Consider the following 57,671-nt stretch of genomic DNA (forward strand, 5'->3'; position numbering starts at 1 on the left):
TCAATGTAACATGGCTGTGGTCGTACAAATTCTCAATGCCAAAAGCCTTCTCGGCTGCAGCTACGCCCTTCTCAGTCAGCGCAACGGATTTTACCTTAATGTCGACGGTGTAATCTTCTTCTGCATTGAGCCGTTTCACGAAACGGTCTGCCGAATAATACAGCTCGGTGGATTTCTCGGCCTGGCCGGAGATAATCAGCGGCGTCCGCGCTTCGTCAATCAGAATGGAGTCCACTTCATCAATAGTACAGAAATATAGCGGGCGCTGTACCATCTGCTCCTTGTAGAGCACCATGTTGTCGCGCAGATAATCGAAGCCGAATTCATTGTTCGTGCCGTACGTAATATCGCAGGCATACGCATCCTGTTTAGCGGCATGGTCCATACCATTGAGGTTGATGCCAACCGTCATACCCAGGAAATTATAGATTTGACCCATTTCTGCGCTGTCGCGCTGGGCCAGATAGTCATTGACGGTTACCACATGCACGCCCTTGCCGAGCAATGCATTCAGGTATACCGGAAGTGTTCCTACGAGCGTCTTGCCTTCGCCAGTCTTCATTTCGGCAATTCTGCCTTCATGCAGCGCCATACCGCCAACCAGCTGAACGTCAAAATGCCGCTTGTTCAGCACCCGCCGGGATGCTTCACGCACGGTGGCAAAGGCTTCGGGAAGAATCTCTTCCAGCGTTTCGCCTTTCTCGATACGGGCGCGGAACTCCGCGGTCTTGGCTTGCAGCTGCTCATTGGAGAGCGCCTGGAACTCCGGTTCCATTCCATTAATAATTTCGACCGTCTTCATCAGACGTTTGACATCCCGTTCATTGGAGTCGCCGAAAATTTTCTTCACAAGTCCTAGCATGGTTAACCCCTTTCATGCAACACAGATGGTGGAATCGAGCCCATCCTCACAAAATTGAAAGGGCCTCTATTCACTGATTTCGATTCCGCTGCTTCATAAATTGTAACAGTTTGTAAGACAAGCCGCAATACAGGCGGACACAGCCTTATTTTTCATGCTCTATTTATACGCACAAGAGCCCTATTCGCCTCAGGGCGAATAGGGGCTCGGTTAATTATCTACGTTGGTTGAAGCGGATGAATCACTTTTACGGCTCTGTGTATGTGCTTTAATTCTGCTCAATCAGTCCATACTTGCCGTCATTGCGTTTGTAAACAACACTGACTTCAGAAGTCTCAATATTGGAGAACACGAAGAAGTTATGTCCTACCATGTTCATCTGCAGAATCGCCTCTTCGACATCCATCGGCTTCAAGGTGAAGCGTTTGTTGCGTACGACCTCCAGATCGTCAAGATCCGGTTCTTCCACAGCGACCGCGCTTGCCGGTTCTTCCACGAAGAGTGTCTTCAGACTTCCTTCTTGGCGGAACTTGCGGTTAAGCTTGGTCTTATGCTTGCGGATCTGGCGTTCCAGCTTGTCCACAACAGCATCAATGGAAGCATACATATCATCGCTGCGGTCCTCCGCACGGAGCGTTACTCCGGCCAGCGGAATCGTGACTTCCACAGTATGAATCCCACGGACAACGCTAAGTGTTACATATCCTTCTGAGGTGGGAGGTGCATCGAAGTACTTCTCAAGTCTGCTGAGCTTCTTATCAACATAATCTCTCAAAGCGCCTGTCACTTCAATCTGTTGACCTCGAATGCTGAATTGCATGGGCACTCCTCCTTTGTTTACATCCCCATTATACCAAATTGTCAGGGCTAAGTAAAAAGCAAATGCTGCTCAACTTAACAATCCGCTGACAATGCCCCTAATTTACATGGATACCTTTTCAGGCATCCCCTTATCCTCTCTAACGGATAAAAAAGCCCGGACAGAGTATTAGCTCTCTATCCGGGTCTTGTTTAGCTTCCCCCGTGCAGGGGAGCACTATGAAGCAACATGGCAGTTATTACTTGGTGTGAATGCGCAGAATTTCTACCGGCGACCATTGGGTACCGTTACCGGCAATGAAATACACCTTATACGCTGTATTTGCGGACAATCCTTCTAGGCTTAGTGTTCCACGGACACCCGGAGACTGCGTAATGGTTCCGGTCCACGGAGCCAACAATGCAGTGCCTGAGGCATTCTGTCCGGCCGCTATCTGCTCAGCGGTAGGCTGTGCCGCACTAGATGGCAATACCACATATCGCAGATTCGCGGATGGACCGCCTGCATCCCCGTACGACAGGTAGACATCAGCCGTAACTGTACCGATGTTCCCTGGTTCCACGCGGTCAATGGAGAACGCGCTGCCTGCAGCTGTATGCAGCCGCAGCGACGTTACACTCGACCAGTTGCCGGTCGTATCAGCAAGGGTTACATAAGTTACATATTCCGTATCAGGACTGAGTCCGTACACCGACATTGTAACTTGAGTACCACCGGTCACAGCCTGTCGTCCGCTGTTCGTACCTGCGGTGCCTGCGCTGGTCTGCCCGTTAATGACTTGCAGCGCGCTTGGTATGGTTGCACTATCGGTATATGGTGCTACCACATAGTAAACGGCGCCGGTGACCGACGGAGTTAAATATACGTCAGCCGTTACAGAGCCGACATGGCCGTACGTTGCTCCGCTCACTGTAGGCAGTGTAACACCACCGCCACCGCCGCCTCCTCCGCCACCGGTTCCCGGTGTTGGCGTAGCGCTAGGTGTCGGGGTCGGCGTTGCAGTAGGTGCCGGCGTAGCCGTTGGTGCAGGTGTAGGCGTTGTAGTACCTCCACCGGTCGACGGCTTATGGGCCGAAGAGTTGCTGATGATTCCGACGGCTTCAGCGCGGGTCAATGCCCTCTTCGGTCCGAAGGTTCCATCCGGATATCCGTTCAGCACCTTAAGCCCTGACGCAGCAGAGACTGCACCTTTCGCCCAAGCGGCAATTTGTGCGCTGTCCTTGAAGGATAGCGCCGTGCTGTTTGTATTCAATTTAAGCAGTTTGGCGGTAATTACAGCCGCTTCCTGGCGGGTAAGCGGATTATTGGCGCGGAAAGTATTATTCTCATAACCGCCAATGTAGCCGGCACTTACCGCTTTGGCCACTTCGCTGTAGACCCAATTGCTGCTCTTCACATCCGTAAAGGTGATCGAAGCGGTATCCGTGAATCCGAATACACGATTAATAAGGGCTACATATTCCCCGCGGGTTACGGCTTTGTTAGGCTTAACCGTTCCATCGGGATAACCGCCCAGAATCCCCCGGTCAAGCCATTCCTGCAGCTGGCCCTGTGCCCAGTGCCCCTGAATATCCTTCGGTACGGGTGCGGCGGAAATACTGCCCAGGGACCCGAACAACATACTAACGCCGAGTGCTGCAGTGGATAATGCACGCCATGTTTTCTTCATTCTGCTGTCCATCCTCCTATACGTTTTGTAATATCGCCTCGTAATGAGGCTTCGTACAAGGTACGTGTGGAAGCATTGTCCCAGTCTGTTGTCAGCTTAGGCAGCATGAATAGCTTGCTGATCAATCATGACTCATGACACAAGACTTAAGATAAGACAATAAGATCTCCGTTACTTCAAAATGCAAATTAGCATCCTTTCGCTTCCACGTTGAAACATCCGCCTAAGCTTGGAGCGCAACATCTCTTGGCTGAGAGCAATGGCCCAACGACTTACATTACCCAATTTTGGGAGGAGGATAACAATTTCTTTGAAAAAAGCTCACATGAAACTCTAACTAACTCCCGTATTACACTAATAATCAAGCTTCTTGCAGTTCCCTTTGCCCTCATATTGCTCTGCCATTGAACACAAAAAAAGACCCCGGAAAATTTCCGAGATCTACGCAAGCGTTGTCTCAATTGTTAACCATCTACCATATATGTAGGTCGGCTGCGCCGGATGATTATAATTTGATGACGTTAGCTGCCTGTGGTCCGCGTGCACCTTCAACGATGTCAAACTCTACGGATTGACCTTCGTCCAAAGTCTTGAAGCCTTCAGTCTGGATTGCGGAGAAGTGAACGAATACGTCGCCGCCATCAGCAGTTTCGATGAAGCCGTAGCCTTTTTCTGCGTTAAACCATTTAACTTTACCTTCCATTGATTAAACATTCCCTTCGTCATCAAATGAACGTGAGTCTTGCTCACAACCTGACTATACCACCGCGGCTTCTCCGTTGTCAATTGGAATAGTAAATGATTACTTGCAATTATTTACCATTGTAAATTACGCCCCGAGATTGTCCATCCGGTTATATTTTATCAAAAAAGGAGCAGACGCTATATAATACCCGGCTGCTCCTAATATGAAACATTAGGAAATTTATTTATTTGCGGCGGTCCATCAGGATGCTGTCGGGGGTGTAGGCGGATTCGTAGGCGCTGCGCTGCATTTTGGCTTGGTTACGTTTCTGCAAGCCCTCCAGCGCATCCAGCCGATAAGCGTTCATCCGGGCGACGATTGCTGAATCATGCGACATTATTCGAGCCAGTTTATCCTTTTGCGCAGCGTTAAAAGGACTTGATTCGACTTCTGTTCCGATAGCATCGATAATTCGCTGACGTTCTGCGACAAAGTTCTCAAGCTCTTCTTGCGTAACAACTTCTATATTAGAGATGATCTGTATCGTAAGCTGCTCCAATTCCCCAATCAGTTTATCCATGCTGTACATTCTGCCCTGCTGCCAGCTTAGCAGCCTGGGCAAAGGTCTGCCGGAAATCCTGCAGATAGCCGATGGCTTCTTCAGCCTGGGCTTTGGATTTTTTGAGATTGGCTTCTGTGAACAGGTAGCTGATATACTCGTACATCGTTGCCAAACCTTTGGATACTTCATAGGAGTGGTCCAATGTATTCGTTAACTCTCTGACGATAGCCTGGGCTTTACCGAAATTGACAGTCATTTTATCCATATCGGCACTCTCTATTCCGTCTATCGCCATTTTGGCAAAGCGTACTGCTCCATCAAATAGCATTAGCAGTAGCTGCGCCGGACTGGAGGTCTGAACCGAAGACTGACGATATTTTTCGTAAGGAGAACTAATCATTTACACTCACCTTTCTTTCAATCTCTTATGAAGACATGTAGCTTGCCAGGCTGCTTGATTGGCTATTGTACTGGTTGATTGCCGTTTCCATCGCCGTAAATCTTCTATACAAGCTATCTTCGTAATCATCGAGACGATTCTGCATATTGGATATTCTCTTGGTATAATCACTGAGTTCCTTACCCATCATGCTGTCGATTTTGAAATCGGCTGTAAGGTCGGCAGAGAACTTGGAAGTACCGGCCCGAATTGATAATTTCTCAATAGCATTAGTCATTTCAGTTGTAAGCTTACTGAACAGACCAGGTGAAGAGCTTCCGGAAGCACCCTGAAAGACACTAACTACACCCTGGGGATTTTCTGTTAATGCTTTATTCAGCTTTTCTTCATCAATAGTGAGCTTACCATTCTCGTAATACTGTCCTGTTGTAATGCCAAATGCACTGAGCTGCCCAAGCTTTTCCGTTAATGCAGAGCGCATGGCAACAATCGTTGACTTTAATATCTCATCGTTTCTTAGCAGTCCGCTTTTGGCTCTCTTTTCCCAGGCTTCAATCTGGGATTCGCTCATTTCGGCCTTTTGCTCTGTAGTCAGCGGCAAATAATCGGAATCTCTTTCCTCATTCACTTTAGTAGTTAATGTACTGAGCAGTGTGTTATAGTCAGAGACAAAGTTTTTAATCGACTCAAGCGCCTTTGCCGGATCTGTTGAAGTTGTCACTGTAGCCGTCTTGTTCTCTGAGAGCAGTGTGATACTGATACCATTTAGTCTAATACTGTTGCTGTCAAACTGGAGGGCGGTAGTGGTTCCATCAGCAGATTTGACTTCAATCTTGGCCGGCTTATAATCGAAAATCCCGTCATTGTTCGTATCGTCTTCAGCAGCAGGGGTTACTTTCCCTCCAAATAACTTCAGGAATGAGTTATCGTCACTGACTGTCAGTTTAGCAGTCGAGCTATATGTTTTGGATTCAATAGACAGCTTGCCGGTAATTTCGTCAAACCTGGCCATTACATTGGCGCCATCCGTTCCGTTAATCTTTGCCACAGCTTCGTTAATAGTAAGATTACTGGCCAAGCTGATTTTAGTATTATTAATGGTGACGGTATAAGTCTCAACTTCCGTTCCGCCACTTTGCTTCTGGAGGGCAGCCAATGTAGAACTAGAGGTTAAACGGGTACCCCCGTCTTTACTCATAGTTGCGCCTGATGTCTGAAGTGTGGCTGGTCTTGCGAGTTGTGTAACCTTGATCTCCATGTTGACATTGTTGGCGTCTGCTGAAGCCTCTGCTTTAAAAGCTGTTGTATCTCCAGTAACCGTAGCGCTTTGGGTGTTCATAGCCGTTGACTTTTGATAGGCAGTCAGCTTATTCGTCTTAAAATCAACAAATTTACTGTTGATTTCACGGTAGTTATCTCTTTGCCATTCCATGCTCTGCTTCTGTTGCGTTAATTTATCGATCGGAACCCTCTTGGCCGTCATCATCGACTTAACGATGCTGTCGATGTCCAAGCCGGAAGAGAATCCACTCACTCTAAGCGTTGCCATAGCTATTCCTCCTGCTTCTTAAACCTTCTCGTCCACGATAATGCCGGCAATCTCCATCATGTTCGCCACAATATCCAGTGTTTTCTCAGGGGGGATCTCCCGGATCAGCTCTCCGGTATCTTTGTTAAGAACCTTGACCATTATCGCTTTAGTCTCCTTGTGCACGCTCACTTCGAGTGTTGTGCCGGGTCCTTCCAGTGCCTTCAGCACCTTATCCAGCGCCTTCACTACCTGTTCGTCGCCCTTCGAGACACTGATTCCCTGATTCTCGAGCCTTTTGAGCTGGGAAGTCGTATGAATCTGTTCAATATTAACGTAATCGGTTTCCGGAGCTCTGGCTGCAGGTCTTACAGAATAATCTTGATTAGAGCTGCTGTATCCTCCTGATGTGGGTAAACGGACATCCATGAGAGAAACCCCCGTAACATTATTATATATAGTATTTATCGGATTTCCGGGCCAGTATTTAATATGTATAGTGCAAAATAATTAGAAAGATTTGCCTAAACACAAGATTTAGACACTAAAACAACCGCCAAAGATAACTTTGGCGGTTGAGAGTAATGCAAGATAAAGCGGATAAAATTAACGAAGCAATTGCAGTACGCCTTGCGGCTGTTGGTTAGCTTGAGCCAGCATCGCTTGAGCGGCCTGTGCCAAGATGGAGTTCTTGGTCTGGTCGCTCATTTCCTTCGCCATGTCAACGTCACGGACACGGGATTCAGCGGCTGTCAGGTTCTCGGAAGCTGCACCCAGGTTGTTGATAGTGTGCTCCAGACGGTTCTGGTTAGCACCCAGTTTACTTCTTTCTTGGGATACTACTTCGATAGCGTTGTTGATAACAGTGATAGCACTGTTAGCCGCGCTGATCGTGGAAACATCAATTACATATTCATTGGTAGTGCCATTCTTGATGGCGTTCGCTCCATAGTTTACGTCTGCAACAGTAACACCGTCTTGAAGAGTCTGAGTTTGTCCAGCTGCACTGGATTTTGAAGTAATACCCAGAGCGTCAGCACGCATATCAGACATGGCAAGTTTCAGATTCTGATCCTTGTTGGCACCGATATGGAAGTTTACAGAAGCATCCGCACCGGCAGCTCCAGTTGCGGCAGTGGTGTTGAAGCCCAGATTAGCGGCCAGCTCAGTACCGGTGAAAGTAATGCTGCTGCCTGCGCCTTCTTTGGAGCTGCTTACCTGGAATCTCACGCGATCCGTATCAGCAACAGCCAAAGTCTTCACTTCAACGAAGTTGTTCTTACCAGCTCCTGCGATAGCAGTGTTGATCGCTGATTGAATCGTGTTGGCCAATACATCCTTATCGGAGTAATCAGTAGCACCGATCGAAACAGTGTACGCATCGCCGTCAACATTGACAGTCAAAGTATCATTTTTGGCCTTACCAAGCTCAATGTTAGCTTCAGTCAGACCTGCCAAAGCACCAGCTGTACCGGTAATGGAAGTAATACCATTGCCTTTACCCGCTGCAGCAGTTGTCCATTTAATAGCCTGACCTGCGCCTGCATCAGCAGAGAAGGTAATATCGCCTGAATTAGCGCCCAAAACAGCGTCAGCCTTAGCTTCAATTTCTGCCGCCAGAGCCTGTGCATCATTGTAGGTACCGTCACCTAAAGTGATGTTTACTGGCGTAATAGTAGTGCCACCGTCTTTGGTGTAATTAATAGTCATCTTGTTATTGGCAGCATTACCGTTGTCAGCAACATCAGCAGCTCCACCAGCGAACAGAATGCTAGCAGCATTACCACCGGTGATGGAGATCTTACTGTCCGCACCCTTGCCACCGTCAGTAATAACCAACTTGCCGCCCACTGAAGAAACAGTAATTGCCGCAGCATCTGCGTCTGTACCGTGATAAGTACCCGAGTCCGCTGCCGTATTAGTATGGCCTGAAGCGAAAGCAGCCTGAAGCTGTGTTTGAATACTGGCTGCAACACCAGCAGCTGTTGTCTGCGTGTCATCAATGACGATCGTACGAACAGCATTGCCAATTTTGACGGTCAATTCGTTGCTTCCAGCTGCCAGAGAATCTGCTAAGGTATCGTCAAATGCAACGCCGCTGGTCAATTTACCAGAAGTGCCGCTATGAATTGTGACTGCTGCGCCTTGAGCCAAACCGGTTCCTGTGCCTGAAGTTGAAGCATTGCGAACTTCCAATAAGTCAGCACCAGTACCGATTTTATCAATCGAGCTAGCATTCTTTACAGCTGCAGTTGCTTCGGTCTTGTCCTTCGAACCATTAATCAGCTTCTGAGTATTGAACTCAGTAGTGTTACCGATACGGTTGATTTCGTCGGCCAATTGGTTAACTTCGTCCTGAATGCTCTTACGGTCGCTGTCAGTGTTCGTTCCGTTCGCGGATTGAACAGCCAGCTCACGCATACGCTGCAGGATGGAGTGAGTTTCGTTCAGTGCACCTTCAGCTGTTTGAATCATGGAAATTGCGTCCTGCGAGTTACGGGATGCTTGATCCAGACCGCGGATCTGGCCGCGCATTTTCTCGGAGATCGCCAGACCGGCAGCGTCGTCGCCTGCACGGTTAATGCGAAGACCGGAAGACAGCTTCTCGATGTTCTTGCTTTGGTTCGTTGTGTTTACGCTCAATTGACGCTGAGTGTTCAACGAAGCAATATTGTGGTTGATAATCATTGGTTATTTCCTCCCTGAAATTGGTTGATCCACATCCATGTGGTAACAATGTTGTTAAGGTCGGCCGCCCCGCCAATCATTGCCTATTATATATATCGTCCGCTTCCGAACAATTTTTATAGCTTTTGAGCTTCACACGAAAAATTATTTTTGCTTCAACCGGTCAAGTAGTGCATTCAAGGTCTGGGGAGCTGGCGCTGCCGATTCAACGTTGGACTCTTTAATGGACAAGTAGACCTCTTGCCGGAAGATATCTACATGCCTCGGCGCATTGATTCCGATCTTGACCGTATCGCCTTCTACGGCCAGAACAGTAACCTCAATATGGTCCTGTATGACAATAGACTCACCTTTCTTACGCGAGAGTACTAGCATGGCGTCTCCTCCCCTTCTGCATTGTCGCTCACCCAAAGAAATTGTTTGGTGGAATAGTGCGATTTATGGAGAACTACTTGCTTGGCGGATTGATTATCCGGATTGAGAACAATGGGTGCAAGCAAGTTCAACGTGGATTCTTCTAACGTTTCCCTTAAGGTCACGATTGTTCTCACCAATACGGCTTCGGTTATTTGCAATTCTTCCGTATCAGACTCCGGTAATTCAAATTCATATTGCGGATAAAATATAAATGGGTCCGTTAACAGAAAACACAAGGTCTCCGTATGCAGAGATTGCAAATAAGAGAACAATCCACCCTCCAGATCGATGACAGCAAAATCCGTTTCCTGCTCAAACCCGGGAATTCCCTTGGCAAAATGATAAATCCGTTCGCTTTCAACCTCCACTTGCCCCATTGACGCCGTTTCAATAATCATTGCAAGCAGCACTCCTTGTATCTTAAATTTAGTTATTAAAAAGGCTATAGACGGTTCAAACCCATCTATAGCCTTAGCTTATAGTTACTATACTTGAGTATCAATCACTTGCGGCGTAAAGCTCAGCGAAGGCTTTTGCCGCATATAAATTTCAACCGATGCCGGTGAATACCGGTATTCGGGCAAGTGAGACTCCGCCTGGAAATGCACCTCACCCTTTGTGTACTCCATTTGCACCGGCGACGGTGTAACATGGATATCTACATTATCATAGGAAGGGGTCTCCCGAATCTCTGGATACGAAACCGGCTGCCAGTCCGTTCCATACACTTCAGCAATCGTATTGCCTGGCTTATGGAAGTTGGCCATCCGCTCTCCCTGCTCCATCCGTTTAGCAATGGCCTGCAGCCACATTTGTTCCACTCCGGAATAAATCCGCTGGCTCATTTCCGGATAAGTTCCGCCCGTATACACCGCGCGGGCTTTGGACTGGTCTATGATAACCTCGGCAGGAGCCTGATGAATATTCCATTTTCCAGGCGTCGTCGTGATCTGCAGATCAGCTTTGGGTTGGCTCATCTCCAATTTGCCGGGCGTTGTGTCAATGCCGATTAATGCCCGGGTCTGAGAATACTGCACTTCGACTTTCAATGCGTATCACCTTCCCCGTTTATCGGATGAAATCAATCAATGTGTTCTGAATGATTTTGCCGCCGACGGACAACGAGGCGTTATAAATATTCTCTTGAATCTTGGACTGTGTCAGCAGTTCGGCATAATCGCCATCTTCTGTCTTGGATTGCAGGTCGGTGATGTTGACCCCTAGATCGCTTAACCGGTTCTTCATCAACTCTACCCGGTTGGACTTAGCCCCGATATCCGCTTGCACTGCCAGGATTTTATCGTACCGTGTATCAATGTTACCCAGCTCGCTGGAGATATCTGCTGTATTACCATTGGCCAGGGCCTCTGAAATCTTGTCAATCACAGCAAATATATTATCGCTGTCCTCACCGCCGAATACCGAGTTACCTGTAATATTAATCGGCAGCTGTACGCTGTCCCCCACCGTATAATACAGCAGGCCGTCGTCTGTCTTAATTGATGAAGCCTTGGACAAATCCACATTACCGTCTTCACCTGTCTCAAACTGGTATGGCTTATCCATATAAGCCTGGCCATTAAAGATATATTTACCTTTGAACTGGCTATTGGCGATATCAACCAGCTGTTCCTTCAATTGTTTAACCTCGGCATTAATACTATTGAGTGCCTCTTGAGGATTAGATCCGTTGGCCCCGGTTACAGAGATTTCACGCAAACGCTGTACTACAGCCCCAGTCTGCGTCAAGATCGTATCATTAAATTCCAACCATGAAGTCGCATCATCCACGTTCTCCTGATACTGTTCATTCGCCGACAATTCAGCACGGTAGCGCAAAGAATAGGTAATACCTACAGGATCATCGGAAGGCTTGTTGAGCTTACGTCCGGTAGCAAGCTGAATTTGCGTTTCGTTCATCGTACGCGCGTTCCGGTTAAGATTAAGCAGCAGCTGTGAATTCATCATGTTTGAAGTTACTCTTAACATCTCTTAAGCCTCCTCCTATCTGCCCACGGTACCGGTGGAATTAATTAATTTATCCAGCATTTCGTCATACGTCGTCATAAAACGGGCAGCGGCACTATAAGCATGCTGGAACACAAGCATATTCGACATTTCTTCATCCAGGGAAACCCCGCTTACAGATTGACGGCGGGCATTGACCTGCTGTACCAGATAATCCGAATTTTCCGTTTGGCGGGTAGCTTCTTGGGACTGGATCCCAAGCTGCCCTACCAACGTCTTATAAAAGGCTCCTGCCGTCCCCTTGATTCCGGTAGTCGGAGAGGTGAACGTGCCGATTTGCTGATTGGCGAGCAATAACGCAATCGTATTATTCCCCTTGACTACTGCTTCTGCATCACCAGTTCCCGATGTCCGCAATGAAGTTGCAAGCAGGCTGCTGTCGGCGGCAATCAGAGGATTGAGCATAATATTACCTGCAGTGATCTGAGTTCCGTCTCCATTGATAGTGAACAGAGGTTTACCGGGATTAATCGTTCCATCCATGGTGTACCCCAATTGATGGAGTCCGTTAAGCCCTGCCACAGTTGCTTTAACATCCGCACTAAGCGCAGCACCCTTGGGAAAGGCACTTCCAGCCGAAATGGTGGAAGTCGAGCCATCAGCATTAGTTACTGTTGCTTCAGTGCTCAGAACCGTCCCTTCGGGCAGGACCGATCCTCTAGGCAGAGTAACCTCAATTTCACCATTGGCGATTGTGTTGGCAATATTGTCGAGTTGCCCCTTATAATCGGCCACATATTTCTGCTGGGAAGAAATCATTCCATGCACTTCGCCCGACTTCAAATCACCGGAGGCAAAAGCAGCGTTAAGGAATGCACTGTCGATGGTAGCCGGCGGCCCATTAGGAGTGACCAAGGCTTGTCCACCCATAGAAATGCTGTATCCGTAATCCGTATCGACAACACTGATATTCATAATTTTGGATAACTTGTCTGTCAACAGATCACGTTGGTCACGAAGATCATTAGCGCGGTCTCCCATGCTCTCAATCTTGAAGATTGACGCATTAAGGTCGGTAATTGAGGACAAATATCCTTGGATTTCAGTCGCTTTAACGGCAACATTGGAGGATAGATCCTTATCCAGGCTATCGAGCTGCTTGCTCATATAATTCAAGGCATCAGTTAAGGACTGGGTAGTCTGGGCGACAATCTTCCGTGAAGTGCTATCCTCCGGGTTCTTACTGAGATCCGACCATGCTTTCCAGAAGTTATCCAGAACTGTATTAAGCCCGGTATCCGAAGGCTCGTTAAAGATGGCTTCCAGCTTGTCGAGTGTATCGGACTGGATGGACCAACTGCCGAGCGAGGCATTCTCACCGCGGTACTGGTCGTCCAGGAACGTCTCACGGATACGGTCAATCGAACCGAATTCTACGCCGGTACCCAACTGGCCGGGAACTGTCGAGTTATTGAGGCCGTAGGCTTCAATAGGAATGGAAGCAGTCATATTGACGCGTTGGCGGCTGTACCCTTCCGTGTTGGCATTGGCGATGTTATGGCCGGTTGTATTCAGTGCCGCGGTCTGGGTGAACAAGCTCCGTCTGGCCGTCTCGATTGAATGAAATGTGGATGTCATGCTGGTAGTTCCTCCCTTGTCTTGGACCCGGCAATACTTTCTGCCTTAAGGACAGTGTTATCCGCGGGCGTCAAAAATCCCCGGCCGCGCGCTGCCGCTGCTCTTATCGGACGGATGGTGATACGTAAACTCCTGGTTGGGTCTGCCGACCAGCAAATCCAGGGAATAGTCTATAAATGAAAGCGACTGCTCAATCAGCTTCTGGTTCAGATCATTCGCATGCTTCAAGCGGTGCAAGGTGTCTGATAGCTTCTGCTGAATGTGCTGCAGCCGCATTTTGTCTTCAGGGTCAAATACAAGACGGGTAAGCTCGGTCAGATTAAGCTGTAGATTGGAACGGATGCCTACAGACTGAATATAGGCATAAGCCGCCTCTGACCGTGCTTCCTCAAGTATGCCAATTTGCTTCATCAGCTTCGACTCTTGATTCATGATGTCGATCAGGCCGTTAACCTTGTTGTCCATTATCGTCTGTTTCTTGACGGCGGCCAGATCGAGCATCCGGAGATGAGCCTCGTCCAGCCGTTCAAGCGATTCAATCAAAGTTGTCAATGGCATGGATGGGATCACCTAATTCTCGGAGGATTGCTTAAAGTAAGGGGCGAGTTTCTCTGCGAGTTTGGCTGCGTCTACTTGATAGGTACCTGCGGAGACTTGTTGCTTCAAGCTTTCAATTCTTTGCGCGCGTTCTGTATCCACTTTACCGCTGTTCTGGGCTTCCAGAAGCTTCATCGCTTCACTTGAAATGGACACCTCGTCGGTGCGCATGCTCTTCTTGATCTGGTCCTGCTTCTGCGTTTCAGCGGTGCGCTGGTATGGATTGATGGCGTTAATTCGTCCGCTCTCGTTAATCTTCACAACTTCACCTTCCTTCTGAATAAATAAAAATACCGATAATCTTTACTAAGTTTATCGGCAATCGCTGAAACATTCTTAATAGTTGCAAGCGTTATTTTGCGAAATTATTGTTTCCGGAATTTGTCAACCGCACGATATGCTGCTTCTGTAGGCTTAGGAGTACTCGCGCTCTCCATGGTTTGCTTAATCTGATTGATGTCTTTGCTCAGGCGGCTCCGGCAGCTGTCGCACATATGTCCTTCTCTGATCAAAGTTCCGCAGACTTCACAGGGAACCATCATATTAGGGGCATTGGCAATCGAAATCCGTCCTTCGCGGATGAACCGCGTAATTTCCTTGATTGGAATCTCCGTAACATCGGACAGCTCCTGAATATTGGTTCCTCTGTTCTTGCGGAGGTATTCCACACAGATTTCGTATTGGTGCTCCAGCTCCTTGAGACAGGGCTGGCACATATCCGAGGGGTTCTTGACAAATAACCGGCCGCATCTAGGGCAATTGTCTACATTCATTTCAATAGCGGCTCCCTTCAATACATTGTGTACAAGGTATAAAATCCTTATGCTAAGATTAACTGATTTCAAAAACTTAGTCTACGATTACTATCGGCTAGAGCCCTGGATTATTTTAATGGATATCATTTGAATTGATAATTTTTCCTGTATCAGGACTGTCGCAACTCCAAATCTGCATCAGCCAAGGTCCCAGCACCATAATTCCCCGGCAAAAATGCTCTAGGATCGCGCCCAGGTCAGGCTGCATATTTCAACTTTACCCTCTAAGCTTCCGCCCGGCTGGCGGATCAATGCCTCGGCACATGCCCTCAGTGTACTGCCGGTAGTATAGATATCGTCGACAATGACAATCCGCAGCGGACGGCCGGAGTCAAGGGAGTTGCGCAGCAAGGAGGCAAATTGTCCCTGTAATGCCGAATCGGTACTGGCGGCAAAAGCATGCTTCATATCAGCGAGCCGCTCCGCCCGGCTCTTGAAGCTCTGTTTGGCGGTATGCTGTGTACGGACAAGCAGCGGAAGCTGGAGAATTCCCCGCCGCGCGGCGAGCACCGCCGCCAGCTGCCCTGCCTGGTTGAAGCCCCGTTCGGCCAGACGGGTACTGCTGACCGGAACCGGGACAAGCAAATCGGCCTGCCAGCGGTCTGTCCGTTTGCGGGGAAGCAGAGAGGACCAGATTTTGTGAGGAGATGCAGCTCCCATAATTAGTCCGGAATCTGCTTCTAAGACAGCATTCTGGTTAGCTGTGTAACTCCACCGGCTTACGCTGCCGTTCTCCATCGCTTCCTGCATGGCGTTGTAGGCCCGGTCCAGCATGAGCCCCAGCACCTGGGCAAGCCGCTCGTTGCCACGGTATTTATATTGGCCCAGTATCTCGCGCATCTCCGATGTATAGCTCACCGCGCTGCGGTTATACAGCAAGGGGCCCGGTTGGCGGCTGCGGCTGCAATCGGGACAACCCACCGGACGCCCGCATGTCCGGCAGCGCGGAGCCTTGATCCAGGGAATAGCCGATTCACAAGCCAGACATATTCCCGGAGTCTGCGCAGAGGGTGCGTGCGCCTTCCCGCAGAACAGGCATACCGGGTGGGCGGGGGCAAGCAGCATTTTAGCGGCACTTAGCCAGTTACTCCATTCGACTCTCATCGTTTCTCCTTCTGCAAATAACCTTGCTTGCGGGCAGCGTCATTCATGGCCCGGATTTGAGCAACTGCCCTTCGCTGCGCCCGGTTCTGCTCAGGTGAGACCATAAACACCCGGCCTGCCGGGTCCTCCTTGGAACGTCCGGCACGGCCCGCCATCTGCACCAGCGCCGCCTCGTCGAACAGGCTGCTGTCCGCATCCAGGATAAATACGTCACTGCGCGCTACCGTCACCCCCCGCTCCAGAATGGTCGTTGTAATTAGGAGAGTGATCCGCCGTTCCCGGAATGCCGCTACCTTCTCCGCGCGGAGCGGGTCCTTGGAGGAAGTCCCCTCGATTACGGCTCCGGGAAGCTGTCGCCTGAGCAAGTTAAGCAGCGGATCGATATGTACAATGCGCGATACAAAAAGAAAAATCTGCGCGCTTCGCTCCATGGAGTGTTTCAATTCCTGAAGCAGAGCTTTGGGCAATCTGCCCCGCTTGAGCATATGATGTACAGCTTCCGCACGAAGACGCGTTGGCAGCGGCAAGGGATGCCCATGGAAACGAACCGGTACTTTGGCATGCCGGAGTCTGCCCGCAGCAGTCTGCCGCTGCATGTCTGAGGGCGGAGTGGCGGAGAGGTAAATAAAGCTCCCGCCAGGCTTACAAGCCTGCTCGGCCGCAAACGCCAGCATTGGATCGTTGTGAAAAGGGAATGCATCAAGCTCATCTATTATCACCAGGTCGAACCCCTGGTGAAACCGCAGCAGCTGGTGCGTTGTAGCCAGCGTAATATCTGCCCGGTCCCAGCGCCCCGGGCTCCCCCCGTACAGCACGGCGAGATTCGCCGCCGGGAACGCCCGCGCGATGCGCGGCGCCAGCTCCAGCACGACGTCGCGCCGCGGCGTCGCAACCAGCGCCCGGCCGCCGGCTGCGAGCGCTGCCTCCAGGAGCGGGAAGGTGATCTCCGTCTTCCCCGCTCCCGTTACCGCCCAGAGCAGGAACCGCTCCGGGCGGCTGTCTGCGGAGCGCCCGCGCCGCTCCGCCAGCACCCCCAGCGCGGCAGCGGCGGCCGCCGCCTGCGCCGCACCAAGCCCCCACCGCCGCTGCAAGCCGGCGGCGGTGCCGTCGCCTGCCGTGCAGCGCACGGCAGGCCGGGGCGCGCTGCGGACCAGCAGCGCGCAGGAGCGGCTGCGCCCGAGTGCGAGGCAAGCCTCGCAGTAGGCGCAGCCCGCCAGGCCGCACGCGGCGCATGCCGCGGCGCCGGTGGCCGCGCTGCCGCAGCGCAGGCAGCGCGGTAGGGCGCGGCGGCTGCTGGCGCCGCGCCAGGGCAGGCGGAGCGGCGCAGCGCGCTCCCCACAGGCGAGGGCCGCCGTCAGTACAAGGCGGCCCTGCAGCTGGGCCAGCTGGGCGGCCGCCTGCCATTGGCCGGCCAGGCCCGGGAGGCGCTCCTCAATCAGCGCCTCCACTTCCGGCTGGAGGAGCGAGCGTCCCTCCAGCGCAGCGGCCAATTGCCGGGCGGCCTCATCCAATCCTGCCAGCCATGCCGCCCCAGGCCCGGCTACCGTCTCCACTGCCACCTCGCTTACATTTGTAATCTCACAGGGCTGTGTCTCATTCACAGCCCAGCCGTTTCCTCTGCGCTCATAGCGCCGGACCGCCTGCAATGGCAGCCATTCCAGGGTTCCTCCACCCCTCTGTTCCTGCTTAAGTTCTGCCTTTAAAGCCGCTGCCGCATAGCTACGCCAGTGCAAAGAGCTCCATGACTCCATAGCCACAGCCTGCTTCCAGCTATCTCTTAGCTTTACTGCCCAGCCCAGTGGAAGGCTAGGGGATAACACCACCAACTGCTCAGCAATAATGCTGTTTCCGACACCGGCCCCCGCTCCGCTCCACCATAGCATGTCTACCTGTAAATCCAGTGAAATCCACAGTTCCCAGCGTTCCTGCAGCCTTACAGCATATAGGGTTACTTTCATTGCTGTATCTCCTCCGGCAGAATAGTATTTTTAAAACATTCAGCAGATTCACCACAAAAGCGCCATGCCTATAACCACGACTGTTAAATTATTGGTCAGCCACTGTTATGAAGTTCTGCACTTCCCTGAACAATCCTTAATTTCGCTCCTATAAGCAAAACTCCGTGCGCTAATTGAAGAGTATTGTATACATACCTGTGCAACCTTCTCAGCTTTGATGACCGTCCCTTCTGCCCTCCCTCCCATTTCCAACACAAAAAAGCACACTTCTCCACGTTTCGTGCCGGAGAGTGTGCTTCACTCAAATATAAATCGATATTCGGTTAATGTTCGCGTTTGGATCCGAATCGCCCGCTTTCCGGCATTCTCATCAACGGCATCACAGCCGGACCGCCTGCGGTCCGCAAGTCGAGAACATGCTCACCCCAGACTGCGCGCTGCTCCCCTATGTCTTGCATAAGCGCCAGGGGAGCGATATCCACCGACGCGCCGTCCAGCGCCAGCCTTGCTGCCACCGTTACGGTCCGGTCATCCGAACCGTCATCTATCAGGGTTACATACAGAGGCTTGCCGGTCAGGAAAGCCTGAACAGGCAGCATCCGGATATACCATTCCACAACGGCTTCATGATTGCGGGTAATCATTATATAATGCAGCACCTTGCCGATTCGGAGCTTCTGCCGGGTACGCTCCCGGTTATGCAGAATGTGGACCAGCATGGCCGCAAATGCATAAACAACCGCAATCCATATCAGCTGGATGACCATGGCGTTGCACCTCCTCTTATACCGACACTATATGCCGGCAGCAAAAGGTCCGTGACTGCCCATGGATTCGTGCATGGCCCGAATACCAGCTAATATGCTGAATATGTGATACAACGTATGTACCCTTGCCCCCGGTCTGGGAATAACCCCTAGAACCGGCTGAACCTTAAACGGCTATAATGTGACCCAGCCATATTTGATCGAGTTGATAACGGCCTGCGTCCGGTCGTCAACCTCCATCTTTTGAAGAATGCTGCTGACATGGTTCTTAACCGTCTTTTCACTGATAAAGAGATATTCACCAATCATCTTGTTGCTCTTGCCTTCAGCCATAAGCCGGAGAACCTCAGCTTCGCGCCGGGTCAGCGGATTGTTATCGCCGGCCACGAATTTGACGCCTGCTTCCTTCACGCTGGTCTCGGCCATCGCGCCGGTCTCATTGAGGTAGGTCATGCGGCGCAGCTGATTGATCAGCTTGCCTGTCACCTTCGGATGAATAAAGGCATGGCCTTCACAGACGGACCGGATAGCATTGATCAGCGATTCGGCCTCCATGTCCTTCAGCAGATAGCCGTTGGCGCCTTTGCGCAGCGTCTCGAATACATAGCTCTCGTCATCATGAATGGACAGAATAATTACTTTGACGTCCGGAAACATCTCCCGCAGCTTCTGAGTAGCTTCCACACCGTTCTCAATCGGCATATTGATATCCATCAGTACGATATCCGGCTTGTTGACATTGCAGAACTCCAGCACCTGAATCCCGTCACCGCACTCACCAATGACCTCGATATCCTCCTCCATATTTAAAATCCGCTTCAGCCCTTCACGAAACAACTGATGATCATCGGCCAAAAGAACTTTAATGGGCGACTTTCCTGTATTTTGATTCTCCATCACATGACTCCCTTCCCTTCCACATTCGTCGGAATATGGATTATGATTGTTGTGCCCTGATTCTCAGCTGACTGAATTTCCATTCTTCCTTCAAGCAGTTCGACCCGCTCACGCATCCCTACCAGACCGAAGCTTTCCCTGTTGGTCTGTTCGCTGATCTTCTTAATATTAAAGCCTACTCCATTATCCTTTACGACAATCTTAATCAGCTGGGCCTGATAGGTAATCTCCACCAGAACATAACTCGGATACGCATGCTTGGCCGCATTCGACAACGCCTCCTGAACGAGACGGTATACAGCAGCCTCCATCGCCGAGGTCAATCGGTGTTCCTTGCCTCTGGTCTCAAAAGAAGTGCGGATCTTCGTCTTCTCCTCATAATCATGCACATACTTGCGGAGGGTAGGGATTAACCCCAGGTCATCGAGTGCCATCGGCCGGAGATTAAAAATAACCTTGCGCATCTCTTCCAGACTGCCTCGGACCTGCCCTTTTAAATCTATTACTTCGTCCTGTACCAAGCCAAATTCCTGCTTCACCAGCATTCTTTCTACAATTTCCGTCCTTAGGACTAAATTCGCCAGCATTTGAGCAGGACCGTCATGAATTTCCCGGGCAATTCTCTTGCGCTCTTCTTCCTGGGCCAGGATAATTTTAAGCCCAATCATTTGTCGATTTTTGGCGCTTTCGACTATTTTCGACACTTCGCCTAATTCTCCCGACAAATATTCGAGCACAACACTCATTTGCGAACCAATGGACTCTGCCCGGACCACAGAATTTTCGACACTGCGCACCCGCATCTGCAGTTCATCCCTGCGGCTCCGCAAATACGCCTCCCGCTCTCTCGTCATCATCAGCTCCAGCTGCAGCTCCGTCGCCTTTTCATAGGCAACCCGAATATCTTTCTCCGTATAACGGACAAAATCCCGGCTGACTTCCGTCAGCCGGATGCGGGAACGATGATATTGCAGCTCCAGCTTGTCCACCTTTTGAACCGTTTCATCCGTTTCTTCCATCACCCGCTGCAGTTCTTTCTGGAGTGCAGCATGCTCTTCCCGTGCAACCTGCAATATTTCAAATATCTGATACTTGCTGCTCTCCATCACGTCGATGGTATTCTTTATGACGCGATCTATCGCATCGGCTTGAAATTCCACGGATGCTGCCCCATTTCTATCGGATCGTTATAAAGGCTTGCCTTTATATTAACATATCACGATTCGATAGTTACGGTCTTCGTTTTCTGTTCCCAATTTACGGTTAATCCAAGCTGCTCCGAGACTAGGCGGAGCGGTACTAAAGTCCTGCCTTGCAGGATTAAAGGTGCTACTTCAGCGCTTTGCCGCTTCCCGTTCAATACGAACTCCTTCTGGTTGACAGTCAGATCAAGCGCCTTGGCTCCGCGCAGCACCATAATCTTTTTGGTGGTCTGGTTCCACGAAGCACTGCCGCCAAAGGCATCCAGCACATATTTGATCGGCACATAAGTGGTACCTTCCTTAACGATCGGCGCTACATCCAGCGCTTTCTTCGTGCCGTTGACCGTCATCGCTTTCGCTCCGATCACCATCGAAGCCGTCCCCGTTGGAAGACCCGCTTCGCTGGAGAGCGATGGCATTACAAAGGAGATATTATCAAAGGCTACTGTACCCGTCTTGGCCCGTTCATCCTGCCCTTCTTCGACATTGACTACATAGACCCGCTTCAAGCTTGCCGGGAATTTAATACCCGATGCAGACAAGTCGATATTCAGGCTCTTCCAGCCGTTCCAGTCAATCACCTTGGCCAGGTCAATATATACGGTCGAACCGCCTGCGTCCACCACTTCGGCGCGCAGCCAGTTCAGACTCATATCGCCCATCACATCAAGCGACATCGAGGTAGCGGCGGCCGGAATGCTCTTGCCGGCGCTTCCGTTGAGCTGGGCATAAGCATACATTTTGCCGCTGCCTGCCGTCATGTCATAGCTGAGTGACAACACCTTGGAGCCTGCCCGTTCGGCATTTCCCGCAGTAACCGCTGCGGTTCCCGTTACTCCTGCCGCATTGGTCGTAAACGCAATCGGATAGCTTACATTCTCGAAATTCTCCCAAGGTGTAGCTGCGGCCGTAGACAGCACGACTGCTGTGCTGAAGCCGTCATACCGCGCGATTGCATAGCCGGTAGTCGCTCCGGCATTTACCGACTCCACCTTCAATTGGCCATCGGCGACACTGCCCTTAAAGCCGACGAATTCCCACTTCAGTGCCGAATTCGGAACCGTAATCGTGGCTCCGCCCTTGGTCACAGCCGTTACAGGAACAGCTACCGATGCGCCCGCCACCAGTGGTGCAGTGGCCGATCCGGCAGTCAAGCTGCTCAGATCCTCTCCGCCCAATACCGTTACCGTAGTCGAAGCGCTGGCCGCCCCGCTGGTTGCGGTCAATGTCGCTGTTCCTTTTTTCACTGCGGTGGCCACGCCCCCGCTCACCGTCACCGCACCGCCGCTGGATGCCCAGGCCGGATTCGCGGTCGCCAGATCAATCGGATTATAATACGTATCATAGCCCTTTAATGAATAATTCACCGATTGTCCGATCAGGAGCACATTGCTGCCGCTGATCTTAATTCCTTTGACTTCCCCCTGCGGAGCATTCGTATATACTCCCAGTCCATTGACGATACTGCGTTGCTCTGTCCCGTACTCGGTATTAAAAGTAAGTGTGGTAGAGGTCTCCGCCAGAGGCCGGTCGACCATCGTGGTAGACCCTCCGCCGTCCAGGTTAATCCCCTTATAGACGCCGATACTCGTCATAAACGATTGCAGTTCAGTCAGTGACATCCCGGAGCTGTTGTCGTTCTTCTGTACGGCAATCATGTACACATACTGTCCGTTCTCGGAATAGCCGAGTGCTGTACGGGCACGATAACCGCCAATACTGGAGGTCGAACGGGAGAAGGTTGCCGCTTTTCCGTTATTTACCAGGATGGTGTGTCCGCCGATCATCGTCTGCAGGCTGGCCGGATCAAGCTGCTGCTGGGTGGTCTTGGACCGAAGCGAGTAAACAGTGTTTAGGTTCTGGCCTACGGCCAGATGCCCTCTGACAAACTGCGCAGCTAAGCCGTGGGTGCGTAAAATATAGGCACCTTCAGGGACAGCAATCGGTAGTCCACCCATGCCCTCTGCCGAGATTTGGGTGATGACACCGTTCTCTACCAGCACCTCGGTTGGCGTCGTCGAACTGTTTTTCGGCCGTTCCAGTGCCGTCCAGGCATCAGTGTAGATATAGGCAGCATTCGCATGGCTGTAAGTAGAGCTTCCACCTTCCGGACTGTAAGCGCCTTTGTTGATCCCCGAGAGAGGGAACTGGGCACCGTCGGCTGCCGTTACCATGCCCTCAAAAGTAAATTCATCAATAATCGGTTTACGGTCTTTAGTTACGGCAAAAGCGTACATTCCGTCCAACTGCGACGGCGTGGACACTACCACACCTCCCGAGACCTGCCCGCCGATAGGCGCGCCTTCGCCGCCTGTATTGAAATAATCGCCGTTGATCGCGGCAACTGCGCCCGTCTCTGCTGCCATACCGCCTGTGCTTTGGCGTGTCGTCAAGTTGCCGTTTTTGCCGGTCATCACATCAAGCGAGACGTAGGGGTTATTTAAGTCCACCCGGATGACATCCGCCAGTCCGGCCGCACTTTTTCCGGAGCGGGTGGTTGTATATTTATATTTCATCATAATGGCACCGGAAGTAATGACCTCTTCTCCCAGCTTGGTTACACTCAAGGCGGACGCTGCCGCGGCCACCGGCGAAGAACCGGACCATAGCTGTGGCAACCCTTCACTTCCAACTACCGGCATGATCCACAATACTCCCGCGAGCGACGCGGCGATCCACCGTTTGGCCGATGGTCTGCTTTTGCCCTTTGTCCGTCCGCCGCTCTTCTTCTCCATGAACACTTCTTTCATTTTCAGTGTAACTCTCCCATCTCTTTTTTTCGCAGGAAGGCTTTCTTCCATTCAAAAACGCGCCACTCAGGCATACGTCCTTCATCTGCCGATTAGCGCGTACGAACAGACCCTGTTTTCCCGCCACTCTTTAATAGACTAAATTCATGGGGAAAAGTTGCGACTTTTACTAGATTTGCAGATTTTAATTGTTTTCCGGCCAACACAAAAAAGCCCCACAATGTGGGGCCTTTGCTTGGATGCCGGTTCAGACCTTCACGCGGAGGTCATTACAAATATTGAATTGCCTCCAGCATACGCTGCAGCATCGTTGCCGCCTGAGCGCGCGTCGCATTGCCCTGCGGCTGAAATTCGGTTTTGGTCATGCCCAATATGATGCCTTCCTGCACGGCCTTTGCCACAAATTCGGCACTCTGATTCTGAATTTTATTCTTATCCTTAAATACGGACAGAGCTGTTGAGGTGTTGCCGTTCAGCGTGATCGGATACCCTGCATACTCCATGGCGCGGATGATCATTATAGCCAGTTGCTCACGGGTAATATTCTCATTAGGGCGGAAGGTGCCATCAGTATTTCCGGTAATGATACCCGCTTTAGCCGCCGCGCCAATATAGTCTCCGATTTGAGTAGAGCCCTGTACGTCCCTGAACTGCTGGGCCGTCTGCCGGTCTCCGACCAGTCCCAAGCCCCGGCTCAGCATCACGGCGAATTCAGAACGGGTAATTCTCTGTCCAGGCTTGAAGGTGATGCTGTAACTGCTGTCGATAATATTCTTGGCGTAAAGTATCTCAACTGTGGATTTACCCCAATGAGCACTCATGTCGTTAAAGCTGCGGATGCCCAGGAATACGCCGACAACCTGGTTCCCCTTCAGCTTCGCCCGAATTACGGTATAGGACCCTTGAGATCCTATCTGAGTCGGCAGGTACGTCGCGTCATTGTAGGTCAGGTCCAGCCTGGCCATCGAAGTCTGGCTGGCAGTCAAGGTCGAAGTCGTCCGTACGACGACTTCCGCCGGCACACTCAATGCAATGCTGCTGCTAAAATTGCTTCCCAATACGGCGGTTAGCCGGATATCCACCAGACTGGTAACACCTTGCAGTCCCTGCGCCTTCAGCTTCTGCTCAAGCGGTGTAAATGTTCCGGAAGGAACCTTCTCCAGCCGCAAAATCAGCGAGATATTACTGCTGTCCGCTACCATTGTAGCCGACAACGTACTCATGTCGATGTCATTCAGCGCCACCCGGTACAGCACATCTCCATAACGAAGGACAAATGTCGCCTTGCTGTTGCGGTTGACCGCTTCCAGCAGCGGTTTAAGCGGCAGTACAACATAGGCCCCTGCCTCTGTCGAAGGCACTTCGAACGCCAGTGTATAGACGCCCAGCTTATACAGGTACTCATAACTTGCTCGTAAACGGTCAGCCGCAAGTGTATACCGCTTGACCGATTGGCTGTAGACGGTCCGGTCGTCGGCCAAGGTGGCGGAGTCGCTCTTCAGCAGATAATATTCACTGCCAAACTCGCTTGCCGCCAGCGTACCCAGATATGAAGGGCGGCCTGTACTGCTGGTAGAGCTTACCGAGTTATACACACTCAGCGAGGAGAATGGCGCCAGTATATTCCCGTTCAGGTCAACAATTCTGCCCGAGCCGTTCATAAAGGATAAATCAACGGATTGACCCGCTGTAACAACCACCGACAGCACCAATTTTAGCGTGTACCCCGAGAAATAGTAGGACTGTACGCCAACAGTCGCTCCATTCACTCTTACCGCAAACTGGCTGTTTGACAGTGTGGAGGTCGCCTGCATAATATTGCTGAAGGTAATGGTCAATTCATCTCCGGAGACGCTAACCGAGTTTATCCCGCTGACGCTCGTGCCGGTGCCGGTACCGGTACTCCCCGATACGGATACCGCCTGCAAGTTAACGTATGCCGCGCGGTTTCCATTCAGATCGCTGATACCCAGCGTACCTGGAACGTAGGATACGGTTACCGCGCTTCCCGACGTCAGAGTGCTGGCTAAGGTGAGAAGGATTTGGTTGCCGCTGACAGACACATTCGTAACATAGTTGGGCGAATTACCCACAAGTACGGAGAACTGGCTGATCAGCGGCAGGCTGCTGTTCAGCAGCCCTTCATTATAGGTCAGAATAATCGTGTTACCGGAACCAGAGATTCCCTGAAGAACAGGTGCAGCGTTATCGCTGGTATTGCGCACATAGAAATCGCTGAAATTGGCGACATTCTGGCCATACGTATCCTGAAGCGGATAATTCCCCGCATAATAAGTAACACGGACGATGTCCCCAGCCGAGGCTGTATTATTTAACCCCAGTGTAACTGTTCCTCCGCTGGAGCTGATACTGTTCACACCAAGCGAAACACCGTTCGCGTAAACATAGAACTGGCTGAAAGCACTGGAAGAAGCTGCTTTAAGAGTATCATTGAAATTCAACACCAGCGTCTTGCCATTTAGTGTCCCATCCTTCGGGGTTGGCAGAGAGGACTGGAGGCTATTAGCCACCTGCTGTCCCGAGAAGGTAGAAGCCGCATTCCCTGCCAAATCCTGAATGGTGCGCAAGCCGCCCGAGTATCCCACTTTGATGATTTGTCCGACAGCAATCCCTGTGGAAAGGGTAATAAAAACACTGTCTCCTTGTATATATATACTCTCTATAGGGCGCTTCTCATCATTTACAGTAACCGCAAAGCTGGAGAACAACAGCGACACCGAGGAATTGAGGGCCTCATTGTACTTCAGCCGTATCGTCCGGTTGTTATCCAGCTGTGCGGAAACCAGCGCCGGCGCTGTTTTATCAAAGGCGACGGTGTGAAAGCTCCAGGAGCTTTTGCCGCTCAAGCCGGTAAAACGGTTCTGGTCATTTCCATCTTCAATAAATGCTCCTTGGGCAATATCAATATAATAGGTAGTATCGTAATCCAAGGGGCTCTTCGGGATAATGGTGAACTCTTTACGGTCTGTGCTTGGTCCTTCCAACCTGGATTCCACAACTGTGCCGTTACTTCTATATAAGACAACTCCATTGGCAACATTGTCGTTATAACTTGAGGCCCTGCTTAAGGTAATCTTAATGGGATCATTAATGCCTACCGATTCACTGCGGTCCGCAGGTGTAAGAGAGCTGATGCCATATCCGGTCAAGAATGAGGTGCTGAAGTTCCACTTATATTCTCCTGATGCCGGAAACAGGTTGCCGTCCTGATCGTAGAAGGCCCCTTGCGGAATTGTAACCTTATAGTCTGCGTTGCCCTGCAAGGGACTGGCTTCAGAGGCAACATCAATTGTAAGGGTCCGTGTTCCCCCTCCCGTTACTGCTGAAGAGTTCACATTAAACGTTCGGGTGCTTCCGGAACCCCAAGCCAAGGTAATCTCACCGGCGGCAGGCAGCATCGGACGGTCGAAGCTGAGCACAATATCTCCTTTTGGAGACACATTCGTTGCTCCGGGCGCTGGTGCTACATTCATCGTCACGGCCGATCCTTTGGTGGAGAAGCTCCATGTATTGCCGCTTGTAATACCACGGAAGGTCTTGTTGGACTCATCCTTGAAAGCATAGGAGTCAATCAGGACATAGTAATTCCCGCCAGCTGTCAATTTATTGGATAAAGTCAGCTTAACGGTCGTTGAGGAGGCGTCTGTACTCTGCACATTCACCCCGGCTTCTCCATTCCTAATCTTGAATTCCTGCACTAGCGAGTTATCCGCCGAAGATAACAGTCTGACAGAACCCCCGCCCATCTGCAGCTTACGGTTCAGCTTGAAGCTCAGCTCTGTCAATGCTGCCGCATCTACGCGTGAATTGGAGGCCGGAGCATAATCGCTTGCCTGGATATCGGGATTAATGCTCGGCTTGGTAGTGAACGTCCAGTTCGTTGCTGCCGATAATGTGCCGTTGCTATCTTTAAATAACCCCTGAGGAATATTCACTGTATATGTAGTGTTATTCTCCAGCTGTTTATCCGTGCCCAGCTTCAATTCGAACTCACTGGAGCTGCTGATCAGACCGGATGTGCCAACAGGGATTGTCAGATATGGCGAGCTTGCTCCCGCTGCTGTAAGTGTAATATTGCCATTTTGCGGTTTCACCTGCTTGTTGAAAGAAAGCTTTATGGACGTTCCTACATCCACGTTGTTCTCCCCGGCTGCTGGCGAAGTGCCAATTGCAAACTCATCGGCAGCGTAAGCCGCCCGGTTCCAATTCCCAATCGGTGTAACTGCCGCACTCAGAATCAATTCTATAGATAAAAAAAGTGCGACCAATAATGATGCTTTTCTTTTCATGCGGAAATAGACTCCTCTCAAACCTGGCTATCGTTCTTCGTTATAATATATTTCGGCTTGCAAGCTGCCAAAGTTTAGTAGAGCTTCCTGGTATAAATGCTGTTTCAGAGAAGGAGTGCTTTCAAGAGTCGATGAATGCAGCAAAAAGCCCGCCGGCAGTTGCTCTTATTAATAAGAGACACCACCAGCAGGCTTGTCCGAATAAAATATTTCTACAGTTCAGCCTGAGCTTTAAGCAGCTCGGCCTTATCCACACGTTCCCATGGCAGATCAATATCGTCCCGGCCAAAATGACCGTAGGCCGCAGTTTGACGGTAAATTGGTTTGCGCAGATCAAGCATCGATATAATACCAGCAGGGCGAAGATCAAAATTATTGCTAATCAGGGCAACCAGTTTCTCTTCACTGATCTTGCCCGTGCCGTATGTATCGACATTAATCGAAACCGGATTGGCAACCCCGATCGCATAAGCAAGCTGAATCTCACACTTGTCAGCCAGGCCGGCAGCGACGATGTTCTTGGCTACATAACGCGCAGCATATGCAGCGGAACGGTCCACCTTAGTCGGATCCTTGCCCGAGAACGCGCCCCCGCCATGACGGGCATATCCACCATATGTATCGACGATGATTTTGCGGCCTGTCAGTCCGGCATCGCCCTGCGGTCCACCGATAACGAAACGGCCTGTCGGATTAATGAAGTATTTCGTATTCTCGTCCAGTAATTCCGCCGGTACTACCGGTAAAATAACCTGTTCTTTGATATCGGCTTGAATTTGCTCGAGCGTTACTTCTTCGGCATGCTGAGTCGATACGACAATCGTATCCACCCGTACCGGCTTTTCATCCAAATATTCAATTGTAACCTGAGTTTTGCCGTCCGGCCGCAAGTACTCCAGTGTTCCATTCTTACGGACTTCAGACAAGCGTCGTGCGATGCGATGGGACAATGCGATTGGCAATGGCATTAACTCCGGGGTCTCGTTGGTTGCAAAACCAAACATTAACCCTTGGTCCCCTGCGCCGATATTTGCCGTTTCTTCGGCGACTTGGGCCGGATCACGGTTCTCCAGAGCAGCGTTAACGCCCTGGGCAATATCCGCTGACTGCTCATTCAGAGAGCTGAGCACGGCGCAAGTATTGTAGTCAAAGCCGTACTTCGCCCGGGTGTAGCCAATTTCTTTAATCGTATTGCGGACAATCGCCGGAATATCTACATATTCCGACTTGGTGCTGATTTCGCCGATAACCAGAACCAGCCCTGTAGCGACTGCAACTTCACAAGCTACGCGGGCATTGGGATCGTTGGCCAAAAATGCGTCCAGCACAGCATCAGATATCTGGTCGCAAATTTTGTCCGGATGACCTTCTGTTACAGACTCAGATGTAAACAAATGACGTCCTTGAATAGACATGTACAACAACCTCCCACATGATAAAAATCCAATCCTGTGTATAAAAGCTCCGTATTCGCTAGTTTTTAAAATACTAAAGTAAATAGAGCGCATTACCGGGTATTGTCAAAAAATAAACCTTTTCCATGTGGAAAAGGTTTTAGGCTTTCCTCAAAAGTCATCTTATCTTATTTGCCGGATGGTGTCAATTAAAGGCAGGATGACGACGGCGTATATAGATCGTGCAGAGCAAATTGTTGGTATTTTGTAAAATATTATATATTCTTCTCGTTATATCTATATTTTCTATAGAATTAAACCTTGTTCGGCTTGCTTTACAAGCCGCTTGGTAATCTCCCCACCAACAGAACCGTTGTCTCGGGAAGTGAGATGTCCAAGATACTGGCTGCTTCCTGCTCCCATACTGCCCAGCGAACCAAGCTCGGAGGCGAACTCTGTATCTGCTCCTAATCCTGATGGTGTAGCATATAGCCCAAACTCGGCTGCAATTTCATATTGCATCTGTTTCAACATTGCCCGGCTTTCCGGAACGACAGTACGGTTATTACGTGCCATAATATAGCACCTCCTGATGAATTTTAAGATCACAGGAAGTATTATGTGCACCGGTGAAATGCCTACTCCATTAAAAGTTTGTTAGTGGAGGAAAAGGATGCCGGAAGTATAGGTATCCTGGAGTTCGGACATCCTATAACACATACTATCGGAGAATCATTTATATTTCTAAACGCCTACTTTAAAGTGTATGAACCGCGAACCATTACGACCAGCCCTAAAGTCTGTCCCTCTTGCACTTGAATTCCACGGCCTTCTCTAGGGAATGACAGTAGGTGATTGGACGGTGCAGCCTGACCATTAAGCAAATCAGCGCCGGCCGTTAGATCAGCAACGCCATTGACATCCTGTGAATAGATGACAGCCTTGCCTGCCCGAACGATAAATTCAGCTCCGGCTCCGGCTATCAGTGTCTGGCCTGGCTTAACATCTACAATGTCTACGGCATCCGAACTTTGCGCAGGAGCTTCCGTGGCTGCTGGCGCTTTCGTTGGAGCCGGTGTCGCCGTCGCACTTGGAGCCTGCGTAGCAATGGCACCGCCTTGAAGTGCCTTTTGAATCTGCTGGTCTACATAGCTCTTGGTAACTACCGGATCATCGGCTGTACCTGGTTGGGAACCTACACTCGCCCCATCGGCCGTATTGTTTAACAGCGACCCAGCCCACAGGCTTCCGGCCAGCAATGCAGTAGCCATGGATACTTTCCATACGATCTTCATCCACTTCCTCCTTTAGGTTATAAAAAATGCTAAAAAAAAGAATAGCCTCCGAAGAGGCTATTCTGGGCTTCGGTATAACCGAATTACTTAACTGCGATTGAAGTACCTTTAACAATTGTGTTACCAGTTGCTGTGTCAGCAAGGTCGATGATACCTGCGTCAGAAGCAATCGTAATGGAAGCGGAAGAAACATAAGAGCTGTTGAAGTTCAACCAGCCATCAGCATTGCTTGCATTGCTGTCCAATGTTGTCAGTCTGATGTTTGTTCCCTTAACGAACAGACCCTTTACAGAATCGATAGTTTTAACTTCAGTAGCTACCTTCAACAGATATTTACCTGCGTCACTACCGGAACCAGCAACCAGATTCAGACTAGCATCAGGAACAGCAGTAGTCGATCCGTTGATGATCACATCAAAGTCTTTAACATTAACATTTCTAACGGTCTCGGAGAATCCGAGAACTACAGTTGTATTGTCACCGCTAGCGATAACTGCAGAGTTGAATACTGGCTTAGTTCCTTCAAACAGTTTAACTGCTTGGGAAACCTGTGGTCCAGCTGTGTTACCAGCTTTGTCCTTGATGTTGCTGATTACCAGTCTGTAAGAATCCTTGGTTTCAGTCAGACCGGAAGCTGGGATATTCAAGGTCACAGTAGTTTTGTTGGTTGCGCTATCCGCTGCAGTGTTATCTACGCGGTTAGTTGTGAACCAAGTGCCGCTTGGAAGAGCCTTGCCATCCAAAGTGTAGTTATTCACATCAAGTACAGTAGTGAAGTCCAGACCATTAGCATCGTATACTACGTAGCTAATAGTTTGAGTAGCACTCAGCGTACCATTTGCGGATGCAACAACATAAGTCTTGGAAGCATCTGTCCAGTTGAATTCTGGTGCACTGGAGTCAGTAGTCGACGCCGCTGTTACCGAGAATTTATTAACTGTAGCAGCATTTTTGTTACCAACAGTTGCCTTGTCAGTTACAAACTCAGCACCCAGACGCAGTGTGTAGTTGCCAGTGCCAAGCGAGTAAGGCAGCAGAACAGTTTTGTCATCGGAAGCTTGAACGGCTGCAGAACCACCGACAACAGGATTCTTGACCAATCCAGTTGCATCGTCAATTACTGTATAAGCATTTCCGAGAGGAACGTTCGTAAGGCCTTCACTGAATGTAACGAGCAGACCCTTACTTGTATAAGTTACGCCAGTTACAGTTGGAGCCACTACATCCTTAGTAAATGTCAGGCTTGTGGAATAGGCAGATGCCAGTGCATTGCCAAGTTTGTCCTTAACGCCTGTTCCCAGGAAGAATGTTGCTGTGAAGGTGTTGTCTTTACCAAAAGCAATTTGAGAAGCGTCAAATGGTGTGAATACGACAGTCTTATCGCCATTGGACAATACTGGTGTACCAAAGAGAGTCAGAACTGCACCGTTACTTGGATTAACAAGACGCACGTTGTTATCAAAAGTAGCCTTGTCTACAGCCTTGTCGAACTCAACCTTAACGTTCTTTTCTCCGTCAACAGTTACGCTCTTAACAACCGGTCCAGCTACATCGGATACTACTGCAACAGTAGTGGCCAATGGGTTAGGTGTAGTTGCGTTGCCAGCGTAGTCCTTAACATTCAACAAGGAAACATCATAAGTCTTGCCGCTATCGAGGTTACCGGTAGTCAGCACGAGTGTATCAGTGATGCCTGCATTCTTGGAAGGATCGATAGTTACCGCTGCGTTATTCACGTATGCGATAACACCTGCAGTTTGAACTGGCTCGCTGAATTTAACTGTTACTTGATTTGTAGTAGTCTTAGCTACTGCTGTAGTGGATACGAGCGTAGGAGCTACAGTATCTTTGATTGTCAGCAATACAGTGAATGCTGGCACTTCTTCAGCAGAGCTGGTCTTAACGCCCTTCTTGATGGTGATAGCATACTGACCGTCGAAGATTTCACCAGCAGCAGCTGTTACAGTTGCTGTAGTCTTGTCGTCGCTCAGCACTACCTTGGCTTTAGTTTCGTCAACAACTTTCGCTCCAGCAACTTCCTTGATTTCAACCAGGTCAGTTACGAATACGTCACCAGTTGCGATCAGAGTGCTAGCGTCAACTGGACGGTTGAATTTAACTACCAGTTGCTTAGCGTTTGCGGAAGTAACGGAAACCACTTGAGGAGCAGCCAGGGTCACTTTAACGTCGGAATAGTTAAAGCCTTTGTATTGGAATGTAGGAATTGTAGTTTCAGTTCCGGCAACCAGAGCGGTTGTCAGAGTAACTTCCAGAGTTCCTTGGTCAGCGAAGGTTACAAGCACTTTAGTAGGGCTTGTAGCTTGAGCCGATACTACAGCAGGCTTAGTTTGCGCAGCGTCAACTTTATAAGCTGCTTCAACTACCAGGGAACGGATAGCGTTAGCTTTGAAGTTAACATCTTTAGCGATGAAGCCAGCGTTGATTACTGCTTGCGCATAGCCTTTAGCCCAAACAGATGCCGAGTTGTCGGTAGCTGTAGGAGCTTCCAGTTTCAGAGCGCGAGCCAGTACAGCCGCTACTTCTTCAACAGTTACTTTACCGTTGTAGTTGAAGATACCTTTAACAGTATCTTGACCTTGCATGTAACCAGCTTTAGTTACAGCTTCGATGTAAGGAACAGCCCAGTTAGTAGCTGTGTAGCCTTTGTCTTTGTAAGACAGTTGGCCAGTTACTTCTTGCAGGCCGAACAGTTTAGTGATGATCTTAGCGAACTCAGCACGAGTCAGGTCTTTCTCAAGGTGAGCCTGACCGTCTGGGTAGCCGTTCAGGATACCTTTAGCTGCCAGAGCGTTGAACGCTTCTTCTGGAGTTGCTTTTGCTGTTTCACCAAATGCTACAGAGGCAAACATCGAGAATGCCATTGCTGTAGATAATGCTACGGATAAAATTTTCTTCATAACCTTTTTTTCTCCTCCTTGGACATTCATGAACTGAGAATTTTCTTTAGTTGGGTAGCTCATGTTACTCATTAGCCGATGCACCCCCTTTCCCGAGTTGAGCAAGTAAGTATAAATAATGTCTGTGACGGGTATCACAGAAACTTGTAAACATGTTTGAGGGCATACTAATACTAGATTCCTAATTCTACCTAAGTATTATACATTGTGCCTCAAGTCGCGTAAAGAAAATTTTTCTACTTCAGCCAACCACTTTGTTCAGGCGACTACTGTGCTGCCGACCTGTGTGTTTGACTCTAAACCTTAGACGCGCCTGTTTCAAAAAAGTTGCGCTTGCTCGAAAAACTTTTTTTGACTCCCTGCCCCGCTCAATAGAAGAGGATTTTATGTATGATCTACTAACTATTGTTAATGATGGGTGGCTACGGGAATCAGTATAGCATAGCGGTTTGGCAACGTCATTAAGCAATATTTGTTAAGTAAATAAACAGAATATTCCTGTTCTAAACGCACTCATCAGCAATTTGGCACTCCATTGTATACGCATATAAAGGAAGAACGTTTCTATAGAATAAACAGTCTTCTTTTATCCTTTATAATATGTAAGCTCTAAAATGAAGAAAGCGCCGTTGCCGGCGCTTGGGATCAATCCTATTAAAGATAGATGCTAACGGATCTTCATGGAAAGCTGGATCAGTTCCTGCCGTTTCTCAGGACTTGAATTCACGTTCTCATACAGCGCATCGATGGCCACCCGATTATCACGGTAGGTCTTCTCATGTTTAATCGTGGAATGGGACCATTCAATCAAAGCATTCTCTGCGAGAACAAGTTCATTATATGCATCATGGAATCCTGTAGCTTGCACAAGCTCTTCCATAACCTCCTGGGTAATTTCCTGAAGCGCACGCTTTGCGGCAATTTCTTTCTCCAAAACCTTCGCTCTATTCTCAAACATATTCTTGGCCTTCGTGTAGTCCAGTTGTGCTTTTGATAAAATCGGTTTCATCGATGGCTTTCACCTTTCAGAAAAAATTATCTTCTAAGACATTGTAACGTAAAACGTCCCGGATTACAAAGTTAAAGTGGGGGCTTGGAACGATGTTACAATTAAACCGGCCCGTGAACAGTATTCACGGACCGGCCGGTTGCAGCTGAATTAATTAAAGGTCTTCGGGAAAATACTGGTACTCTTCTGAAGAAGAGCTACCGAAATCTTGCCGGCTTCCGCTCTGGTCAGCTTGCCCTTTGGATTGAAATTATATACAGGCTTGGACTGCCCTGTCACCGTAACTGCGCTGCCTTCCATGATTTTGGCCTTGGAGACCGCCTCGACCGCCGGACGCGAGTAGTAATCCATGCTGCCCACGTCCACGAAGGACTTGCTAAGACTGGAGGTCAGTTTGTCATTATTGGCGTTCATTTTGAGCTTCAGCGCTCTGGCGATCATAACGGCCGCCTGTTCCCGGGTCAACGCCTGATCCGGGCCAAAGAATCCGTCACTGAGACCAGTCACAATCCCTGCCCGTGCCGCAGTCTCGATCGTCTTGAAGTTCCATGTTGCCGAGACGGCTTCAGGCACGATATCAAAGAAAGTTTGCTTATTCGTATCATAGTCCAGCGGAATGTTCAAGCCTTTAACAAGCAATGTAGCAAACTCACCACGCGTGGTCGTGTCGTCGGCTCCGAATTGGTCAAACCGAAGGTTCTTCATGATGCCTTTGGAATACAGACCGTTCAGAATGTTACGCGCCCACGGATGATTGGTGATATCCGTATAGCCTCTACGAAGCTTCATTACAGTGTAATAACCAAATTGATCAAAAGGTACGGTAATGGTATGGCTCTTTGTATCAACCTCACCGCCAATATTCTCCCATTGACCCGCATCAGTATAACGGAAAACGGTAATGGTTGTACCCACTTCATCAACTACATTTTGATTAAACTTAAGTGTCAGCTCTCCACGCTCTGAAGGAACAATCTTACGTTCGGCTTCAATCTGAGTGAAATTCCCTTCGGTTGAATATGGAGTAACACCGTTAGTTCCTGGTTTATAGGTGGCCGTTCCTTTGACACCCTTCTCCCCAAGACCTCCGCTAAGCCAGTAAATGTCCGATACGCGTGAGAAGTTATTAGTCTCTACAGTAGAATTGAAGCGCAATACCAGATCAGCCGGAATCAGCAGTGTGCTCAAGCCGCCAGGCGTCCGGGCATCGGCATCAACATTGATTGTGTTCCCGTAGTCGTTCTTTCGTTCAACCACACCGTCTGCCGGGTCCGCAATGCCGAACAGAAGCTTGGTGTCCGGATAATACTTGGCGGCTCCGGATGTTGTATATCCTTTCATCACGGTTCCCTTAGGGAATGACAGCTCCAACTGTTTATTAAACACGGAGTATTTAGTTGCTACTTTCTCGGCCATATACTGCGTGTCAACCTGAACAGCACTGGCATAGTAAACCGATATTGTATCATTTAAGGTGGAATCGGCGCGTACAATCTGAATTTTGATTGCTGTAGCTTTATCTGGCTTCAGGCCCACATAATCCAGCGTAAAGCGGTTTGGCAGATCTGTGCGTTGTACCGCTTCAAATTTATCGATCATTACCTTGGTTGCACCTTCAGCCTCAATATCGAAGCGGACGAAGTTTTTATTGACCACAATTTGCTCGCCGACGGTAGTAACCGGAGATAAAATACGGTAAGGAGCTACTTCGCGCTGGACTTCCATTCTCTGATTAGTACGCGCGCCTGTATTGTTAACCAACTCCAAATTGTATACTACACTCCCTGCTGTTTCAGCAGGGATATCCATGATACGCAGGATGAAGTCCGTACTGCCACCCGCAAAATCGTAATAATAAGTCTTTTTGTTATAGGTAAAAGCAGTAGGCCCCTTTCGCGCAGGAGTCCCAGTAAGAACTGTGTTATCAAGTGACAGGAACAAATCCGAACCTTGATACAGGTTCAGCTTGCTTGCTGCGCCACCTCTGATCACCAAATCATAGGAGGTTTGACTGGTCACGAACTTTTCGTCTTTATAAATGAACTCAGAAGTTAACCCTAAGATATTATTCAACTCTGTGTCCGTATAATCCTTAAGATCATCATGGGTGAGCGAAGCACGCCCTTTGGACAAGGCCGGATGGAATTGCTTGATGTTCGAAACATTAGTATCCACAATATAAATTCTCAACTCTTTGCGGATTTCACGCTTGTTCCCCGCATTATCCATCGATGTTCCGGTAAATACCAGTTTATTCTCACCATAAACCAGTGGCCCCGATGCGGAAATCGGCAATGTAAATGAAAATTTGGGGCTGGATACCGTCGGGGCAAAGCTCGTGATCGGAGGATCGAGCTTGTCATTGGAGATCCCGTTCACGAAAAATTGCGCATTAGCGATATTCTCAAATCCGATGTACTCTCCGGATAATGTCATAGTATTACTGTTGGACGAAGAGTCAAATGTGTAGGTCTGCCCGTCATTCAGGTTGGCTACATAAATATAGTTTTTTGAAACATACGCAATATCTGCATTGAAGAAAGACTGCGAGCCGCTGTATTGGAATTTAACCTTTTGCTGACCGGTGGAGAAGCCTACGACTTTATAAACAGCCTGTGCCCCTGTCAATCCTCCAATATTAGTCTGCAGCTCCAGCTTCAGCGATGCACCGAGCGGAAGATAGGAGGCTACCAATGTATTGGTTGGATTCGCACTGGATTCCACCATAATGTAGAAATCAGGCTTGTCTACTTGGGCTCCGTTCAGCGCCAGTTTCGAAAGGTTAGCAACATTCTTGGCCGACCCATCATGGCCGGAGAGATAATAGATATTGTTAATTACGGTCTCGCCAGGCAAGTACTTGTAATTTTGTTTAACAGATGTCGTATATGACCCGTATTTAATCGCCAGAACGATCTCAGACGACGACCCCGCAGTCAATGTAAACGGAGTAGTGGTCTGAAACGTAATCAGACGATACTGAGGTGTAACTCCGTCTGGAGCCGGGATGACAATTTCTTTCTGCGGAGATGTTCCTGCATTAACAGTAAACGAACCGTCTGAAGCAATGGTATACGACTCCAGGACACTCACAGAGGTGGCTTGGCCGTTAATTGTCACCGTATGATCGTCCTCGAAGGACTTGATGCTTGCACTGTATGGCAATAGCACTTGCCCCATGAGGTTGCCGGTTGTAGCAGGTAATGTTAATGTCGGAATATTGCCTAGAATGTTGTAGGCTTTCCCGTCATGTGTGAGATATAAATCCGTAAATGGTTTATTCGTATCAAAGTAGTACACAGACCGTTTGATTGTAATGGAGTCGGCTGCATTCTGTACCACAATCTCCAGTGTATTCTCACCAGATTTCAAGGTCAGGGCAGGCGTAAAGAAAGTCCCGTCCTCCAAAAGTGAAGTCTGCAGGGAGGAGCCGCCGTTCAGGGAAACCCCTACTTTGGTTGCATTTGTCACATTCCCTTGCAAAGTAATCTGCTGGTTCGGAACAACAACCTTGGTGCCTTCATTTAAGTTAATGGCAGCAGGCCCGCCGCCAAGCACCTGAAGTGATGTAACGTATGGAACCTTATCATAGAGAACATAGAAGGACTCCGAGCGTTCCATAGAACCTTGCATACCCGACAGTGTGACTTTATTGAAGCCGGTAAAAAGAGTCAGTCCGCTGGCAATAAAGCGGTTATCCGGATTCATTGTATCCGTTGTAACTGCTCCGGTTGCCGTATGTGCAGCATCGGTTACCCATTTGCTCCCGCTTTGGGTAATCTGCTGTACCGTCACCTTCATTGTAGACGCAGTAACCTGAGCATAAGTACCGGTAATGGTGAAGTTCGGGTTATTGGTCTTGAATACCGATTCTCTTGTAATGTTATATACAGCACTGGGATCGCCTGCTGGCGCAATATCTTGACTTAAACTAATCGTATTCCGTAACGTGAGATCATCCGGACTAAAGTAGGTCGTAGTAGCCGTCGCTGCCGTAGCCAATGGGGTGAATTTCCCCGGGAACATTGTAACGACCAGAGCCACCATCAGCAGCCAGACCAATGGTCTCTTCAAGCGTAACATGTATCGTATCTCTCCTTTAAGTTGAAGTTCTCATGACTTGTACTGTGTCTTTTATCGGTCAATCGTCCCCAAATTTTTAGGGAAAACGGCAAAAAACTCATCCTAAAAAGGATGAGTTTTGTAAAATCAGGAATTTAATTGACAATAAGTGCTGAAGCTTAAGATTTCGAGCCGCGTTCGGTATCAAGCTTCACACGCATCCGCAGGAAGAAATTGAGCACCGGACGTTTGGTCTTGCTGATGATTCCTGTAATCTCGGCACCAATCTGCAGGAAGAACAGCATCACGCAGATGACAACGAATGTTACCCAGTTCGCTTCATACAGCGAAGCCGAGGTTTGGATAATAGCCAGCACGCCGAAGAATGCGGCAATGCCGTAGATAATCAGCACCGTCTGGCGGTGGCTGAATCCCAGTTCACGCAGACAGTGGTGCAAATGCCCTTTATCCGGTGCAAAGATCGGCTTCTTCTGCAGCTTGCGGCGGATGATGGCAAAGAACGTATCCGATAGTGGCACTCCGATGATCAAGAGCGGTGTAATAAACGATACGACCGCAATCTGCTTGAATCCGAGCAGTGCGAGCAGCGCAAGACAGAAGCCCAGGAAGAGCGAGCCCGTGTCTCCCATGAATATCTTGGCCGGGTGAAAGTTGAAGAACAGGAAGCCTACGATACTGCCCAGCAGGAGCAGACACAGCAGCGCAACCATTGTATTGCCCATAATAAAGGCCATTACCGCCATTGTCGCAATTGCGATACCGGATACGCCGGCAGCCAGCCCGTCCAGCCCGTCGATCAGATTCACGGCGTTAGTGACACCGACAATCCAGAACAGGGTCAACGGGATCGCAATCCAGCTCTCCAGTGAAGAGTACGTATCATTAAATGGAATATTCACAAAATCCACAGTGATGTTAAATCCAAAGACCACGATGCAAGCTGCAGCGATTTGACCGAGCAGCTTTACCTTTGCGGAAAGCTCGAAGCGGTCATCCAATGCGCCAAGGAGAACAATCAGTCCGCCTCCCGACAGCAAAGCCTTAATGAAATTAGCCTCACGCGGAGTAAAGTCATAAGGGATTATCGGCAACACAGCCAGCAGGCCGAGCACAAACGCCAGAAAGATTCCCAGGCCACCAAGACGTGGCATGATGGTCGTATGAACCTTGCGGGCATTGGGCACATCCGTCGCTCCAACTTTGATGGCGAATTTCTTCACCAGCGGCGTTATGAGCAGGGCGAGTCCCATACACACGATAAATCCGGCGATGTAGATGATTAACATTTGATCAGTCGACCCCCATTTCTCTACCGCAATGAATTATACGCCGAAGTAAATGTAAATTCCAATTCCATTTTCAGCCTGCAAAATCGTCTTTTTCAGCAAAAAACCTCATTTTATTGAACTTTTGTCACTGTATCTTTCTCCCGCAGTACTTTTACTGCGAATTTCGGCAGCGCAAGCATTCTTTTATAGCGGGTTGGTTCCTTCAGGAGACGATACAGCCATTCCGCACGCAGCTTCTGGAACACTACAGGCGCCCGTTTGCTCTTGCCGGAGATGACATCGAAGCTTCCCCCGACGCCCATCATGACAGGAATATTCAGCCGGGCTTTGTGCTTGGCAATCCACGGCTCCTGGCTGTCGGCACCTCTGGCCACGAACAAAATATCCGGCTTGGCAGACGTAATCTCTTCAATGACCGCATCATCCGCTTCCGCCCCAAAAAAGCCGTCATGATATCCTGCGATGATAACACCGGCATATTGAGATTGTAACCGTGCAGCCGTCTCCCGAATCACTTCGGGCGTGGAGCCGAGCAGGTAAATTCTCCAATGATAGCTTTCACCCTGACGGAGCAATTCATGTAAAAGATCGAATCCCGCTACCCGCTCGGCTACAGGCTCACGGCAATACTCAGCCGCCCAGACGACGCCTGTGCCGTCAGGAACAACCAGCTCCGCCGACCTCATAATTTCCATATAAGCGGGATTCTCCAGCGCGGTCATAACCATTATCGGATTAGCTGTAATGACCTGGTGCACTTCCCGATTCCGGATCGCCTCCGTCAAGTATGCAACCGTTGCGGTCATATCGACTTTGGACACCCGGATGCCGAAGATCGGCACCGTAGGCAGCTTGCTATTCTCTTTCACAATCACTCATCCTTTGCGGTGAAAATATTCAGTAATCTGCCGGGCCGGCGCTTCGGCCTCCATAGCCAGCCTGGCAATCAGCGGTTCCCGCTCTCTCCTCCACGCTTCACCCGAATCGAGCAGCTGCAGCAGTTCTCCCGCCACCTGGGAGCCGTCCAAAGAAGCCGTCGAGCCGACCGGACGGCAATTGATTTGTTCCAGAAAATGATCAATTTTCGGATCATAGGATACGCCCATCAGCGGCACACGCCGGCCGGCAGCGTAGATGAGACTGTGCAGCCGCATGCCGATCAGCGCATCACAGTGAGCGACTTCCCGCAGCATTTGCAGCGGATGGAGTGCATCCTCGCAAATACTGACGCTGCCGCCAAGCCTCACAACACCTTCCTCCACACGCTGCATCACATAGCGGGAGGCTTCATTGTCCAGCGGATGATGAAACGGCAGAAAGCGCAGGTGCAAAGGGGTCTCAGCCGCAGCCTGCAGCAGGCCGTCGGCAATGGCGTCCAGCTCTCTTCTGGACTCCTCCCAGTAACGCACAGAAATCCCTACCGTTCTGAGGGCTTCCCCGGCTGAGGGAGTTGCGCTCTCGCGGGCAGCCTTGGCTGCAGTGTCTTCTGCCGGAAGCACGAGGCCCATCACAGGATCAGGGACAACGTCGATACGTGCTCCCTGCAGGCCCATCGACTCAAGCAGGACACGCGATTTCTCGTCACGCACCGAAATGTAGGTACATTTGCGGAAGACCGATTTGATCAGCGGGTGGAACAGCTGCCGGTTAACCGGCCCGATGCCCTGGGCATAGATAAAGGTGGGCCGTCCCATCCACTGGGCCAGCTTGATGATGGCCAGGTAATAAGGAATGGTCTTACCGCTGGTCACATCCTGCAGCAGGCTGCCCCCGCCGCTGATTAGTCCGGCGCTCTCGTAAATCGCCTGCCGGACCTCCATCAGCTTCATCCGGTGCACGGACTTCACACCGTAGGTGCTGCTCGTCCACTCAGGGTCTATCGAAAGAACGACAGGCTCCAGGCTGATCCCTGACGCTTCCGAATATTTACGCAGAGCCAGCAGGATCGACTGCAGGACGGCTTCATCCCCGCTGTTCCGGAACCCGTAGTAACCGGAGATCACTATCTTTTGAGCAGAGGCGACCATCGTTTCCAACACCCTTCCGCAATCTGCCAAACTCCCACTGCAACCAGACCAATGATAAGACCCAGGCCCAGGCCAAGCAAGCCGCGGACAAGTGAAATCAGGACCGGTGAATGAATATGGGCAAAGGTATCGACCATCGAAAGCTGGCCGATGACCGCAATAATCAGAATAAAGGCGGCGTTCCGGTATTTATAAGCCATAAAGGCTCCGAGAATAAACAGCGGATGCGCCAGCAGGAATTCCTTGTTGCGCGGCCGCACATGGACCGTGTTCTCCAGGAATGAGCGGAAGGACATTTCCAGCGCACTGGCGCTGCCGCTGTTTCCGGTACGCTTCAGGTAATACCAGCCTACTGCTGCCACAACGACGGCTGCAACAACCATGGCCAGCGTGATCGGTGTCCGCAGCAGCTTGCCGGTCTTGTTAAATGCGAATTCTCCGCGGTACAGCAGCACGTATATCCCGGTAAGGGCGATTGGTGCCAAATGCAGGAGACTTACCCCCCGGAACTGGTTCAGCACCAGAGCATAGGTGATGTTGTTGAGCAGGGCAATGACAAACGGTACAGCACTCAGAGAGATCAATGCGGTCTTCACATAGAGCACCAGACTGTGTACCAGGCGGCGGCGCGGGCTCATAGCCGTATAGCTGCGTGCAGCTGCTCCCAGCGGCGGCCCCTGCTCATTGATTTTGCGGACGGCGAGAACCATGGCGACCGTCGGTGCACTGATAGCGACGGCCAGAGCCAGCGCCTGTTCGAACAGCGTAGGCTTGAGTACAATCAATCCGGCGCTTCCCACCAGACCAAGCACCCAGGCCGGGAGCGTCAGCCAAGGAATGAAATAAGAGATCAGCAAGGCAACCATAGACACGGCACCGACGACAGCACCGAGCTTGAAATAACGCTGGAAGGAAGAATCCACAACCTCAAAGGCAGTGGCTTGTCCCAGCGTAAAGCCGTTATCCTCAATCTTCGCGACTGCTCCATCCGGTCCGCTCAGACTGGTAATGAGGTTATCCAGACTGTCTGTAACCTGTGCTTTGGACGTATCGCGGAGCGGAATCGTGTTCAAATAAAGCATCCGTATATTCCGGTCCTTCGTGGCCAGCGCAAAGCGGTCAGAAATCACTTCCGGACTCAAATTCGAATCGTTTTCGCTGAGCGAATACAGCCGTGTGACATCATAATCCAGCAAATAAGCCAGCTTCGCAAAGCCTTTCTGCTGGGCTTTAATATTTTCGATGGCGGCGAGTCCCATGCCACGTTCCTTCAGGAGCTCGGCGAAGGCTTCCACACTGTTAAGATCAGCATTATCGTTAAATCCTTTAACCGATTCACCCTCGAAGAGAATACGTTTAACACCTAGCTCCTCATAGCGGTCCAGCAGCTTCGTAATGGCCTCCTGATTGTAGGGAAGCGAATCCACCAGGCGCGGTACGATATTGAAGCCTTTGTCATGCAGCATTTCCAGTGTAATCGGGTCCGGCTGCAGCGGCTTGAGCGTGGCATCCTCCAGCGGGGTCTGAATAATCAGCCCCTGCTGGCCGCGGAAGCTCCAGCTCTCTGTCGAAATGTTCAGGCCTGCAAAAGCTTCCCGGATGATTGGAGCGAGCGCCGAGCTGTTCTCCGTACTGGTAAAGAGAACATATGTATAGTTCTCATTCTCGGGAATCACGTTATCGGTAAGATTGGCAATGTCAGCCGCTCCCCAAATCATCAGGCGGCGCGCTTTTCGGAAATCCTCAAGCGTATTTTCGTAGATGGCCATGCTCTGTACGCCGGCTTCCTTCAAGCGGTCAAGCTGCTCGGAGATATAATCCTGCGGGTTGCTGCGATAGCTGGCCACTTCCACCAGATCGCGGTAATCAAATACAAATTCCACCGTTTTGGATGACTTCTCGGTCTGAAGACGGTCATACACTACAGGAAGCGCAGCAATTACGCCAAGCACCACCAGAATCCATAACCATTTCCGTGAAGCCGTATTCCATTTTTGCCATTTCTGCTGCACCAAAAGTACCTCCTCTGTCGCTGTAAAGCCACTTTGCCGGGTAGTTGCCTGACACATCAGCAATAGCCATAATCTGCCTAACTACCGTCCCATTTCATACAGAAACGGATGTGCGTCCCGTAGGACGCAGTATCCGTTTCTGCGTGTTTATGATTTATCTTGTATTATTTCCCGTCAACGCGGCCCATAACCTGCTGGGTGAGGGCGGCTACCTTATCTTTGGCGTTCTGAAGCGAATCGCCCCGTACTGCGAAATACACCTTGATCTTTGGCTCTGTACCGGAAGGACGCAGGCAGAACCACGAACCGTCGGACAGCAGATATTTGAGCACGTTCTCTTTAGGCAGACCGTCCAGACCCAAAGAGTAGTCCAGAACCTGGGTAACGGCAGCCCCGGCGATTTCCTGCGGCGGGTTGCTGCGCCAATCGGTCATAATGCCCTGGATCTGTGCAACGCCGTCTTTGCCCTTCAGCGTGCGGGACTCCAGGCTCTCCAGGAAATAGCCGAATTGCTCATACAGTTCCTGAAGCACATCGTAAAGCGTCTTGCCCTGAGCCTTATAGTAAGCTCCCGCTTCAGCGATCAGCATCGCAGCCAATACAGCGTCCTTGTCGCGGGCGTAGTTGCCTGCCAGGTAACCATAGCTCTCTTCATAGCCGAAGAGATACGTATGTTCACCGGACTGCTCGAACTGTGTCATTTTCTCACCGATATATTTGAAGCCGGTCAGCGTATTAAACACGGTAGCGCCATAATGCTGTGCTACAGCCGCTCCCATCTCGCTGGTCACGATGGTCTTGACGACCGCACCATTCTGCGGCAGCTTACCCTGCTCCTGGAGACGGCTCAGATAATAATGAATCATCAGTGCCCCGGACTGGTTGCCGGACAATACCACAAATTTACCTTCATTGTCGCGCACAACTGCGCCCATCCGGTCGGCATCAGGGTCGGTCCCGATCAAGAGATCAGCGCCCAGCTCTTCGCCCAGCTTGATCGCCAGGGTGAAGGCTTCGCGTTCTTCCGGATTCGGTGATTTGACCGTCGAGAACTCGGAATCAGGCTGCTCCTGCTCAGGCACAATATGCACCTGGGTGAAGCCGATCTTGCCCAGTACGCTGCGGACCGGCAAGTTGCCCGTACCATGCAGCGGGGTATACACGATCTTGAAGTCTTTGCCCAGCGTGGAGGCAATCTCTTCACGGGCGACACTTACAGCTGCCACCGTATCCGTGAAGGCTTCATCCTCCTTCTCGCCCAGCCAGTGGAGCAGGCCGTCAGCTTCCGCTTTCTCACGGTCAAGGCGCTTCACGCCGTTGAAGGAATCGACCTCAAGAATATGGGCGATCACTTTCTCAGCCTCGTCCGGTACCAGTTGGCCGCCTTCAGCATTGTACACTTTGTAGCCGTTATACTCCGGAGGATTATGGCTTGCCGTAATCACGACACCACCCGAAGCCTGCAAATGCCGGACAGAGAAAGACAGCTGCGGTGTAGAGCGCAGGGAAGGGAACAGGTGGGCCTCAATGCCGTTACCTGCCAACACCAGCGCTGTCTCCAGGGCGAATTCCGGCGAGAAGCGGCGGGAGTCATGAGCAATGACTACGGATGGTCTGCCCTCTCCCTGATGCTGCTCCAGGATATAATTGGCGAAGCCTTGAGTGGCGCGGCCAACCGTATATCTGTTAATCCGGTTGCTGCCCGCACCGATCACACCGCGCAAGCCGCCTGTACCAAACTCCAAATCGCGGTAAAAACGTTCCTCCAGCTCCTGCGGATCATTCTCCAGCGCCTTCAGCTCTGTCTTAGTAAGTTCATCTACGGAAGGGTCCTGCAACCAGCGGGACAGGGTTTCTGCCGCTGCTTGGCTTAATTGCGTCATATGAAATCTCTCCTTCTCCTATATAATAAGTGATTGTATAACAGGGATCAGCTAAGCGCGAACATAATTTCACCGGAGGCGACCACCTTGCCCTCCACCTTGGCTGTAGCTTGTCCCTTGCCAATGCTGCCTTTCAGCCGGGTGATTTCCACCTCAAGCGTCAATGTATCCCCAGGCACGACCTGGCCGCGGAAACGGAAGCCGTCAAGTCCGGCCAGGAAGCCGATCTTGCCGCGGTTGGCTTCTACACCCAGAATGGCGACAGCGCCTACCTGGGCCAGGGCCTCAGTAATCAGTACACCCGGCATGACCGGATAACCGGGAAAGTGGCCGGCAAAAAAAGGCTCATTGACGGTCACGTTCTTGATGCCGACTGCCCGTTTGCCCATCTCAATCTCGGTTATTTTGTCCACCAGCAGAAACGGGGGCCGGTGCGGGATAATCTCCTGGATTTCATTGATATTCATCATTGGGGGCGAAGCTCCTTTCAATATGTAACCGCATCTTTACACAAACAGCGTTTCAAGCTTAATCGGGAAAGCCTGCATAAATATGGGCCCCTTCGGTCAAAACTATAATATCCTTCACCACCTGCAGCAGTGGAGGTTAAGATAAGGGGCTTTCTCCACCGCATGCAGCTGCGAGGCGGAGAGGGCCCTTTTGGCGTTCCTTCCGGCCCTCCATCATTATACAGTTTCCAGTATAAAAAAGAAAACTCCCCTGCACAACAGGGGAGTCGCATATCATGCGGCTACACGCCCCGGATCAGGGCGCAAACACCAGGTCATATACATGTTTCCAGGTGCTCCACTGAAGCACCTCTGTCAGTTCTCTCTTTCCGAGCACCACGTAACCGGCCGTCAGACCGCAGCCGAGCGCAGCAATCAGCAGAAGCGGAATCAGAAACCACTGAATGATGCTCCAGGTAGAGACACGGCGCTTCTTCACCGCCGGTCTTGATTCTTCTGCTTCTTCTTGTTTATGCGTGCCCTGAGGACTCATTCCTTCACCTACCCGCGCATATTATTGGCCAGTCCCAGCATTTGGTCACTGGAGGAAAGTGCCCGGGCGGCAAGCTGATAGATACGCTGGATCTGCATCATTTCCGTCATTTCTTTACTCAAATCCACATTCGATTGTTCCAGGTATCCCGAACGCACGCTTACTGCCGCTGCTTCACCCGGGGCTCTTTGTATAAAAGCCTGTTCGGCGGCAACGCCTTCAGGCAGCACATAAAAATTGCCGTCCACCGCCTGGAGCGTACTCTTGCTGAGCGGCTCCGCAATCATAATCGTACCGGCAATCACAGCCGGCTCGTTCTCTGATCTCTTGGTCAGTACACGGCCGTACTCATCGATAGCTGCACTGACATTCACCGGCACGGCGATGGGTTCACCTTCCGTGTTCAGTACAGAATTCCCGGTATTGTCGACCAACAGCATGCTGTCGGCATTGTCCGGATCGGGCGTGAAATGGAAGGCTCCCTGGCGTGTATAAGCAACCTCACCGTTTACCTGAACCCCGAACAAGCCGTTGCCCAGCAGCGCCAAATCGGTCGGATTGCCCGTTTCCTGGAGTGTCCCCTCTTCCCAGTTATTGCTGATTGTCGAGACGCGGACACCATACCCGATATTGAAGCCCAGCGGCATACTGCGTCCGGTCTGATAATAATCCTGGGACTGCTGCTGCACACGGGTCAGCACATCCTCGAAAGAGCCTTCCTTGCTCTTATACCCGGTGGTATTCATATTGGCGATATTGTCCGCGATGATGTCCAGCCGCTGCTGCAGACTGGACATGGAGACGGCGGCACCGATCGTTGAATTATTCATGGTTTAAGCCTCCCCGCTATACTCTGCCGACTTCGTTTACGGTCTTCTGCAGGCTGCTGTCATAGAATTGAATCACTTTCTGATTGGCTTCGTACGCCCGGTAAGCAGCATTAAGATCCACGGTAACCTGGGTAACATCCACATTGGAATTCTCCAGATATCCCTGGCGGACCTGCAGATTATCTCCCGCAGCGGCGAAGCGGATATCGGCCGCATCAACATCATCGGCATGAAACACGCCATTGCCGTCGCGCACCAGCTCCATGGGCCGGCTCACGATACTTACGCCTACACGTGTTCCTGTCAGGAGCCCGGTGCCGGGATTAATGACATTGCCCTGCCCGTCCACTTTAAATTGATCCTCCGGCCCTGTCAAGGTCAGCGGATTGCCGCCGGCATCCAGAACGCGAAAGCCCCCGGCGCTGAGGACTTCACCTGCCGGACTGACTGTAAAACTGCCGTTGCGTGTATATAGATTGTTGCCCTCATTATCCTGAACTGTGAAGAACGCCTGCGGCTGATAAATAACCTCACCGTCAGGGCTTACATATTTGCCCGATCCGTCAAAGAGAACATTTCCGACGCCGTCGGGATTCTGCACCTGCAAATCGGCGGACAGCGCAAGATCCATCGACTTGCCGCTCTCGATGAGGTCGCCCTGCAAATATTGGGAAATGGATTGCTCTGCGAACACCCCTGTGTTCATCCGGCCTACCGACTTCGCAACGCCGCCGCTCATTGCACTAATCAGCACCTCGGGAAAGGCGTGACTGACGCTGTTCACCTGTTTGTAGCCTGTAGTGTTCGCGTTCGCAATATTTTGCGTAGCGGTATCGTGTATGCGCTGCTGGGCAACCATTCCGGCTGCCGCCGTATATAAACCTCTGATCATGGGGAGTATCCACCTTCCTTAAAACGGTCTGTTACTCTTATTATCGGCCGGCCTAGAATTTTTTCTTAGAGACTTTGTCCAAATGGTCAAGCATAATTCCCGTTCCCTTGACCACGCAGTGCATCGGATCCTCTGCCACCCAGACCGGTACATGCAGCTCCTCGGAGAGCAGCTCGTCCAATCCGTTAAGCATTGCTCCTCCGCCGGTCAGCACGACCCCGCGGTCGATAATGTCCGCCGAAAGCTCCGGCGGTGTGCGTTCCAGCACCGATTTGGCCGCCGCCACGATCATGGAAACCGGATCCCACAGCGCTTCACGCGCCTCGTCGGCCGTTACCGTAAGCGTCTGCGGCAGTCCGCTGACCATATCACGGCCGCGGATATCAATTTCCTTCTGCATACCGGTGCGGACCGTACCGATAGACACTTTGATGTCCTCTGCGGTGCGCTCGCCGATCAGCAGCTTATACTTCTGCTTGATATATTTTAAAATGGCTTCGTCGAACTTGTCCCCCGCGACTTTAATCGAGGAGGCGGTAACGACGTCGCCCATGGACAGCACGGCTACGTCCGTCGTTCCGCCGCCAATATCGACGACCATATTTCCGCTCGGTTGGTAAATATCCATGCCTGCACCGATGGCCGCAGCCTTCGGTTCTTCCTCCATATACACATCCTTGGCCCCGCTGCGCTCGGCCGCCTCACGGATCGCTTTCTGTTCAACCGATGTGATATTGGTGGGGGCGCAGATCAGAATACGGGGCTTAGCGTACCAGCTGCGGCCGCCGACGCGGTCGATGAAGTATTTAAGCATCGTTTCAGTGATGGCAAAATCGGCAATAACGCCGTCGCGGAGCGGACGGATGGTTGTAATGTTCCCGGGCGTACGTCCGACCATGCGGCGCGCCTGTTCCCCGACCGCAAGGATTCTCTTCGTATCACTTTCAAGCGTGACCACGGAGGGTTCATCGAGAACAACCCCCCTTCCTTTGACATGAATAAGCACATTGGCCGTGCCAAGATCAATCCCGATATCCTTGCTAAGCATAATGAAAAAGCCCCCAAAGTGTTATTTTAAATAAGAAATGTCTGGATGGAACTAAATTTAAAAATACCATACTTTAGGGGAAGGTTACAATGTATCATGCCTGAATAATTGCTTAAAATAGCGACAATCTTATGGCTTTGCGGCTACAGCGACTTCCCGCTTTTTACCTGAAGATTTTTTATATTTGATCTTAGTGGCCTCTCCCCCCCGAAGATGACGGACCTGTTTGTGATATTCGAGAATGTGCTTCACCTGGTCTGCCAGATCCGGGTTGATCTCCGGCAAACGCTCAGTCAAGTCTTTATGCACCGTGCTCTTTGAAACGCCAAATTCCTTGGCTATCGTCCGGACCGTATGCCTGGTTTCCACGATGCAGCGTCCGATTTTGATCGTACGTTCCTTGATGTAATCGTGCACGCTCCCGCCTCCCAACTGTGGATAGTTTGGTACATTATATGAGGGGCGGGCCTAGATATTCGCGCTTTCAGGGCGTGACAAGCTGTAGGGGGCTCATTTTATTTCCTGGACAAACCTGAAGGAGTGCCGCAATAACCCCGGTAACCTGAAGCGATACGTCAAAAAGAACCGGCTTTACCGTTCCTGTCCAGGAGCGGTTTATCTCCAAAAAAAAGCGGAGGCTATGGCCCCCGCCTGATCAGATATGGATTAACGCTGCGGCAGCAGATCGGTCGGATTGACCGGCTTGCCGTCTTCATGTACTTCGAAGTGCACATGGTTGCCAAGGTTCTTCTCGATCTCACTGCGTCCGGCCGTAGCCAGCGTGTCGCCCTGCTTCACTTGGTCGCCTTGCTTCACCTTGACATCGCCGAGGCTTTGATACACGGTCTTCCGGCTGTCCGCAGAAGTCACCTCAACCACCTTGCCAAGCACGGCCACATCTTCTACCCGGGTTACTTCACCGCCAAGGGCAGCCTTGACCTCAAAGGTCTGGTTGTCTTCGCGGGCGATGTCAATGCCGGCATTCGGCGTAAAGGTGTCATTGTACTGCACCATCGCGGCTACATGATTCTCTTCCGTACCGTTTTCATCATAGAACGGCTTCACGACTTCTACTTCACCCGGATTGGCTACCGGCCACACCAGGGATTCCGCCGACGCTACCACTTCCAGCGCTTCAGGCTCATCGCCATTGGCAGCCGCTTCATTTCCGGACGGGGCTTGCTGGGAGACAGCGGTGGTCTGTTCATCGTTCAGCGGCTTTTGGCCGGCATCCTGATAGACCCATACCAAGGTTAGTATAATAGCCGCTGCCGCTGTGTAGACTGCCGGGAACACCCAGCGCTTGGATAACATTCTGCGCCATGACGAGGGCTTCACGCCGGAATCTCCCTGTTTGTTTTTGAGAGATTCATCATGGTTTACTTTGTTTTTGTCTTGTTCATTCATATGTTTATCACCTCAGTAACAAGTGTTACCGGGCGAATCGCTTTTATACGTATCTTGCAAGTTATTTTTTCAAAAGAGTCGAGACTTGGGCAAAGCCGACGCCGCTGTAATAGTATTTGAGAATCTGTGTGGCCGTGCCGCCTTCACGGGCCATGCCGTTAGCGCCCCACTGGCTCATACCGACGCCGTGCCCGTTGCCGTAGGTCGTAATCCTCACCTTGCCGCCTTCCCGCTTCCAGGTGAACTGGCTGGAGCGCAGCCCAAGCTTCTCACGGATCTCGCGCCCCCTGAAGACGGTGCCGGCCACCGAGATTTCCTTGACCCGGTGTCCGGAGGTCAAGGACAGCACCTCGGCCGGCAAGGCCCCGCCCCCGGAGGATACCGTCTGTGCGGCGCGGGACCCGGATGCCGTTGCTGTTACAGGCACGGCCTCTTCCCCCAGCCCAAGCTTGCTTCTGAGCTCGCTGTCCGTGAAGGTATAGGTCACCGCCCACTCCGGCGTAATCTCCCGTTCCCAGGGACTCGCAACGCTGCGCAGATAAGGGACCGCAGTGCTCCAGTATTCCTCGGAGTTCTCCGTATACCCGCCGCTGGAAGAGAAGAAGGAAGCCGTGATGGGCTGCCCCTGGTAGACCATCACGACCCCGCGCGTCTCCAGGACCGCGCGGCGGATCTTGGCCAGGTCGGCGCCCCGCCCGCCGGCCGCCCATTCCCGTTCCAGCGTATCCTGCGATACGTAAGCCTGGTGGCTTACCGTATCGACGACATCCGCCCTGGGAACGGGAACCCCGCTGCGGTCGCCGGCCCGAAGGCGGCGAACGATGAAGGTGCGGGCGGCCACGGCCTGGGCTTTGAGCGCTTCGAGCTCAAAGTCCGCCGGCATCTCGGCCGCCACGACGCCGCTGACGTAGTCCTCCAGCGGCAGCGTCTCTATTTGTCCGCTGCGCGACAAATAGACGGATACCTGCGGCTGCACGGCCTCGGCCGCAGCCGGGGAGGGCCCGGCCGTAGCCTGCGGCGCGGCCGGTGGCTCGGTTCCGCCGCCGCTGCGCAGCGGAACGATGATGAGCGGCAGCAGCAGCGCGGCGAGCAGCGGCGCGGCCAGCCACGCAGCGGGCACAAGCCGCCGCAGGCGGGAGGCGGCGCGGTGTCCGCGGACCGGCGCGCGCCGCGGGTCCAGGCGCATGCGCCGCAGCGCACCGCGCCAGAGGGACCGTGCGCGCAGCACGGCACTCCGTCCGTGCCTCCGCCAGCTTCGGAATTCTTTCATCTCTATGGTCTCCTTTCCTGGGCAACTGTGATTCTTATAGATATGAATTCAGGGATGCTGATAGAACGCTATTTTGAGAGTAAGAGAGTACCGACGCCTTCCAAGGCCAAGCGCGTCTGTGGAGAACCCTTATGGAAGTCCAACCAATGTTCATATTTCAAAATGATAGCGCATACATTTCTCTGTAGAACTGAAATAGGATCTGCTGTGTCCGCAATGTTAGCAGAAATAAGCGATCCGCCAAATAACGGCTGTAGGGTCCGCTAACCCAAGAAGCTTGCTCGCAGCTATAGCAGCGCGTTTTTGTCTCCAGGACTTACTGAGATTCAATGCATGATCGGCAACCGGCAAATAGCAATTTTCGTTTATACTGTCCAGCGCTTACAGAACAATATCACCCACGGGTGTATCAAAGCTTATCCCCAACTTTATACACATCTTATCCACAATCGACGAAAATCATAATTTCCTAAGCAACAACAAAAAAGGGACGCCCGCAATCCGGGGCACCCCTCTTCTACTATAGAAAATGCTACAAACGGTCAGCTCCAGGAAGGCTGAACCTGAAACCGCGGCTTCAGTTCATCCGTCTTCTTGACCTGCTCTTCCTTAACCGTTGCAGCGGCTTCCTCCATCGAGATCCGCCAGATGTCCGCACCAAGCGCCGACAGCTTCTCGGCCAGATGGACGTAACCGCGGTCGATATGATGGGTTCCGCTGACTTCGGTGGTGCCTTCGGCTACCAGACCAGCCAGAATAAGCGCCGCACCTGCACGAAGGTCGGTCGCGCATACTTTGGCTCCTACCAGCTTGGCATTGCCCGTCACGATGGCGGAACGGCCTTCGATCTTGATCTCGGCATTCATGTTGTGGAATTCATCCACATGCATGAACCGGTTCTCAAATACGGTCTCCGTCACCACGCTTGTGCCTTCGGAGCGCAGCAGCAGCGCCATCATCTGGGACTGCATATCGGTTGGGAAGCCCGGGTACGGCAGGGTCTTCAGGTCGACCGCCTTCAGCGGCTTGTCGCTGATGACACGCACTCCGTTCTCATCAGGAACAATGGTGACGCCCATCTCTTCCATCTTGGCGATAACCGGGCCCAGATGGTCGGCAATAGCGCCTTCCACGTAGACATCGCCGCCGGTGATGGCCGCAGCAGCCATATAGGTTCCAGCTTCAATCCGGTCGGGGATCACATTATGTCTTACTCCGTGCAGCCGCTCTACACCCTCAATGCGAATGATTCCCGTGCCGGCTCCGCGGACAATTGCCCCCATGCCGTTCAGGAAATTGGCCAGATCGACGATCTCCGGTTCTTTGGCTGCATTCTCAATAACCGTCACGCCTTCCGCCAGTGCCGCTGCCATCATTATATTCTCGGTTGCACCCACGCTCGCCACATCCAGGTACACCTTGGCCCCGCGTAAACGTCCGTTTGCTCTTGCCTCGATATAGCCCTGACCGAGACTGATCTCGGCGCCGAGCGCTTCAAAACCCTTAAGATGCTGATCAATCGGTCTCGTGCCGATTGCACAGCCGCCGGGCAGGGAAATACGCGTATAGCCCATACGGCTCAGAAGCGGACCCATCACCAGAAATGATGCCCGCATTTTCCGGACCCATTCGTACGGGGCTTCGCAGGTTGCAATGGTTCGCGCATCGACTTCGATGATATCGTTCTGATATGTAACGCCCGCACCCAAAGATTCCAGCACTTTGCTGATGGTCATTACATCGTCAAGCGGAGGCGCGTCGACAATGACGCTTACTCCTTCTTCTGCCAATAAAGAGGCGGCTATGATTGGTAGTACGGAATTTTTAGCGCCGCTGACTTTCACGCTCCCGGTCAATCTGTTGCCACCGCGGACGATAAATTTGCTCATGTCGGGTTCCCTCCGCGTCCATTATTTCGGAAATTAATTTTTTTGAATGTAAGATTCATTTGTTAAAATATCGGAAATTCCGTCTGTTACCCCGAGTATACGGGCATGCTTCATAACCATCAGTCTTCGCATAATAATTCGTTATTATTCGACACCATTTTCGCCGTATTGGCCTATACAGATATAACCAAACCGACTCTCAATAAAACAGGTTGCGCATCATCCCGCTCCATCCGAGATAATCCAGCAGAAATCCGGCCACGAAATGGCCGAGGACGATCGCCAACAGCAAATGCAGCAGTCTTCCTTGCGGGCTCTTGGGATATCTTATGACCAAATCGAGCTTAAGGTTCTGGAGTGCCCACCAGGATAATACAACACAGAGCAAAGAAACGACCATAGACACCAGCCCGCTGGTGCCGATCGCACCTGAGTAATCAGCATTGAGCAATTGTTCCATGTTAACCTCCTGTGTCAAATTGCTGCTCGGAAATCGACTCTTATATCATACTTGCGAAGGCCAAAAGAATCCAGTACTTTTACGAATTTTTAAACTTTATCGCTCTGGATTTACATGGAAGTTACGAAATTTTCATTAATGAAAACCAAAAATGAAATATCGCGGGCGCAGCAGACGGATTGATTATTCGCATCAGAAAGAAACGGTTGCACCTGCCTGATAAGGACGATGTCTGTTTCTGCGGGAAATAGAATTCAAGGGTTGTTTATAGTGTATACCAACACTTATTTTAATAGTACTTTACAGGGGAAAGCAGCAAGCTGCCTTCTAAAAAGAGAAAGCGGCCACGCATAGGCATGGCCGCTTTAACCTCATTGTTGTCCTTTACCGGCGGACACCTTGATCCGGGTAACCGCACGCTGCAGCGCAAGCTCCGCACGGCGGTGATCAATCTCGTCTTGCTTGCTGCGCGTTTGAAGACGGCGTTGAGCGCGCTCTCTGGCCGCTTCGGCGCGTTCCAGGTCGATATCTTTAGGGAGCTCGGCACTTTCGGCCAGCACCGTCACCTTATCTTTATGCACTTCCACGAATCCGCCGTGTACGGCGATCGTGATGGTCTCACCGTTCACCTTGACGGAGAGCGGAGCAACCTGAAGCGGTGTCACCAGCGGAATATGCCCCGGCAAAATGCCCAGTTCCCCCTCAACTCCGCGTACGACCAGGCTGTTTACCTGTTTGGAGAAGACGAGGTGCTCCGGCGTGACAATCTCAAGCAGAAAGGTATTCACTTCCATTCCTCCTCAAAGCTTTACGAAGTAAAGCTTGCATCGAAAGCATAGACTTAAGCTTTACGTAGTAAAGCCCATATCGAAAGCCTAGACGTAAGCCTTACCGCGCAAAGCCCGCATCGTGAGCATATACTATGCTCAAATTACAGCGTTTTTGCCTTTTCGACCGCTTCCTCAACTGTACCTACGAACAGGAAGGCTGCTTCCGGAAGATTGTCGTGCTTGCCGTCCAGAATTTCCTTGAAGCTGCGTACAGTTTCTTTGATCGGCACATATTTGCCTTTGAAGCCGGTGAACTGCTCGGCTACGTGGAATGGCTGGGACAGGAAACGTTCAACCTTACGGGCACGGGCAACGATCAGCTTATCTTCCTCGCTGAGCTCATCCATACCCAGGATGGCGATGATATCTTGAAGCTCAGTGTAGCGCTGCAGGAGCTGCTTAACGCCTTGCGCCACGTTGTAGTGCTCTTCGCCGACAACCTCCGGAGCGAGGATACGCGAGCTGGAAGCCAGCGGATCAACCGCAGGGAAGATGCCTTTTTCGGAGATTTTACGCTCAAGGTTGGTCGTTGCGTCCAAGTGGGCGAACGCTGTAGCCGGAGCCGGGTCAGTATAGTCATCGGCAGGCACGTAAATAGCCTGGATCGAAGTAACGGAACCTTTTTTGGTGGAGGTAATACGCTCCTGAAGCTGACCCATTTCGGTAGCCAGCGTCGGCTGGTAACCTACTGCGGATGGCATACGTCCAAGAAGGGCGGATACTTCCGAGCCCGCTTGGGTAAAGCGGAAGATGTTATCGATAAAGAGCAGCGTATCGCGGCCTTCCACATCGCGGAAATATTCCGCCATGGTCAGACCGGTCAGAGCTACACGCAGACGTGCGCCCGGCGGCTCGTTCATTTGTCCGAACACCATAGCGGTCTTCTTGATAACGCCGGAGTCGGTCATTTCATGGTACAAGTCGTTCCCTTCACGGGTACGTTCGCCTACGCCGGCGAATACGGAGATCCCGCCGTGTTCCTGGGCGATGTTGTTGATAAGCTCCTGAATGGTTACGGTCTTGCCTACGCCGGCGCCGCCGAAGAGGCCGATCTTACCGCCCTTGGCGTAAGGAGCCAAGAGGTCGATAACCTTGATGCCCGTTTCCAGGATTTCCGCCTGGGTGGACAACTCTTCGAAGGTTGGTGCGGACCGGTGAATCGGATTTCTCTCAGCCACGACATCGGCACCATTGTCGATCGGTGCGCCAAGCACGTTGAATACCCGTCCCAGTGTCGCTTCGCCTACAGGAACCGAGATCGGTCCGCCTTGGTCAACGGCCTCCATACCGCGGACCAGACCGTCCGTAGAGGACATGGCGATACAACGGATCAGATTGTCACCCAGATGATTCGAAGCTTCCAGGGTCAAATCAATAGGGTTGCCGTTCTGCAGGGTACCCTGAATTTTAATAGCATTGAAGATTTCGGGCAACTGGCCGCGTTCAAATTCAATATCGACAACCGGACCCATAATGCTCACAACGCGTCCTTTGTTCATCTTCTATTTTCCCTCCTTGAAAAATAAGACAAAGTCAAGCGCAAAGCCTAACTTTGCTTATATTAAGACTGTGCGTTTGCTCCGGCCACGATTTCGGTAATTTCTTGGGTAATTGCCGCCTGACGCGCGCGGTTGTACGTAAGCTTGAGATTGCCGATCATCTTCGACGCATTTTTGGTGGCGCTGCCCATCGCTGTCATTTTCGCACCCAGCTCGCTGGCTTTACCATCCAGAATTGCGCTGTAAATCAGCGTTTCCGCATATTTCGGAAGCAGCACTTCAAGCACACCTTCCGGTGATGGTTCATATTCATAATTGGCGGTTGCTTCATGATGTTCCCCGCCGCTTACCGTATCCATCGGCAGCAATTTTTCTACGGTCGGCACCTGGCTGATCGCATTGATGAACCGGTTGTAGCAGATATACAGCTCATCATATACACCCGTTTCAAACTGCTGGACTGCAGAATAGGCAATCGATTTAATATCAGCGAACGTTGGGGTATCGGACAGTTCGGTTACTTCCTCAACGATCGGATAGTCACGGCGGCGCAGGAAGTCACGGCCTTTACGGCCGATAACGAACAAACCATACTCATCTTTGGACTTATGGCGCTCCGCCAGAAGCAGCGTCACCTGACGCAGGATATTAGCGTTGTAGCCCCCGGCCAGCCCCCTGTCCGAAGTGATGATCAGATAGGCCGTCTTCTTGACCGGACGGCTGACCAGCATCGGATGGGACAGCTCTTTGGTTCCGGCGGCAATACTGGACACTACCTCTTTAAGCTTTTCCGAGTAAGGACGGGCGGCTTCAGCCTTCTCCTGGGCCTTACGCAGCTTGGAGGCGGCGACCATTTCCATCGCTTTGGTAATTTGTCTCGTGTTCTGAACGCTCTTGATTTGACGTTTAATATCACGCATGCTTCTTGCCATGATTTCACCACCTCTGAGCTTTGGCGAAGCCAAAGCTGGCTTCGTTAGCGTTACTGAGCTTTGAC

General features: G+C 51.1%; 48 protein-coding genes (1 of these 48 only partly in view). All 48 read right to left on the bottom strand.

Annotated elements, in window-relative coordinates; genetic code table 11:
* Positions 1-862, bottom strand: the 5' portion of a protein-coding gene (gene secA, locus F1379_RS13600) for a preprotein translocase subunit SecA (RefSeq protein ID WP_150270489.1). The gene continues 1,643 nt to the left of window position 1, outside the view; the window shows 862 of its 2,505 coding nt (coding positions 1-862); its start codon is at positions 860-862; its stop codon lies off the left edge, out of view.
* A gap of 268 nt (positions 863-1,130) precedes the next feature.
* Positions 1,131-1,682 carry a ribosome hibernation-promoting factor, HPF/YfiA family gene (gene hpf / locus F1379_RS13605; RefSeq protein WP_150270491.1) on the bottom strand — a complete coding sequence of 184 codons (552 nt, stop codon included), beginning with the start codon at positions 1,680-1,682 and terminating at the stop codon, positions 1,131-1,133.
* Positions 1,683-1,920: 238 nt separating this feature from the next.
* Positions 1,921-3,351 (bottom strand): S-layer homology domain-containing protein, encoded by a 1,431-nt coding sequence (locus F1379_RS13610; RefSeq protein WP_162551161.1) that lies wholly within the window; start codon positions 3,349-3,351, stop codon positions 1,921-1,923.
* Between the two features lie 505 nt (positions 3,352-3,856).
* Positions 3,857-4,054, bottom strand: a complete 198-nt coding sequence (locus F1379_RS13615; protein WP_068724647.1) for a cold shock domain-containing protein — start codon at positions 4,052-4,054, stop codon at positions 3,857-3,859.
* A gap of 226 nt (positions 4,055-4,280) precedes the next feature.
* Complete coding sequence (fliT, locus tag F1379_RS13620) at positions 4,281-4,616, bottom strand: flagellar protein FliT (RefSeq protein ID WP_150270496.1); 336 nt, start codon at positions 4,614-4,616, stop codon at positions 4,281-4,283.
* On the bottom strand, positions 4,609-4,998 hold the full coding sequence (gene fliS / locus F1379_RS13625; RefSeq protein ID WP_150270498.1) for a flagellar export chaperone FliS: 390 nt from the start codon (positions 4,996-4,998) through the stop codon (positions 4,609-4,611). The genes fliT and fliS overlap by 8 nt, the downstream gene beginning before the upstream one ends.
* 25 nt (positions 4,999-5,023) lie before the next feature.
* Positions 5,024-6,547, bottom strand: a complete 1,524-nt coding sequence (gene fliD, locus F1379_RS13630) for a flagellar filament capping protein FliD (RefSeq protein WP_150270505.1) — start codon at positions 6,545-6,547, stop codon at positions 5,024-5,026.
* Between the two features lie 18 nt (positions 6,548-6,565).
* Entirely contained in the window at positions 6,566-6,955 is a 390-nt protein-coding gene (locus F1379_RS13635; protein WP_150270507.1) for a flagellar protein FlaG, read from the bottom strand.
* A 177-nt stretch (positions 6,956-7,132) separates the two neighbouring features.
* Positions 7,133-9,214 carry a flagellin N-terminal helical domain-containing protein gene (locus F1379_RS30535; protein WP_275262389.1) on the bottom strand — a complete coding sequence of 694 codons (2,082 nt, stop codon included), beginning with the start codon at positions 9,212-9,214 and terminating at the stop codon, positions 7,133-7,135.
* A 144-nt stretch (positions 9,215-9,358) separates the two neighbouring features.
* Positions 9,359-9,589 (bottom strand): carbon storage regulator CsrA, encoded by a 231-nt coding sequence (csrA, locus tag F1379_RS13650; RefSeq protein ID WP_150270509.1) that lies wholly within the window; start codon positions 9,587-9,589, stop codon positions 9,359-9,361.
* Positions 9,583-10,029, bottom strand: a complete 447-nt coding sequence (fliW, locus tag F1379_RS13655) for a flagellar assembly protein FliW (RefSeq protein WP_150270511.1) — start codon at positions 10,027-10,029, stop codon at positions 9,583-9,585. Before fliW ends, csrA begins: the two co-directional genes overlap by 7 nt.
* Before the next feature lie 87 nt (positions 10,030-10,116).
* Complete coding sequence (locus F1379_RS13660; RefSeq protein ID WP_150270513.1) at positions 10,117-10,680, bottom strand: DUF6470 family protein; 564 nt, start codon at positions 10,678-10,680, stop codon at positions 10,117-10,119.
* 19 nt (positions 10,681-10,699) lie between these two features.
* On the bottom strand, positions 10,700-11,620 hold the full coding sequence (gene flgL, locus F1379_RS13665; protein WP_150270515.1) for a flagellar hook-associated protein FlgL: 921 nt from the start codon (positions 11,618-11,620) through the stop codon (positions 10,700-10,702).
* Between the two features lie 15 nt (positions 11,621-11,635).
* Entirely contained in the window at positions 11,636-13,237 is a 1,602-nt protein-coding gene (flgK, locus tag F1379_RS13670; protein ID WP_150270517.1) for a flagellar hook-associated protein FlgK, read from the bottom strand.
* A 57-nt stretch (positions 13,238-13,294) separates the two neighbouring features.
* Positions 13,295-13,795 (bottom strand): flagellar protein FlgN, encoded by a 501-nt coding sequence (locus tag F1379_RS13675; protein WP_150270519.1) that lies wholly within the window; start codon positions 13,793-13,795, stop codon positions 13,295-13,297.
* A 12-nt stretch (positions 13,796-13,807) separates the two neighbouring features.
* Positions 13,808-14,095 (bottom strand): flagellar biosynthesis anti-sigma factor FlgM, encoded by a 288-nt coding sequence (gene flgM, locus F1379_RS13680; protein ID WP_150270521.1) that lies wholly within the window; start codon positions 14,093-14,095, stop codon positions 13,808-13,810.
* 104 nt (positions 14,096-14,199) lie between these two features.
* Positions 14,200-14,607, bottom strand: coding sequence for a flagellar protein (locus F1379_RS13685; RefSeq protein ID WP_150270523.1), 408 nt, complete (start codon positions 14,605-14,607; stop codon positions 14,200-14,202).
* A gap of 222 nt (positions 14,608-14,829) precedes the next feature.
* Positions 14,830-15,753 carry a ComF family protein gene (locus F1379_RS13690; RefSeq protein WP_150270525.1) on the bottom strand — a complete coding sequence of 308 codons (924 nt, stop codon included), beginning with the start codon at positions 15,751-15,753 and terminating at the stop codon, positions 14,830-14,832.
* Entirely contained in the window at positions 15,750-17,711 is a 1,962-nt protein-coding gene (locus F1379_RS13695; protein WP_150270527.1) for a helicase-related protein, read from the bottom strand. The genes F1379_RS13690 and F1379_RS13695 overlap by 4 nt, the downstream gene beginning before the upstream one ends.
* 323 nt (positions 17,712-18,034) lie before the next feature.
* A complete protein-coding gene (locus tag F1379_RS13700; protein WP_150270530.1) occupies positions 18,035-18,478 on the bottom strand; it encodes a glycosyltransferase family A protein in 444 nt (147 codons plus the stop codon).
* Between the two features lie 174 nt (positions 18,479-18,652).
* Positions 18,653-19,375, bottom strand: a complete 723-nt coding sequence (locus tag F1379_RS13705) for a response regulator (RefSeq protein WP_150270532.1) — start codon at positions 19,373-19,375, stop codon at positions 18,653-18,655.
* Positions 19,375-20,535: a sensor histidine kinase gene (locus F1379_RS13710; RefSeq protein ID WP_150270534.1), complete on the bottom strand. Its 1,161-nt coding sequence runs from the start codon at positions 20,533-20,535 to the stop codon at positions 19,375-19,377. Before F1379_RS13710 ends, F1379_RS13705 begins: the two co-directional genes overlap by 1 nt.
* A 56-nt stretch (positions 20,536-20,591) precedes the next feature.
* A complete protein-coding gene (locus tag F1379_RS13715) occupies positions 20,592-23,327 on the bottom strand; it encodes a stalk domain-containing protein (RefSeq protein ID WP_150270536.1) in 2,736 nt (911 codons plus the stop codon).
* Between the two features lie 269 nt (positions 23,328-23,596).
* Positions 23,597-27,637: an Ig-like domain-containing protein gene (locus F1379_RS13720; protein ID WP_150270538.1), complete on the bottom strand. Its 4,041-nt coding sequence runs from the start codon at positions 27,635-27,637 to the stop codon at positions 23,597-23,599.
* Between the two features lie 212 nt (positions 27,638-27,849).
* Positions 27,850-29,052, bottom strand: a complete 1,203-nt coding sequence (metK, locus tag F1379_RS13725; protein WP_150270540.1) for a methionine adenosyltransferase — start codon at positions 29,050-29,052, stop codon at positions 27,850-27,852.
* A 285-nt stretch (positions 29,053-29,337) separates the two neighbouring features.
* Complete coding sequence (locus F1379_RS13730) at positions 29,338-29,607, bottom strand: alpha/beta-type small acid-soluble spore protein (RefSeq protein WP_150270542.1); 270 nt, start codon at positions 29,605-29,607, stop codon at positions 29,338-29,340.
* A 176-nt stretch (positions 29,608-29,783) separates the two neighbouring features.
* Positions 29,784-30,326, bottom strand: coding sequence for a hypothetical protein (locus F1379_RS13735; protein ID WP_150270544.1), 543 nt, complete (start codon positions 30,324-30,326; stop codon positions 29,784-29,786).
* 83 nt (positions 30,327-30,409) lie between these two features.
* Positions 30,410-33,316, bottom strand: coding sequence for an S-layer homology domain-containing protein (locus F1379_RS13740; RefSeq protein WP_150270546.1), 2,907 nt, complete (start codon positions 33,314-33,316; stop codon positions 30,410-30,412).
* 595 nt (positions 33,317-33,911) lie between these two features.
* A complete protein-coding gene (locus F1379_RS13745) occupies positions 33,912-34,253 on the bottom strand; it encodes a hypothetical protein (protein WP_150270549.1) in 342 nt (113 codons plus the stop codon).
* 150 nt (positions 34,254-34,403) lie between these two features.
* Complete coding sequence (locus F1379_RS13750) at positions 34,404-38,336, bottom strand: S-layer homology domain-containing protein (RefSeq protein WP_150270551.1); 3,933 nt, start codon at positions 38,334-38,336, stop codon at positions 34,404-34,406.
* Between the two features lie 158 nt (positions 38,337-38,494).
* Positions 38,495-39,622, bottom strand: a complete 1,128-nt coding sequence (locus F1379_RS13755; protein ID WP_150270553.1) for a glycosyltransferase family 4 protein — start codon at positions 39,620-39,622, stop codon at positions 38,495-38,497.
* Between the two features lie 113 nt (positions 39,623-39,735).
* Entirely contained in the window at positions 39,736-40,494 is a 759-nt protein-coding gene (locus tag F1379_RS13760) for a WecB/TagA/CpsF family glycosyltransferase (protein WP_420850498.1), read from the bottom strand.
* Between the two features lie 6 nt (positions 40,495-40,500).
* Positions 40,501-41,652 (bottom strand): polysaccharide pyruvyl transferase CsaB, encoded by a 1,152-nt coding sequence (gene csaB / locus F1379_RS13765; protein ID WP_150270680.1) that lies wholly within the window; start codon positions 41,650-41,652, stop codon positions 40,501-40,503.
* Positions 41,628-43,664: a DUF5693 family protein gene (locus F1379_RS13770; protein WP_150270557.1), complete on the bottom strand. Its 2,037-nt coding sequence runs from the start codon at positions 43,662-43,664 to the stop codon at positions 41,628-41,630. The genes csaB and F1379_RS13770 overlap by 25 nt, the downstream gene beginning before the upstream one ends.
* 164 nt (positions 43,665-43,828) lie before the next feature.
* Positions 43,829-45,547 (bottom strand): phospho-sugar mutase, encoded by a 1,719-nt coding sequence (locus F1379_RS13775; RefSeq protein WP_150270559.1) that lies wholly within the window; start codon positions 45,545-45,547, stop codon positions 43,829-43,831.
* Positions 45,548-45,594: 47 nt separating this feature from the next.
* Positions 45,595-46,017 carry a 3-hydroxyacyl-ACP dehydratase FabZ gene (fabZ, locus tag F1379_RS13780; protein ID WP_150270562.1) on the bottom strand — a complete coding sequence of 141 codons (423 nt, stop codon included), beginning with the start codon at positions 46,015-46,017 and terminating at the stop codon, positions 45,595-45,597.
* A gap of 295 nt (positions 46,018-46,312) precedes the next feature.
* Positions 46,313-46,549: a DNA-directed RNA polymerase subunit beta gene (locus F1379_RS13785; protein WP_150270563.1), complete on the bottom strand. Its 237-nt coding sequence runs from the start codon at positions 46,547-46,549 to the stop codon at positions 46,313-46,315.
* Positions 46,550-46,557: 8 nt separating this feature from the next.
* On the bottom strand, positions 46,558-47,379 hold the full coding sequence (locus tag F1379_RS13790) for a flagellar hook-basal body protein (protein WP_150270565.1): 822 nt from the start codon (positions 47,377-47,379) through the stop codon (positions 46,558-46,560).
* 16 nt (positions 47,380-47,395) lie between these two features.
* Positions 47,396-48,271 (bottom strand): flagellar hook-basal body protein, encoded by an 876-nt coding sequence (locus F1379_RS13795; RefSeq protein WP_150270567.1) that lies wholly within the window; start codon positions 48,269-48,271, stop codon positions 47,396-47,398.
* 52 nt (positions 48,272-48,323) lie between these two features.
* Positions 48,324-49,319 (bottom strand): rod shape-determining protein MreB, encoded by a 996-nt coding sequence (gene mreB, locus F1379_RS13800; protein ID WP_150270569.1) that lies wholly within the window; start codon positions 49,317-49,319, stop codon positions 48,324-48,326.
* Positions 49,320-49,448: 129 nt separating this feature from the next.
* Positions 49,449-49,736 carry a sporulation transcriptional regulator SpoIIID gene (spoIIID, locus tag F1379_RS13805; RefSeq protein ID WP_150270571.1) on the bottom strand — a complete coding sequence of 96 codons (288 nt, stop codon included), beginning with the start codon at positions 49,734-49,736 and terminating at the stop codon, positions 49,449-49,451.
* A gap of 249 nt (positions 49,737-49,985) precedes the next feature.
* On the bottom strand, positions 49,986-50,726 hold the full coding sequence (locus F1379_RS13810) for a M23 family metallopeptidase (RefSeq protein ID WP_150270573.1): 741 nt from the start codon (positions 50,724-50,726) through the stop codon (positions 49,986-49,988).
* Positions 50,727-50,787: 61 nt separating this feature from the next.
* Positions 50,788-51,996 (bottom strand): stage II sporulation protein D, encoded by a 1,209-nt coding sequence (gene spoIID, locus F1379_RS13815; protein WP_150270575.1) that lies wholly within the window; start codon positions 51,994-51,996, stop codon positions 50,788-50,790.
* Between the two features lie 542 nt (positions 51,997-52,538).
* Positions 52,539-53,885: a UDP-N-acetylglucosamine 1-carboxyvinyltransferase gene (gene murA / locus F1379_RS13820; RefSeq protein ID WP_150270578.1), complete on the bottom strand. Its 1,347-nt coding sequence runs from the start codon at positions 53,883-53,885 to the stop codon at positions 52,539-52,541.
* Positions 53,886-54,084: 199 nt separating this feature from the next.
* Positions 54,085-54,345 carry a DUF1146 family protein gene (locus tag F1379_RS13825; protein ID WP_150270580.1) on the bottom strand — a complete coding sequence of 87 codons (261 nt, stop codon included), beginning with the start codon at positions 54,343-54,345 and terminating at the stop codon, positions 54,085-54,087.
* 371 nt (positions 54,346-54,716) lie between these two features.
* A complete protein-coding gene (locus F1379_RS13830) occupies positions 54,717-55,133 on the bottom strand; it encodes a F0F1 ATP synthase subunit epsilon (RefSeq protein WP_150270582.1) in 417 nt (138 codons plus the stop codon).
* 143 nt (positions 55,134-55,276) lie between these two features.
* A complete protein-coding gene (gene atpD, locus F1379_RS13835; RefSeq protein WP_150270584.1) occupies positions 55,277-56,674 on the bottom strand; it encodes a F0F1 ATP synthase subunit beta in 1,398 nt (465 codons plus the stop codon).
* A 62-nt stretch (positions 56,675-56,736) separates the two neighbouring features.
* Positions 56,737-57,606, bottom strand: coding sequence for an ATP synthase F1 subunit gamma (atpG, locus tag F1379_RS13840; RefSeq protein ID WP_150270586.1), 870 nt, complete (start codon positions 57,604-57,606; stop codon positions 56,737-56,739).
* Positions 57,607-57,671 lie beyond the last annotated feature (65 nt).

Origin of the sequence: Paenibacillus tepidiphilus (assembly GCF_008635795.1) — a bacterium.
GTDB lineage: Bacteria > Bacillota > Bacilli > Paenibacillales > Paenibacillaceae > Paenibacillus_AQ > Paenibacillus_AQ tepidiphilus.

Excerpts from the sequence above, each read along its gene's own strand:
- hpf (WP_150270491.1), bottom strand. The coding sequence starts at position 1,682 with ATGCAATTCAGCATTCGAGGTCAACAGATTGAAGTGACAGGCGCTTTG.
- F1379_RS13610 (WP_162551161.1), bottom strand. The coding sequence starts at position 3,351 with ATGAAGAAAACATGGCGTGCATTATCCACTGCAGCACTCGGCGTTAGT.
- F1379_RS13615 (WP_068724647.1), bottom strand. The coding sequence starts at position 4,054 with ATGGAAGGTAAAGTTAAATGGTTTAACGCAGAAAAAGGCTACGGCTTC.
- fliT (WP_150270496.1), bottom strand. The coding sequence starts at position 4,616 with ATGGATAAACTGATTGGGGAATTGGAGCAGCTTACGATACAGATCATC.
- fliS (WP_150270498.1), bottom strand. The coding sequence starts at position 4,998 with ATGATTAGTTCTCCTTACGAAAAATATCGTCAGTCTTCGGTTCAGACC.
- fliD (WP_150270505.1), bottom strand. The coding sequence starts at position 6,547 with ATGGCAACGCTTAGAGTGAGTGGATTCTCTTCCGGCTTGGACATCGAC.
- F1379_RS13635 (WP_150270507.1), bottom strand. The coding sequence starts at position 6,955 with ATGGATGTCCGTTTACCCACATCAGGAGGATACAGCAGCTCTAATCAA.
- F1379_RS30535 (WP_275262389.1), bottom strand. The coding sequence starts at position 9,214 with ATGATTATCAACCACAATATTGCTTCGTTGAACACTCAGCGTCAATTG.
- csrA (WP_150270509.1), bottom strand. The coding sequence starts at position 9,589 with ATGCTAGTACTCTCGCGTAAGAAAGGTGAGTCTATTGTCATACAGGAC.
- fliW (WP_150270511.1), bottom strand. The coding sequence starts at position 10,029 with ATGATTATTGAAACGGCGTCAATGGGGCAAGTGGAGGTTGAAAGCGAA.
- flgL (WP_150270515.1), bottom strand. The coding sequence starts at position 11,620 with ATGTTAAGAGTAACTTCAAACATGATGAATTCACAGCTGCTGCTTAAT.
- flgK (WP_150270517.1), bottom strand. The coding sequence starts at position 13,237 with ATGACATCCACATTTCATTCAATCGAGACGGCCAGACGGAGCTTGTTC.
- F1379_RS13675 (WP_150270519.1), bottom strand. The coding sequence starts at position 13,795 with ATGCCATTGACAACTTTGATTGAATCGCTTGAACGGCTGGACGAGGCT.
- F1379_RS13685 (WP_150270523.1), bottom strand. The coding sequence starts at position 14,607 with ATGAATGTAGACAATTGCCCTAGATGCGGCCGGTTATTTGTCAAGAAC.
- F1379_RS13690 (WP_150270525.1), bottom strand. The coding sequence starts at position 15,753 with ATGAGAGTCGAATGGAGTAACTGGCTAAGTGCCGCTAAAATGCTGCTT.
- F1379_RS13695 (WP_150270527.1), bottom strand. The coding sequence starts at position 17,711 with ATGAAAGTAACCCTATATGCTGTAAGGCTGCAGGAACGCTGGGAACTG.
- F1379_RS13700 (WP_150270530.1), bottom strand. The coding sequence starts at position 18,478 with ATGGTCATCCAGCTGATATGGATTGCGGTTGTTTATGCATTTGCGGCC.
- F1379_RS13705 (WP_150270532.1), bottom strand. The coding sequence starts at position 19,375 with ATGGAGAATCAAAATACAGGAAAGTCGCCCATTAAAGTTCTTTTGGCC.
- F1379_RS13715 (WP_150270536.1), bottom strand. The coding sequence starts at position 23,327 with ATGAAAGAAGTGTTCATGGAGAAGAAGAGCGGCGGACGGACAAAGGGC.
- F1379_RS13720 (WP_150270538.1), bottom strand. The coding sequence starts at position 27,637 with ATGAAAAGAAAAGCATCATTATTGGTCGCACTTTTTTTATCTATAGAA.
- metK (WP_150270540.1), bottom strand. The coding sequence starts at position 29,052 with ATGTCTATTCAAGGACGTCATTTGTTTACATCTGAGTCTGTAACAGAA.
- F1379_RS13730 (WP_150270542.1), bottom strand. The coding sequence starts at position 29,607 with ATGGCACGTAATAACCGTACTGTCGTTCCGGAAAGCCGGGCAATGTTG.
- F1379_RS13735 (WP_150270544.1), bottom strand. The coding sequence starts at position 30,326 with ATGAAGATCGTATGGAAAGTATCCATGGCTACTGCATTGCTGGCCGGA.
- F1379_RS13740 (WP_150270546.1), bottom strand. The coding sequence starts at position 33,316 with ATGAGTAACATGAGCTACCCAACTAAAGAAAATTCTCAGTTCATGAAT.
- F1379_RS13745 (WP_150270549.1), bottom strand. The coding sequence starts at position 34,253 with ATGAAACCGATTTTATCAAAAGCACAACTGGACTACACGAAGGCCAAG.
- F1379_RS13750 (WP_150270551.1), bottom strand. The coding sequence starts at position 38,336 with ATGTTACGCTTGAAGAGACCATTGGTCTGGCTGCTGATGGTGGCTCTG.
- F1379_RS13755 (WP_150270553.1), bottom strand. The coding sequence starts at position 39,622 with ATGTTAATCATCTACATCGCCGGATTTATCGTGTGTATGGGACTCGCC.
- csaB (WP_150270680.1), bottom strand. The coding sequence starts at position 41,652 with ATGGTCGCCTCTGCTCAAAAGATAGTGATCTCCGGTTACTACGGGTTC.
- F1379_RS13775 (WP_150270559.1), bottom strand. The coding sequence starts at position 45,547 with ATGACGCAATTAAGCCAAGCAGCGGCAGAAACCCTGTCCCGCTGGTTG.
- fabZ (WP_150270562.1), bottom strand. The coding sequence starts at position 46,017 with ATGATGAATATCAATGAAATCCAGGAGATTATCCCGCACCGGCCCCCG.
- F1379_RS13785 (WP_150270563.1), bottom strand. The coding sequence starts at position 46,549 with ATGAGTCCTCAGGGCACGCATAAACAAGAAGAAGCAGAAGAATCAAGA.
- F1379_RS13790 (WP_150270565.1), bottom strand. The coding sequence starts at position 47,379 with ATGAATAATTCAACGATCGGTGCCGCCGTCTCCATGTCCAGTCTGCAG.
- F1379_RS13795 (WP_150270567.1), bottom strand. The coding sequence starts at position 48,271 with ATGATCAGAGGTTTATATACGGCGGCAGCCGGAATGGTTGCCCAGCAG.
- mreB (WP_150270569.1), bottom strand. The coding sequence starts at position 49,319 with ATGCTTAGCAAGGATATCGGGATTGATCTTGGCACGGCCAATGTGCTT.
- F1379_RS13810 (WP_150270573.1), bottom strand. The coding sequence starts at position 50,726 with ATGAATGAACAAGACAAAAACAAAGTAAACCATGATGAATCTCTCAAA.
- spoIID (WP_150270575.1), bottom strand. The coding sequence starts at position 51,996 with ATGAAAGAATTCCGAAGCTGGCGGAGGCACGGACGGAGTGCCGTGCTG.
- murA (WP_150270578.1), bottom strand. The coding sequence starts at position 53,885 with ATGAGCAAATTTATCGTCCGCGGTGGCAACAGATTGACCGGGAGCGTG.
- F1379_RS13825 (WP_150270580.1), bottom strand. The coding sequence starts at position 54,345 with ATGGAACAATTGCTCAATGCTGATTACTCAGGTGCGATCGGCACCAGC.
- atpD (WP_150270584.1), bottom strand. The coding sequence starts at position 56,674 with ATGAACAAAGGACGCGTTGTGAGCATTATGGGTCCGGTTGTCGATATT.
- atpG (WP_150270586.1), bottom strand. The coding sequence starts at position 57,606 with ATGGCAAGAAGCATGCGTGATATTAAACGTCAAATCAAGAGCGTTCAG.